41 protein-coding genes, 3 tRNA genes and 2 pseudogenes (1 of these 46 running past the window's edge) are annotated in these 41407 nt (G+C 29.7%); 33 read left to right on the plus strand and 13 right to left on the minus strand.

Annotated elements, in window-relative coordinates; genetic code table 11:
- Both AJN64_RS04025 and AJN64_RS04030 read left to right on the plus strand, forming a co-directional pair.
- A protein-coding gene (locus AJN64_RS04025) for a (Fe-S)-binding protein (protein ID WP_053872888.1) crosses the window boundary here: on the plus strand, positions 1-1016 show its 3' portion. The gene continues 250 nt to the left of window position 1, outside the view; only the last 1016 of its 1266 coding nucleotides appear in the window; the start codon falls outside the window, past its left edge; its stop codon occupies positions 1014-1016.
- Positions 1013-1774, plus strand: coding sequence for a DUF5416 family protein (locus tag AJN64_RS04030; RefSeq protein ID WP_079396323.1), 762 nt, complete (start codon positions 1013-1015; stop codon positions 1772-1774). Before AJN64_RS04025 ends, AJN64_RS04030 begins: the two co-directional genes overlap by 4 nt.
- A 2-nt stretch (positions 1775-1776) precedes the next feature.
- On the opposite strand, the gene AJN64_RS04035 is transcribed toward AJN64_RS04030, so the two are convergent.
- Positions 1777-1983, minus strand: a complete 207-nt coding sequence (locus AJN64_RS04035) for a membrane protein (RefSeq protein WP_002853356.1) — start codon at positions 1981-1983, stop codon at positions 1777-1779.
- A 231-nt stretch (positions 1984-2214) separates the two neighbouring features.
- On the opposite strand from AJN64_RS04035, the gene AJN64_RS04045 reads away from it, so the two are divergent.
- Positions 2215-3435 (plus strand): CynX/NimT family MFS transporter, encoded by a 1221-nt coding sequence (locus AJN64_RS04045; RefSeq protein ID WP_002861726.1) that lies wholly within the window; start codon positions 2215-2217, stop codon positions 3433-3435.
- A gap of 1 nt (position 3436) precedes the next feature.
- A complete protein-coding gene (locus AJN64_RS04050; RefSeq protein WP_070292723.1) occupies positions 3437-4588 on the plus strand; it encodes a M20 aminoacylase family protein in 1152 nt (383 codons plus the stop codon).
- Positions 4589-4591: 3 nt separating this feature from the next.
- Here AJN64_RS04050 and AJN64_RS04055 read toward each other — a convergent pair whose 3' ends face one another.
- The gene (locus tag AJN64_RS04055; protein WP_002861724.1) at positions 4592-5332 is read right to left on the minus strand and encodes a YaaA family protein; all 741 of its coding nucleotides are present in this window, start codon (positions 5330-5332) and stop codon (positions 4592-4594) included.
- Between the two features lie 124 nt (positions 5333-5456).
- On the opposite strand from AJN64_RS04055, the gene AJN64_RS04060 reads away from it, so the two are divergent.
- Both AJN64_RS04060 and AJN64_RS04065 read left to right on the plus strand, forming a co-directional pair.
- Complete coding sequence (locus AJN64_RS04060; RefSeq protein ID WP_044779508.1) at positions 5457-5792, plus strand: hypothetical protein; 336 nt, start codon at positions 5457-5459, stop codon at positions 5790-5792.
- 97 nt (positions 5793-5889) lie between these two features.
- The gene (locus AJN64_RS04065) at positions 5890-7077 is read left to right on the plus strand and encodes a phosphoethanolamine transferase (RefSeq protein WP_070292724.1); all 1188 of its coding nucleotides are present in this window, start codon (positions 5890-5892) and stop codon (positions 7075-7077) included.
- 32 nt (positions 7078-7109) lie between these two features.
- On the opposite strand, the gene jlpA is transcribed toward AJN64_RS04065, so the two are convergent.
- Positions 7110-8228 (minus strand): lipoprotein adhesin JlpA, encoded by a 1119-nt coding sequence (gene jlpA / locus AJN64_RS04070; RefSeq protein WP_070292725.1) that lies wholly within the window; start codon positions 8226-8228, stop codon positions 7110-7112.
- Between the two features lie 218 nt (positions 8229-8446).
- Here jlpA and AJN64_RS04075 point away from each other — a divergent pair, with 218 nt between their 5' ends.
- Both AJN64_RS04075 and AJN64_RS04080 read left to right on the plus strand, forming a co-directional pair.
- The gene (locus AJN64_RS04075) at positions 8447-9286 is read left to right on the plus strand and encodes a cysteine ABC transporter substrate-binding protein (RefSeq protein ID WP_070292726.1); all 840 of its coding nucleotides are present in this window, start codon (positions 8447-8449) and stop codon (positions 9284-9286) included.
- A gap of 40 nt (positions 9287-9326) precedes the next feature.
- On the plus strand, positions 9327-10574 hold the full coding sequence (locus tag AJN64_RS04080) for an MFS transporter (protein WP_070252668.1): 1248 nt from the start codon (positions 9327-9329) through the stop codon (positions 10572-10574).
- Here AJN64_RS04080 and AJN64_RS04085 read toward each other — a convergent pair.
- Positions 10557-11825 (minus strand): M20/M25/M40 family metallo-hydrolase, encoded by a 1269-nt coding sequence (locus AJN64_RS04085; RefSeq protein ID WP_070292727.1) that lies wholly within the window; start codon positions 11823-11825, stop codon positions 10557-10559. The genes AJN64_RS04080 and AJN64_RS04085 overlap by 18 nt on opposite strands.
- Before the next feature lie 67 nt (positions 11826-11892).
- Here AJN64_RS04085 and AJN64_RS04090 point away from each other — a divergent pair, with 67 nt between their 5' ends.
- On the plus strand, positions 11893-12420 hold the full coding sequence (locus AJN64_RS04090) for a thermonuclease family protein (RefSeq protein WP_070292728.1): 528 nt from the start codon (positions 11893-11895) through the stop codon (positions 12418-12420).
- An 8-nt stretch (positions 12421-12428) separates the two neighbouring features.
- Entirely contained in the window at positions 12429-12602 is a 174-nt protein-coding gene (locus AJN64_RS04095) for a hypothetical protein (protein WP_044779503.1), read from the plus strand.
- On the opposite strand, the gene AJN64_RS04100 is transcribed toward AJN64_RS04095, so the two are convergent.
- The 4 genes and pseudogenes from AJN64_RS04100 to AJN64_RS09740 all read right to left on the minus strand — a co-directional run.
- Positions 12603-13181 carry a hypothetical protein gene (locus AJN64_RS04100; RefSeq protein WP_002873190.1) on the minus strand — a complete coding sequence of 193 codons (579 nt, stop codon included), beginning with the start codon at positions 13179-13181 and terminating at the stop codon, positions 12603-12605.
- A gap of 71 nt (positions 13182-13252) precedes the next feature.
- Positions 13253-14143, minus strand: a complete 891-nt coding sequence (cmoB, locus tag AJN64_RS04105; protein WP_083271913.1) for a tRNA 5-methoxyuridine(34)/uridine 5-oxyacetic acid(34) synthase CmoB — start codon at positions 14141-14143, stop codon at positions 13253-13255.
- A 73-nt stretch (positions 14144-14216) separates the two neighbouring features.
- Positions 14217-14686: pseudogene (locus AJN64_RS04110) on the minus strand (ShlB/FhaC/HecB family hemolysin secretion/activation protein); the annotation flags it as partial.
- A 39-nt stretch (positions 14687-14725) separates the two neighbouring features.
- A pseudogene (locus AJN64_RS09740) lies at positions 14726-15296 on the minus strand (hypothetical protein); the annotation flags it as partial.
- A gap of 305 nt (positions 15297-15601) precedes the next feature.
- On the opposite strand from AJN64_RS09740, the gene AJN64_RS04125 reads away from it, so the two are divergent.
- Positions 15602-15976, plus strand: coding sequence for a YbgC/FadM family acyl-CoA thioesterase (locus AJN64_RS04125; RefSeq protein ID WP_002871461.1), 375 nt, complete (start codon positions 15602-15604; stop codon positions 15974-15976).
- Here AJN64_RS04125 and AJN64_RS04130 read toward each other — a convergent pair.
- Genes AJN64_RS04130 through AJN64_RS04140 form a run of 3 tightly spaced genes read right to left on the minus strand, consistent with a single transcriptional unit; the run spans position 15968 to position 18239 of the window.
- Complete coding sequence (locus AJN64_RS04130) at positions 15968-17158, minus strand: hypothetical protein (RefSeq protein ID WP_002871462.1); 1191 nt, start codon at positions 17156-17158, stop codon at positions 15968-15970. The two genes, AJN64_RS04125 and AJN64_RS04130, sit on opposite strands and share 9 nt — an antisense overlap.
- Positions 17155-17763: a uracil-DNA glycosylase family protein gene (locus AJN64_RS09530; protein WP_002881669.1), complete on the minus strand. Its 609-nt coding sequence runs from the start codon at positions 17761-17763 to the stop codon at positions 17155-17157. Before AJN64_RS09530 ends, AJN64_RS04130 begins: the two co-directional genes overlap by 4 nt.
- The gene (locus AJN64_RS04140) at positions 17760-18239 is read right to left on the minus strand and encodes a GNAT family N-acetyltransferase (protein ID WP_002881667.1); all 480 of its coding nucleotides are present in this window, start codon (positions 18237-18239) and stop codon (positions 17760-17762) included. The genes AJN64_RS09530 and AJN64_RS04140 overlap by 4 nt, the downstream gene beginning before the upstream one ends.
- Positions 18240-18369: 130 nt before the next feature.
- Here AJN64_RS04140 and rpmH point away from each other — a divergent pair, with 130 nt between their 5' ends.
- From rpmH to AJN64_RS04210, 14 genes are all read left to right on the plus strand, one after another.
- Positions 18370-18504, plus strand: a complete 135-nt coding sequence (gene rpmH, locus AJN64_RS04145) for a 50S ribosomal protein L34 (protein ID WP_002776864.1) — start codon at positions 18370-18372, stop codon at positions 18502-18504.
- Complete coding sequence (rnpA, locus tag AJN64_RS04150; RefSeq protein ID WP_002881666.1) at positions 18501-18827, plus strand: ribonuclease P protein component; 327 nt, start codon at positions 18501-18503, stop codon at positions 18825-18827. Before rpmH ends, rnpA begins: the two co-directional genes overlap by 4 nt.
- Positions 18824-19165 carry a membrane protein insertion efficiency factor YidD gene (gene yidD / locus AJN64_RS04155; protein ID WP_002861708.1) on the plus strand — a complete coding sequence of 114 codons (342 nt, stop codon included), beginning with the start codon at positions 18824-18826 and terminating at the stop codon, positions 19163-19165. The genes rnpA and yidD overlap by 4 nt, the downstream gene beginning before the upstream one ends.
- Positions 19162-20748, plus strand: coding sequence for a membrane protein insertase YidC (yidC, locus tag AJN64_RS04160; RefSeq protein ID WP_070247938.1), 1587 nt, complete (start codon positions 19162-19164; stop codon positions 20746-20748). The genes yidD and yidC overlap by 4 nt, the downstream gene beginning before the upstream one ends.
- Before the next feature lie 3 nt (positions 20749-20751).
- Entirely contained in the window at positions 20752-21570 is an 819-nt protein-coding gene (locus tag AJN64_RS04165) for a Jag N-terminal domain-containing protein (protein WP_070284797.1), read from the plus strand.
- Positions 21563-22891, plus strand: a complete 1329-nt coding sequence (gene mnmE / locus AJN64_RS04170; RefSeq protein WP_002881663.1) for a tRNA uridine-5-carboxymethylaminomethyl(34) synthesis GTPase MnmE — start codon at positions 21563-21565, stop codon at positions 22889-22891. The genes AJN64_RS04165 and mnmE overlap by 8 nt, the downstream gene beginning before the upstream one ends.
- A 10-nt stretch (positions 22892-22901) precedes the next feature.
- Positions 22902-25085, plus strand: coding sequence for a phosphoribosylformylglycinamidine synthase subunit PurL (gene purL, locus AJN64_RS04175; RefSeq protein ID WP_070247943.1), 2184 nt, complete (start codon positions 22902-22904; stop codon positions 25083-25085).
- Positions 25085-25855: a DnaJ domain-containing protein gene (locus AJN64_RS04180; protein ID WP_002881661.1), complete on the plus strand. Its 771-nt coding sequence runs from the start codon at positions 25085-25087 to the stop codon at positions 25853-25855. Before purL ends, AJN64_RS04180 begins: the two co-directional genes overlap by 1 nt.
- A 2-nt stretch (positions 25856-25857) precedes the next feature.
- Positions 25858-27390 (plus strand): bifunctional phosphoribosylaminoimidazolecarboxamide formyltransferase/IMP cyclohydrolase, encoded by a 1533-nt coding sequence (gene purH / locus AJN64_RS04185; protein WP_070288143.1) that lies wholly within the window; start codon positions 25858-25860, stop codon positions 27388-27390.
- A gap of 98 nt (positions 27391-27488) precedes the next feature.
- Positions 27489-29081: a methyl-accepting chemotaxis protein gene (locus tag AJN64_RS04190; protein WP_070288141.1), complete on the plus strand. Its 1593-nt coding sequence runs from the start codon at positions 27489-27491 to the stop codon at positions 29079-29081.
- Between the two features lie 9 nt (positions 29082-29090).
- Positions 29091-29525, plus strand: a complete 435-nt coding sequence (locus AJN64_RS04195) for an META domain-containing protein (RefSeq protein WP_070247951.1) — start codon at positions 29091-29093, stop codon at positions 29523-29525.
- Between the two features lie 98 nt (positions 29526-29623).
- Positions 29624-30601, plus strand: coding sequence for an agmatine deiminase family protein (locus tag AJN64_RS04200; RefSeq protein ID WP_070292731.1), 978 nt, complete (start codon positions 29624-29626; stop codon positions 30599-30601).
- On the plus strand, positions 30598-31485 hold the full coding sequence (locus AJN64_RS04205) for a cation diffusion facilitator family transporter (protein ID WP_070247955.1): 888 nt from the start codon (positions 30598-30600) through the stop codon (positions 31483-31485). Before AJN64_RS04200 ends, AJN64_RS04205 begins: the two co-directional genes overlap by 4 nt.
- Positions 31482-32354: an N-carbamoylputrescine amidohydrolase gene (locus AJN64_RS04210; protein ID WP_002871473.1), complete on the plus strand. Its 873-nt coding sequence runs from the start codon at positions 31482-31484 to the stop codon at positions 32352-32354. The genes AJN64_RS04205 and AJN64_RS04210 overlap by 4 nt, the downstream gene beginning before the upstream one ends.
- Here the strand turns inward: AJN64_RS04210 and AJN64_RS04215 are convergent.
- Positions 32331-33713 carry an SH3 domain-containing C40 family peptidase gene (locus AJN64_RS04215; protein WP_070292732.1) on the minus strand — a complete coding sequence of 461 codons (1383 nt, stop codon included), beginning with the start codon at positions 33711-33713 and terminating at the stop codon, positions 32331-32333. The genes AJN64_RS04210 and AJN64_RS04215 overlap by 24 nt on opposite strands.
- Before the next feature lie 48 nt (positions 33714-33761).
- Here AJN64_RS04215 and pif1 point away from each other — a divergent pair, with 48 nt between their 5' ends.
- Entirely contained in the window at positions 33762-35105 is a 1344-nt protein-coding gene (gene pif1 / locus AJN64_RS04220) for an ATP-dependent DNA helicase Pif1 (RefSeq protein WP_070233127.1), read from the plus strand.
- Positions 35106-35114: 9 nt separating this feature from the next.
- On the plus strand, positions 35115-35849 hold the full coding sequence (locus AJN64_RS04225) for a hypothetical protein (protein ID WP_070233129.1): 735 nt from the start codon (positions 35115-35117) through the stop codon (positions 35847-35849).
- Here the strand turns inward: AJN64_RS04225 and lolA are convergent.
- Entirely contained in the window at positions 35846-36355 is a 510-nt protein-coding gene (gene lolA, locus AJN64_RS04230) for a LolA-like outer membrane lipoprotein chaperone (protein ID WP_002871477.1), read from the minus strand. The two genes, AJN64_RS04225 and lolA, sit on opposite strands and share 4 nt — an antisense overlap.
- A 100-nt stretch (positions 36356-36455) precedes the next feature.
- On the opposite strand from lolA, the gene secA reads away from it, so the two are divergent.
- From secA to AJN64_RS04260, 6 genes are all read left to right on the plus strand, one after another.
- Entirely contained in the window at positions 36456-39044 is a 2589-nt protein-coding gene (gene secA, locus AJN64_RS04235; RefSeq protein ID WP_070292733.1) for a preprotein translocase subunit SecA, read from the plus strand.
- A complete protein-coding gene (locus tag AJN64_RS04240; protein ID WP_002892975.1) occupies positions 39041-40246 on the plus strand; it encodes an ABC transporter permease in 1206 nt (401 codons plus the stop codon). The genes secA and AJN64_RS04240 overlap by 4 nt, the downstream gene beginning before the upstream one ends.
- Positions 40247-40268: 22 nt before the next feature.
- The gene (locus AJN64_RS04245) at positions 40269-41054 is read left to right on the plus strand and encodes an amino acid ABC transporter permease (RefSeq protein ID WP_002922597.1); all 786 of its coding nucleotides are present in this window, start codon (positions 40269-40271) and stop codon (positions 41052-41054) included.
- Between the two features lie 61 nt (positions 41055-41115).
- Positions 41116-41191 (plus strand) — tRNA-Lys (locus tag AJN64_RS04250).
- A gap of 7 nt (positions 41192-41198) precedes the next feature.
- Positions 41199-41274: transfer RNA gene (locus AJN64_RS04255), tRNA-Val, on the plus strand.
- A 51-nt stretch (positions 41275-41325) separates the two neighbouring features.
- A tRNA-Asp gene (locus tag AJN64_RS04260) sits at positions 41326-41402 on the plus strand.
- Positions 41403-41407 lie beyond the last annotated feature (5 nt).

Below are 41407 nucleotides of genomic sequence, written 5' to 3' on the forward strand. Positions count from 1 at the left end.
TTCGTTATGACATAGCTAAAAAATTTGGTATAGCTTGGTATAAAAAACTTATTTTTTTCTTTTTAAGAAGACGCACAATTTTAGATTTGGTAGCTAAGCTTGGCTATGTGTTTCAAAGTTGTGCGTTTAAAATTCAAAATGAGAATGAAAATACAGGTATGAAGGCAAGATTTTCCATGCCTTTTGTTAAAAAGGGAAGATTACTTACAAGTTTTAATAAAAAAAGTTTCTTAAATTCTAATCCAAAATTTATCAATAATGATGGAGAAAAAACAATAGGTTTTTTTGTAGGTTGTTTGGCGAATTATTTTTACATAGATACGGCTAATGCAGTGCTTAAAATCACTAGGGAATTAAAAATCAATGTGGATTTGATGAAAGAACAAGTGTGTTGTGGAGCGCCGCAATTTTTTACGGGTGATTTTAAAAGTGTTGAAGTTTTGGCTAAAAAAAATATTGAGTATTTTGAAAAAAAATTAGAAAAATTAGATGCTATTATAGTTCCTGAGGCCACTTGTTCGGCTATGTTAAAGATAGATTATGAACATTTTTTTATAATGCAAAATGATTTAGACTGGGCAAAACGCGCAAAATGTGTGTCATCTAAGATATATATGGCTAGCGAGTATTTTTATAAATTTACTTCTTTGGAAGAAATTTTAAAAACAAAAAATAAATTTAATTATAGCATTACTTATCACGATCCTTGCCATGCAAGAAAAATGCAAGGGGTTTTTAAAGAGCCAAGAGAACTTTTAAAAACAAATTATCATTTTGTGGAAATGAGTAATTCTAATACTTGTTGCGGTTTTGGCGGGGTGAGTATGCAAACGGATTATTATGATAAAGCCTTAAGTGTAGGGCTTAAAAAAGCACAAATGATCGATGAAAGTAAGGCTAGTGTGGTAAGTGCCGAGTGTTCAGCTTGTAGAATGCAAATTTCAAATGCATTAGAACAAAATTCAAGTAAGGTTGTTTTTGCTAGTCCTTTAGAGCTTATAGCAAAAGCTTTGTGATGATGAAGATAGTATTTAAAGGCAAAAGTTCTGAATATGAAATTCAAAGATCGTGCTTTTGTGTTGATGCTTTTGTGATTAAAGATAAGATTGAAGAACGAGATGGTGTTGATTTTATCACTTCAAATATAGAGCTTTTGGAATTTAGTGATGACAGTTTTACTTTTGAAGAAATTGTAAAACATTTTAATATTTGTAATAGTGAAGATATGATTATCGTTGAAGATTTTGACATGAAATCAAACAAAGATAATCAAAACCAAGAAGATAATATAAAACATGACATCTTAAAATCTGAAAAAATAATACATGAAAACACAAAACAAATAAGTATGCAATTTAAAAATTTAAAATTTTTTTCAAGAATTTTTAAAAATGAAAATTTTCTTTCTGATTTTAAAGAAAGCAAGCAAGAAGTTGTTGCTATCAAAAAACATGAAAAACTTGAAATTTTTAAAAATTTATCTCAAGAAGATCAAGAAATTAGTTTTGTTAAAATTGAAATTTTAAATTATGATAGTAATGAAGATAGTTTAAGTTTTAATCTTGATATATTTCCAAGCGGTATGAGCTATAAGTATGGAATTTTAAAAGGTTCTATGCATATTATTTTACAAGGTAAAACTTCTAGTACGATGCTTTTTCCGTTTTTAAAAAGCATGATTTATAAAAATAAAAGCGAAAATTCAAGTGAAAAAATTTTTACTTTAATGATAAATCAGAAAAAGCACTATAAACTTATTGCAAATCTTTCTTAGTTTTATTTTATTATATTTTCTATATTAGAGCGATTTTTTTCAATTAAAGAGCGATTTTTTTGAGTTGTTTCTTTAAGATCGGCTATATCTTCTTTCATATTTTGTATGTTTTGGTTGAGTAATTTTATCTTTTTTTCATAGCGAGTAACGATGATAAAGACTACAAATAAAAATATAATAATCAAAAAAATAAATGCTAAAAATTCCATATTTTTCCTTTTTAAAACTAGATTTTGAAATATATCATTTAAATACTTCAAAAAACTTTTATGGGTTTTTATTTTGTATTTTAGTTTTTTATCTTTAAACTTATATATAAATTTTCAAAAAGTAACAAAAAAAATATATAAAAAAATAATTAAATTAAAAAATAATCAAAGATAATAAATATCTCATTTTTTTATGTTATATTTTAATAAATATCCAAAAAGGATTTTAATATGGAAAAATCACTTTTATTTCATTTTAGACGCATTGGGGTTGAATTTATTATTTTTAGTGTTTATGCTGTTTTTAGTATCTCTTGGGCAGCAACAGGGTCTTTAATGCCCTTGATTTCAAATGATCTTGCTCTAAATACTCAGCAAGCTACTTTAATCACTAGTATGATAGTAGTTGCGAAAATTTTTGGTGCTTCATTTACTGCTTTTTTGGTTTATAAATTCGGATTAAAAAAGGGATATTTTTTAGGCTGTATTTTAATGAGTTCGGGTATCTTTTTAAGTTTTGTAGATAGTTATAGTGGTATTTTGATTATAAGATTTTTAACAGGGCTCGGTTCAGCTTGTGCTTTAGTTTGCTTAGTGCCTATTGCACAACAATGGTTTGAAAAAAAAGCTTTACATTTTGTAATTAGTTTTAATATGACTTCAAATTTGGTAGGCATTACCCTAGGACTTGTTTTAGCTGAAAGTATCTCAAATTATTTTGGAAATTGGAGAGATTCTTTATCATTTTATGCTTGGATTAATTTGATTTTATTGATTTTGTGGCTTTTTGTAGGTAAAGATGAGAATAAAAAAGAAGAAAAAAAGAATAATGCAAAAGATCTTATTTATGCTCTAAAATCTCGTGTTACTTGGGGTATGATTATTTTTTACATAGGGCCTATTTTATTTTTAAATTCTCTTTTTACTTTTTTACCAACTTTTTATGCGCAATATGCGGGTTTTAGTAAAGAATTAGCTGATTTTGCTAAAAAAGAAATTCCAGCCTTGGCTAATTTTGCTATTATTTTTGGTCCTTATCTTGGATTATTTTTTAAAAGAAAAAATATTTCTTTTAAAATAATGCTATTGTCTGGAGGAGCGTGTATTTTTATATGCGGATTTTGTATGTTGTTTTTACAAAATTTAGTATTGATACAGATTTTTGCTGTGTTATCAGGCATTTTTTATTCTATGTGGTTTCCATTTTTCTTTAATCTACCTTCAGAATTAAAAAATTCTAATCCAAATCAAACTGCTTATATTATGAGTGCTTTTTGGAGTATTACCTTTGTTATACTATCATTTAACCTATGGGTAGTATCTTGGAGTGTTGATAAAACCCATAGTTTTACTTTGGGTTTTGTTTATATTTTTGCTTTGATTTTTATTTCAGCGATCTTAGCACAATTTGTTTTACCTAGAAGAGAAAATTTTATACAAGGAGAAAAATAGAATGAATTTAATTCCAGAAATACTAGACTTACAAGGCGAATTTGAAAAAATTCGTCATCAAATTCATGAAAATCCTGAGCTTGGTTTTGATGAATTATGTACTGCAAAATTAGTGGCACAAAAATTAAAAGAATTTGGTTATGAGGTTTATGAGGAAATAGGAAAAACAGGTGTTGTGGGGGTTTTAAAAAAGGGAAATAGCGATAAAAAAATAGGACTTCGTGCAGATATGGATGCTTTGCCTTTACAAGAATGCACAAATTTGCCTTATAAAAGCAAAAAAGAAAATGTAATGCATGCTTGCGGTCATGATGGACATACTACTTCTTTATTGCTTGCTGCAAAGTATTTAGCAAGTCAGAATTTTAATGGCACTCTAAATCTTTATTTTCAACCTGCTGAAGAGGGTTTGGGTGGTGCTAAGGCAATGATAGAAAATGGATTGTTTGAAAAATTTGATAGTGATTATGTTTTTGGATGGCACAATATGCCTTTTGGTAGCGATAAGAAATTTTATCTTAAAAAAGGTGCGATGATGGCTTCTTCGGATAATTATAGCATTGAAGTTATTGGAAGAGGTGGTCATGGAAGTGCTCCAGAAAAGGCAAAAGATCCTATTTATGCTGCTTCTTTGCTTGTTGTGGCTTTACAAAGCATAGTATCTCGCAATGTTGATCCCCAAAATTCAGCAGTTGTAAGTATAGGAGCTTTTAATGCAGGACATGCTTTTAATATCATTCCAGATAATGCAACGATTAAAATGAGTGTTAGAGCATTAGATAATGAAACTAGAAAGCTAACTGAAGAAAAAATTTATAAAATTTGTAAAGGTATTGCACAGGCTAATGATATAGAAATTAAAATCAATAAAAATGTTGTTGCGCCAGTGACTATGAACAACGATGAAGCTGTGGATTTTGCTAGTGAGGTTGCAAAAGAATTATTTGGCGAAAAAAATTGTGAATTTAATCATCGTCCTTTAATGGCAAGTGAGGATTTTGGATTTTTTTGCGAAATGAAAAAATGTGCCTATGCTTTTTTAGAAAATGAAAACGACATTTATTTACATAATTCTAGTTATGTTTTTAATGATAAGCTTTTAGCTAGGGTTGCAAGTTATTATGCGAAGCTAGCTTTAAAATACTTAAAATAAAAACTAATCTAGAATTTCAAGCACAATTTCTTCCTTTAAACCTTTGATTTGAATTTCTTTGAGTTTTAGGTTTGAGGGAAGTTTTGCTAAAAGCTCTTTATTATTTTTTACTTGGTTTTTTGCACTTATGGAGAGTAAAATTCCCCTGTAAGCTTTAGCAAAATGACTGATGACTTTACCATTTTTTACAAATTTATAGGTATAAAATTTCTTTTTTGGGGTATAGAATTTATCATAAAATCCTGCTCTAAGATCAAGTATTTCTTCATTTTCCAAGTATTCATCTAAGGCTTTACTAAAATGTTCTTTATAAAATTTCTCTATGGCAAAATTTCCTATTTTAGCCCCTTGCTTGAATTTATAAAAGGGTAGAGTATCATTAGCTCTTACAACACCAAAAAGATTAGAAAATATAAGTGTGTTTTCTAAAATATAAGCTTGGCTTTTTTTATCTAAAGCTTTAAAATTAAGATATTCATAACTTACCCCAGTATAAAGCAATATAGCTTCTTGAGTGGGAGCTTGTTTTAAGTTGTGTTTAAATTTATCAATTTCATTTTCATTTTTAATGCCAAAAAGTTCTTGTAAATTCTGTAAACTTGCGTTTTTGATAAATTCTTCATAATGCTTTAAAGCTTCCATTCTATATGGAAATAATTCTTTAAATATAAATGAGTTTTCATTGATGGGATTTTTTACGCAATTTGCATTTTTGCTTTCACTAGGGGAGAAAAGTATTTTCAAGATTTTTCCTTAAATATTTATTTTTTAATAAAGGTAGCTAAAAGCTTGTAAATTTTGGCTTAATTAAAATTTATTATTATTTAGTTATAATCTAAATTTTTGAACTTTTTAATGAAAGGAATATATGAAAATCTTTTTTAGAAGTTATCTTTTTTTAGCAGCTATAACTTTTATAGCTTTTATTTTACCTGGATTTTTATTTTCACTCTATAATGACTATATATTTCGTTTTGAGTTGAATAGTGTTTTAGCTTTAGGTGCGGCAGCTTTAATTTTTCCTTTGGTACGTCCTAGGATTTTTATAGTTTGCGTCTTTGGACTTTTTGCCCTGATGGAGTGTATCCAATTTTCGCATTTATATTATTTTAATAAACCCTTAAATATCTTTTCTTTGCATTTAATGTTTATTGAATTTGGAGAAGTGGCTAAAACGGCTTTAGCGGGGGGGGGTATTATTTAAAGGCTTAATTCATATAGTTATAATAGTTCTTACTTATGTTATTTTAAGTATTTTTTATTTTAAAATTTCAAGAAGAACTAATTTTATTGCCACAGTTTTGGCGATTTTTGCTTTAAGCATCTTGCCTTATAAGGCAGTTTATAAAACCGATAGGCTTGCTAATTTTTCTCCCAAAAATGATAGTATTTCTTTATATAACACTTTAAGAATTTTTAGCGGTTATTTTTTCTTATATTTACGCATGCCTCAAGCGCCTATACCAGATTATCCTGAATACACTTATGATTATAAAAACGTAGCAGATCGTAATGTTGTTTTAATTTTAGGTGAAAGCACTAATGCAAATCGCATAGGACTTTTAGGCTATAAAAGAAATACAAATCCTTTGCTTAGCGAATGGGCAAAAAATGATAAAAATTTTGTGGCAAAAAGAGCAATTTCAAGTGCTGTTTTGACTCGCGTGGCTGTACCAAGCTTATTAAATATTGCTTATAAACCAGACAATATTAAGCATATTTTAAATGAGAAAACACATCTTGTATATTTAGCTAAGAAAGCAGGATTTAAAACTTTTTATTATAGTGCGCAAACCATTAGTGAACTTAGTGATATAAGTTCTGAAAATTTAGATGAATTTTTTACAAGAGAAAATTATTATTTTGAACACAAACAGTTGGGTGATTTGTTGGTTTTAGAAAAATTAAAAGAAAATCAAGATAAATTTTTAAATGGGAAAAATTTTGTTATACTGCATCAAAGAAATGCACACTCTCCTTATCAAAGAGGCTATAGAGCGTATCAAAAAGCAGATGTTTTTAAACCAATGACTCGTGAAAATGCTTATGATAATGCTATGATTTTTAACGATTATTTTATTTCTAGTGTATTTGAAGTTTTTAAAGAATTAAGTCAAAAAAGTGGCATTCCAACCTATGTAATTTTTATACCTGATCATGCAGAAGCTATGGGAGAATTAGGAAGAGATGGACATGCTGAATATGGACATTCTTTTTTAAGTGCAAATGTGGCTAATATTCCTATTTTTGCCACCACTTTTAATGTTAAAAATGATGATTTTATAACTTATCTAAAACAAAACAAATTGCCAACTCATTATGAGCTTGCTAAATTATTAGCTAAGGAAATGGGGTATGATATTCATAATTCTTTAGAAGAGCCTAATGTGTTTTACATTAATGGTGTCGATATTTCTGGAAATGCTGGTTATATTAAAGTTTTAAGAGATAAAGATAAGGCAAAATTTGAATATTTTGATAAAGAATAATTGGCTTTAAGAGGAATATTTCCTCTTAAAGATTAAAATGACGCTCCGCCCATTAACATAGAAAACATGATAAATGGAAGTATAATTTTTAACGCTTCTGTGGCGTCTTGATTATTGATGCTTAGTTTTTCTATGCTGTCGATTCCTTGTGTGCTATAGTCACTAACAGGGATGTTTTTAAATTTTAAATCAAGATTGAGTTTATAATCATCATTTTGAGTGATATTGTTTAAAATAGCTAAAGCTTTATCAAAGATTAATGCTTGTTCTTCATTTTGACTTTGAGCTTTTAAGGTTTGTAAATTTTCCTTAGCAGTTGCTATATAGCTACTAAATACGCCTTCGGTTTTAAGAATTGAATCAATTTTAAAATTATTTAAGATGATGTATTTTTGGATTGTATTGCTAAAATCTGAAGCTTGTTCGTAGTTTGCTATATTAAGAAGTTCATTGATAGCTTGTTCATCCATAGCTAAAGTTTGAGTGTTAAATTTTATACCCTTAGAATCAAGGTAATTAAGTAGATCTTCTTTTAGATTTATATTTAGATTTGTATTGAAATTTAATTTTGCGTTATAAAATTTTATATTAAGATTATCTAGATAATTGTTTTCTTGTTTGTTTATGGAGTTATCAAATGATAAAGTATAAGAATCCGAGCTTAATTTATTGATAAAAGAGCTGATTTTTGGATCTTGTTGAAATAAGCTTGCATTGATGTCACTAACAACTTTTTCTCCAAGTTTAAAATCTTCAAAAACCAAATTTGATTGTATGCTTTTTTGGTTTTTAAAAAGATCGTTGTAATATTCTTTAATGTTAATTGATGTATTTGCTTCGCCTTTGTAAATTTCATTTGAGCGAATTTTGATATTTTTTGCTTGAAATAGTTCTTGATACTCATCGTTGTTATCTTTTGCAAGAGTTTTGAAATTTGAACTTAAACACGCTATAAAATCACCATCTGCATTGCATTTAAAATCAGAAAATTCAATCTTTATTCCAGAATCCTGAGAAAGGTTTGCAATTTCTTGTTTAACTGTTTGATTTAGTTGATTTTCATATTTTTTAACTGTTTTTTCATCTATGGAATTTCCGCAAGCTGAAAACAAAACAGCTATTCCAATAGAGAGAAAAATACCTTTTTTCATAGTTTTCTCCTTAAAAATTTTAAAACAAAGATTATATCTTTTTTTACTTAAAATTTAAACAATGCTAAAAGAGAGTGTGAGATTAATTACATTTTTACACATAGGAAAATCTTTTTAGTTTGTTTCAAATGCATTATTTATAATTTTAAGTATAATTAACTTTGCAATTATTATATATTTTGCAATAGCTTTAAGCTTATTTTAAAGAAAGGAAATGTATGAAAAAAATACTTCTAAGTGTTTTAACGGCCTTTGTTGTAGTAGTATTGGCTGCTTGTGGAGGAAATTCTGACTCTAAAACTTTAAATTCTCTTGATAAGATCAAGCAAAATGGAGTTATTAGGATTGGGGTATTTGGCGATAAACCACCTTTTGGTTATGTGGATGAAAAAGGAAACAATCAAGGCTATGATATAGCTTTAGCTAAACGCATAGCAAAAGAACTTTTTGGCGATGAAAATAAGGTGCAATTTGTTCTTGTTGAAGCTGCAAATAGGGTTGAGTTTTTAAAATCAAATAAAGTAGATATTATTTTGGCTAATTTTACTCAAACTCCAGAAAGAGCCGAGCAGGTTGATTTTTGCTTGCCTTATATGAAGGTAGCTTTAGGCGTAGCTGTACCAAGGGATAGTAATATAACTAGCGTAGAAGATTTAAAAGATAAAACCTTGCTTTTAAACAAAGGCACAACAGCAGATGCGTATTTTACGCAAAATTATCCTAATATTAAAACTTTAAAATACGATCAAAATACCGAAACTTTTGCCGCTTTGATGGATAAAAGAGGCGATGCTTTAAGTCATGATAATACCTTGCTTTTTGCTTGGATGAAAGATCATCCTGATTTTAAAATGGCTATCAAAGAGTTAGGCAACAAAGATGTTATCGCACCAGCAGTTAAAAAAGGCGATAAAGAACTTAAAGAATTTATCGATAATTTGATCATTAAACTAGGCCAAGAGCAGTTTTTTCACAAGGCTTATGATGAAACTTTAAAAGCTCATTTTGGAGATGATGTTAAGGCTGATGATGTAGTGATTAAAGGTGGAAAAATTTAACAAAGGGCTTTTTGCCCTTTATATTGATTTAGGATAAAATATGCAAAAAAAATACAAAAATATTATTTATGCTTCTTTGGGTGGAATTTTGGAATTTTATGATTTTGTGCTTTTTGCCTTTTTTTTGGATATTTTTGCTAAGGTATTCTTTCCGCAAAATGATGCTTTTTGGATGCAGATAAATGCTTATATAGCCTTTGGTGCTGCTTATTTAGCGCGTCCTTTTGGTTCTATTGTGATGGCACATTTTGCTGATAGATATGGAAGAAAGAATATTTTTTATATTTCTATGCTTTTGATGGTTTTGCCTAGTTTTGCTTTAGCTTTTTTGCCAAGTTATGAAAGTATAGGTATATTTGCTACTTTGATTTTATTTACTATTCGTATTTTGCAAGGTTTAGCCGTTGGAACTGAGGTGAGTGGAGCTTGGATTTATGTGAGCGAATTTGTCAAAGGACGTCAAATTCCTTTAGCTCTTGGTTTTATTTCAGCGACTTTAACCATAGGTTTATTGCTAGGAAATATTGCCACTTTAGGCATAAGATCTTATTTTACCCCAGAAGAAGTTCAAAGCTATGCTTGGAGAATTCCTTTTATCATAGGAGGATTTTTTGGAATTTTAGCTTTGTTTTTAAGAAATAAACTCAGCGAAACTCCAGAATTTGTAAAAGTTCAAAATGAAAAGAAAATTTTAAGTTTTCCATTGTTTGAAGCTTTAAAAACTCATAAAATGAGTATGCTTGTTTGTTTTTTAATGACCATGGTTTTAACAAGCGGTGTGGCAACTTTGATGATTTTGCCTAAGTATTTTGAAAGTCTTTTAGCTATGAGTAAAACTTCTGCTTTATGGGTACAAAATTTTGCTATTTTAGCGGTGATTTTTGGAGCTTTATTTCAAGGTTTTTTAGCAAGCAAATGGGGAAGCTATAGGATTTGTTCTATTTTTAGTATAGCTTTTATTATCTTTGGTATGCTTTTTAGTTTTTATGATGAGAATTTTTTATTTTATTTTTTACTGGCTTGTTTTACACAAGGTATTATCACTTTCGCACCTGTTTTTATGACACAAATTTTTAAAAGCGAACTTAAATTTAGTGGGCTTAGTTTTGCTTATAATATTTCTTATGCGATTTTAGGTTTTTTAACCCCTTTTGTAGTTAATGCTTTTTATAAAGAGTATTTAGGTATTTATCTTGCTATAGTCGGATCTTGCTCCTTATTTTGCGTGTTTTTGTTAAAACGCGTTTTTGCAAGAAGCAAGATTAAAGAATTAAGCATTGTCTTTTAAAACTTCAAAAACAACCTTAGATATTTTTTCAACTGAAGCGATTTCGCAATGCTCATCAGTTGAATGAGGATTATGGATATTTGGACCTATAGAAGCGCATAAAAGCTCTTGTTTTTTCTCTATAATGCCACACTCAAGCCCTGCATGGATAGCTGAAACTTTGACATTAGGCGATACTTTTTTAAGCGCTTTAAAAACCATGTCGCTAAGTGCGTTTGGTTTGCCTTCCCAAGGTGGATAGAAATTAAAACTTCTTACTTTAAAATCAAAAGCCTTGAAAAATTCTAAAGTTTCAAATTCTACTTGCTTAAGTCCATCAAGTATATTAGATCTTGCAAAAAGTGCGAATTTGATTTGTTTATCTTGCATTCTTAAAGTAGCTAGGTTAATGCTTGTTTGAACTATACCTAGATTTTCATCATAAGCTCTAACTCCATGAGTAAAAGAATTTATAAGGCTTAAAAGTTTGTTACTTTGATCGCAAATTTCAAATTCGCCTTCTTCTTTAAAATCGCATTTTATCCAGTTATTGCTCTTTACTTCATTTTTAAAATGCACTAAAGCTTTGGCGTGTTTAGGTATAGAATTGATTCTTTCTCCACCTTCAAAAGAAATGATTTCTCCTTTATTTTCTTGTATAAATTTAGCCATTTCTTTGATGGAGCTTTTTTCGTTGCGTACGATATTTATGCCTGAGTGTCCACCTTTAAAATTTTGCGCGCAAAGCTCATAAATTTTACCCTTTTTTCTAAGGGTATTAAAAGGCAAGCTAGCTTCTATATCTACTCCACCTGCACAGCCTATCATGATCTCATCATCGCTTTCATGATCTAAATTTAAAAGCATTTTAGATTCTAAAGTGTGCTCGAGTGAATTCACTCCCATGAGTCCTACTTCTTCATCGTTTGTAAAAAGACACTCTAAATTTTCAAATTCAGCCATAGCACTCATCATGATGGCTATACCTATACCATTATCCGCGCCAAGACTTGAATTTTTGGCTCTTAAAAAGCCATTTTCTTCATAAACTTCTAAGTTTGGTGCATCGCCCATACAGACCATATCATAATGGCTTTGTAAGCAAATTTTTGGTTTGCCTTTTATGGCACGGATATTTCCTGCTTTATCTACACTCACTTTAAAGCCTTTATCTTTAGCATAAGAGCTTAAAAATTCTTTCATTTGTTCTGTTTCATAACTGCAATGAGGAATTTTACATAATTGTTTAAAATTTTCTATAACATTTTGCATTTTATCTCCTTTGTTTTGATAAAATTATGGCATATTTTTTAAAATTTAAAGGCAAAATGATTAAAAAATGAGAATAAATTATAAAAAATTATTTAATTTAAGAAAATTACTAAGTGATCCAAAAAAACTTTTTTCTGTATTAATTTTTACTCTTGTAGTTGTTTTTATCCAGAATTATATTGCCCAAAATTCTAGTTTTGAAGGAAAAGTAGTTAGAATTATTGATGGAGATACTATAGAAGTTAATCATGAAAACAAACTCGCTAGAATAAGATTTTTTGGTATAGATGCACCAGAATTTAAACAAAGTTTTGGAAAGCAGTCAAAAGAAGCTTTAAGTAGAATTTTAAGCGGTAAACAAGTTGAAATTATTTATAAAAATAAAGATACTTATGGTAGAATTGTTGCCATTGTAAAGCTTAATAATGTTGATATTAATCAATTTTTAGTAAGCAAAGGCTATGCTTGGGCTGATACTTACTATAGTAATGCTTATATTAAAGAACAAGAAAATGCTAAGAAAAATCATTTAGGTCTTTGGAAAGAGGGTAATCCTATAGAGCCTTATAAATGGAGAAAACACAATAAATTCTAAGGAAAAACATGAAAAAATATACTTTAATGATACTATTAGTTTTAGGAATTTCTGGATGTTTTGTAAATGAAAGAGGAATTTCAAATCGTTTTTATGATGATTGCAAAGAATATTATGATGGAAGTGGAACTTATCATAAGGATTGCCCAAAGAATTGGGTGGATATTAAAATGACTCCTTGATTATTTTCCACCCACAGAGGCCATTAATGCAGCTGCTACGGCTTCTGGATTGTTGATTTTGGCACCTTGTTCTTGATTTTCTGTAGGTTTAACAGTATTAAGTGGCGGACGCTTGAGTTTAAATATATGCTCATCAGTGCTAACAACTTGTATCGTTCCTTCAAACATTTTAATTTCTTTAACATGCCCGACCACTTTTACATCTCTTTTTTTGGAGGTTTCGTCAAAAAGTGCATGAGCTTCAAGTTCTAAAACATCGCCTAATTTAAGCGGAGCATAAAAAAAACATTTTGATCCAATAATCACTGAAAATTCTTTATTGATAGAGGCTTGTGCTACATAGTTTGCCGCAGCGAAAATAAAGGCATCAAAAATCAATCCTTGATCATCTGCTACCATTTCGCTTGTGGTTATTAAAATTGATTTGGCATAGTTTTTATCAATTTCTATAATGGTTCCAGCAAGCGAAGTGTTTAATTCAGGACAAGTGAGTAATTCTGCTCTAACACGAGATATATCTTCTGCAGATGCGTATTCTTCAAGTTGTGCATATTCTTCAAAATTATCTTTTTTTGCCATATCTAACCTTTAAATTCTACTTATCTACTTCAAAATATCTAAAGCCTAGATCGACAAAAAGCAAAAAGAATTTATATCCCAATACGCACATAAACTCTTTTGGGTGCTTCATAGCCTTCAATGGTAAGATTTTTATCCTTTGGATCTAAGAAATTTTCCAGCGAAAAAGAGTCTATCCATTCTGTTTTTCTTTGTTCGTTTTCATCGGTTTTTTTTGTAGCCAAAACTTCAAATTCTATAAATCCTGCTCTTTCACACCAGTTTTTTAATGCACTAATGCTTGGTACAAAATAAATATTTGGAATTTTAGAATAAGTTTTATTAGGCACAAGAGCGATTTCTCTCTCATCTTCTATATACATGGTATCTAAAAAAACAACTCCATTTTTATTAAGTCCTGCTTTTAAATCTTTTAGCATTTTTATAGGATCACTTCTATGATAAATCACCCCAAGACAGAAAATCACATCAAATTTCAAGCCATAGCTTGGAAGATCTTCTACGCCTAAAAGTTCGTATTCTATAGGAGTTTTAGCTAAAGCGTTAATGAGTTCAAATTGCAAACGGTATTTGATAGAAGGATCAAAACCTATGAGTTTTGCAGGATTAAATTCAAGCATTTTAAACATATAATAACCATTATTACAGCCTATATCAGCAACGCATTTTTGAGAAATTTCGTTCATAAAAGGCTTTAAAATATTAAATTTAATAAAACTTTGCCATTCTGTATCGATGAAAAGATCGTCTATTTTAAAAGGACCTTTTCTCCATGGTTTAAGTTCTTTTGTTATAGCTAGGATTTCATCTTTGGCTTGAGAATTTGTAGATAAATTTACACTATCATCTAAAGAAAAATTACAAGCAAGATTGAGAGCTTTAAGTTCTTGAATTTTAGCGTATAAAGGGTGATTTAGAAATTGTTTTTTGAGTAAATTTTCTTGCATTTTTATCCTTGACATTTGCTTTTAATGCTAAATTATAACATTAAAAGCTTTTATGGCAATATAAATCTCATATGTATTAAATATTTGATCAAAAATAAATTTTTAAAAACTCAAAATACTTCCCAAAACTCACATAAGCTTTAGAACTATAATCATCATTTTTATAAAGCTTTAGCTAAATCAAGCTTAACATAAAAATTTCCTGTTTTATTATAAAGCAGTTGCAAATCATAGGCATCCATATAGTTTGTTTCACTTACTCTATATAGTTTAGAAACATTCTCACACCAAGAATAACCTATATCATAAAAAGGAGTGATATAAAAATCTTTCAAAGGAGTAGTCATTCTAAGTCCAAAGCTAGCTACTACAGCATTATCTCTATCTTCATTATTATAAACCCTTACTCCATAAGGACCTACTAAAGATATAGTTTTACTATTATCTAGTATAAATAGATTCATTAATAACTTGTTGATAATTTAAGCTAAAAAGATGAGTAAAGGTATCATTAAAGAAATAAGTATTGTTAAGATTGACATTAAGTTTAGCAAATTTTCAAATTCTACTCCATCTACTTTGCTTGTTTCTATACCTCATTAAGAAATTCATGCGTTGATTGCTTTTAGAACTGCTAAGATTTTTATATGAGTATCTTTAGGTTTAAGATAAAAAACTGAACTAAGTTCTCCTTGTTCTAATATAAGTTTATTATAACTTGCATTAGCATAATCGGTTTTTGCTATGATTAAAAAAGGAAGTGCTCTAACTGTTTTTATTACTATGATTAGCTGTATTGACACTATTAAAAGAAAGAACTTTATCTTCTCTCATATCAGAAGCAAGTAAATAATGTTTAAAATTTAAATCGTTTATATTTATAATATTTACTTTAGTATTGTTATAAATTAAAGTAATATTGTTAATATCATGTTTAGAACTCTTAGAATAATAATTTATACCTTGGGGGTTTTTATAAGTAGAATTGGTTTTATCATAAAGTTTGTTATCATTAAAATAATACTCTGGAATATTGAAATTTCGATTGTCTGTAGTATTTGCTTGAGTGACTAAAAGCATTGATGCTTAAGAAGGTAACAATAGAAAGTTTAAAACAAAATTTCTCTACACCCCTCCCCGTGAAGTTAAAAAGCTTAATGGCTGGCATAGATATCCTTAAATATTGATTATTATATTTTAACTATTTAACAATATCTGTAAATATTATCAAAAGAAAGCGTAATTATAATATTCTTAAGTATATTAATTATAAATAAAATATTTAAATAATATTAATAATAAAAAAGTTATTTTTTAATTTTATTTTTTATAATATATATTTAATATTATTAAAAAGCTTTATTAAATTAATATTGGACGGAATTTTTAATATAAGCTAAAAAGCGATATCAAAGAATTTCCGTTGTATAATCTAATGTTTTTTAAATGTAAAATATTTTTTAAGGTAAAGCGATGAAAATGCGTGTGTATTATGAAGATACTGATGCGGGTGGAGTGGTGTATCATAGTAATTATTTAAAATTTTGTGAGAGAGCAAGAAGTGAAATTTTTTTCAATAAAAAAGTAGATATTTTTGATGCGTCTAAGGGACATTTTTTGCTTGCAAAAGCAAATTGCAATTTCTTAAAACCTGCAAAACTTGGAGATATAATAGAGATTAAAACAAAAATTTTAGAAGTCAAAAATGCTTCTGTGGAAATTTCACAAGAAATTTATAAAGATGAAATTTTGCTTTTTAAAATGGAATTAACTTTAGCTTTTATTAAAAACGAAAAACCAGCTAGAATGGATATGCAGTTAAAAAAGCTCTTTGAAGAATTATTTTAATTCTTCAAAGCTTGCTTGTTTGCCTTGCATAAGACGCACTTTGTAATCAACTTGAGAATTTTTGATTTTCTCATCAAATAAACTTTCACTTTTTTTATTTAAGAATTCGGTATAAAAGTAATCAACTCCTATACTAGTGGCATAAGCAATCCAGTTATAATCTATACTTTGATTAAAAATTTCATTAAGATAGACTAAGTTATCATCGTGGTTATTGATAGAATTAGCAATGATGAAATTTTCTCTATCTCCTTGTTGTGTTAAACTTAAAAATGTTGGATTATAGTTGATTTGAGTGGATAAAAGCACATAAGGATGAATGTTATAAATTCTTAGTTGAGAACTTGCTAGAGCTGTTTTGATCAATGGAGTGTTAAAAAATATTGAGGCATTATTAACTCCGCCTTGTGATCTTAAAAGTCTGCTAAAATCAAGCTTCTCGCCTTCTATGGTATATATTCTAGCATTATTATTTTGAGCAAGAATTCTTGAATTTAGATTGCTTGATAAGGCAGAGCCATCGCTAAATATTGCGATATTAGCATTTGATTTGCTTAAAAGTGTGGCAATTTGAGCATCATAGTCAATACTTCCAAAAATAATATTTTGATTTGAAAATTGTATGTTGTTTTTATGGATGGTCGGTATAAAAATTTTCATATTTCCTGAGTAATTTTTCAACTCATTGGCACCTTTTAGAGTAAATCCAGCTATGGCATACTGATATCCTTGAGCTTGTGCTGCATCAAGCGCGGCTCGAATTTTATCACTATCTTCTGTGCCAGTTAAAAAAACTTTTACTTTGATTTCAGCTCTTTGTCTTAAAAGATAGGCTATGCTTGAATTTATTATAGTATTTGAGTAGCTTTTTATGGTTTTTTCTGGGATAATTATCGCAAGTTTAACAGAAGTAATTTTTTGAACATTTTTTTCAAAATCAGTAATGGAATTTAATAATTTTGCATAAACATTAGATAAAAATTGATCGTTTTGGTCTGCAAATTCACTTAAAAAACTGAGATACAATCTTGATTCTAAAAGATCAAAAAGACAATTTGTGTTGCATTCTTGAACGCTTAATTTAGGATAAAAATTTTCAACAGGTTTTACATCGACTAATTTTTGCTCTTTTGCATTAAGCAAAAAGCAAGATAAGAAAAATATTAAAAATATTTTTTTCATAAAAATCCTTTAATTTTTTTTAAATCTTGTATGAAATTTTTTTCATAACTTGGATTTTTTTCTATAAAATCTAAATCATAACTTGGCATTATGAAAAAATTTTTATAAGCAAAAACTTCACCTTTTAAAATGTGATAATCTTTAAATCCCAAGCTTTTAAATGTGTATTCTCCTAGACAAAGCAAAAAAGCAGGTTGAATCAGTTTTAGTTCGTTCCAGAAAAATGGTAAGCAAGATTGTAGCGAAAAATCATCAAATTTTCCATTACAAAAACATTTAAATAAATAAGAAAAATAAAAATCTTCATCGCAAAGCCCTAAAATTTGATAAATATAGTGTTTTAATTTTTTACCTTTTTTTGAATTAAGTAAAATTCCGCTTTCATTTTCACTCTTTTGCCCAAAAACATCAAGAATTAGCAATTTGGCATTTTTTATCTTAGGCTCCATAAGACTAAATTTTCTTGTTTTGGAAAATTGGCATAAGGTGCAAGATGAAACAAGTTGTTTTAATTCTTGAAAATTTTGTACTTGTTCAAAGTGGTTTGTATGTGTATCAACAAAGTTAAATCCCATAGCTTTTAAATAATAAAGACTTCTTATCATAAATCACACAATTTTTCTAAATTTTCTCCACTTAGACGATAATTTCTCCATTGTTTAAGATGTTTAGCGTTTAAACTTTCATAAAAATTAATACCTAAAATATTATCATTTAAGCAAACCCAGTCGAGTCTTTTTAAATTTTCTTTTTTGCAAATTTCTCCTAAAAATTTAAAAACAGCTTTTCCATAACCTTTTTTACGAAAATCTTCTCGTATATAAATATCTTCAAGATAAATTCCACCGCTACCCCAAAAAGATGAAAAAGTATAAAAATAAATCATATAGCCTATAGTTTTTTCATTTTCTTTTAACAAAAAAGCACGAGCAAATTTATTTTTTAGTAAAGAATGTTTTAGTTTTTCTTTCGTGCATTGAAGAAAATCTAACATATCTTCGTATTTTGCAAATTCTATGATCATTTCTTGTAAAATATCTAAATCTTCTTGTCTTAAATCAATAATTTTAAATTCTGACATTTTTAACCTTTTAAAAATAATTTCAAAATTTATCAAAAGAATTTAAAAATTACTCTTAATCAAAAGCAATTTATAAGTAAGATTAAGATAAAATACAAGTTTATTTTATAATTTTTTAAGGAAAAATCAAATGAAAAGAACTTATCAGCCGCATGGCACTCCAAGAAAACGCACTCATGGTTTCCGTGTTCGTATGAAAACTAAAAATGGTCGCAAGGTGATCAATGCAAGACGCGCTAAAGGTAGAAAAAGACTTGCTGTGTGAAAAATTTTGATAAATTTAGCACAAACAAGGAATTTTCATCTGTATATAAAGTAGGTAAAAAATGGCATTGCGAAGGTGTGATCATTTTTTATCTGAATAGTTATGAAAAAAAAATAGCAGTTGTTGCTAGTAAAAAAGTTGGAAAAGCAGTGGTTAGAAATCGTTCAAAACGAATTTTAAGGGCTTTGTTTGCTAAGTTTGAAAGATATCTTCAAGATGGCAAATATATTTTTGTAGCTAAAAATGAAATCACTGAACTTTCTTTTTCTAGGTTAGAAAAAAATCTAAAATGGGGATTGAAAAAACTAGAATGTTTCAAATGATATGCCTAAAAATACTCCGTTTTTATCAGAAATTCTTAAGCCCTTTAAAACCCGCTGCTTGTAGGTATTATCCTAATTGTTCTGAGTATGCACTTTGGCAGTTTCAAAAAAAGAATTTTTTTCTAGCTTTTTTTTCTACTTTTTTTAGAATTTTAAGATGTAACCCTTTTTTTAAAGGGGGATTTGATTATCCTAGAGTTTCTAAAAATTTTTATCCTATGAATTTATGTTTTAAGCCTATATTTTTAGCAAAAAAACAACTTTGTTTTTTATACATACCTTATAAAAATAAAAGTTTTTATCTTATAAAAATCATCTTTAAAAGGACAAATCAGTGAATAATTCAAATAATATTTTTCAGCAAAAGCGTATACTTTTGGCTGTTGTGATTTCTTTTTTATTTTTTGTTGTTTATGATTATTTTTTCATTCCAAAGCAACCTTTAAAAATAGAACAAAACATTACACAACAAAATCAACAAAACACAAGCATAAATAACACTCCTAATATACAAAATACCACCACAAATACTCCAAGTGCGGCTTTAGTTTCGCAAGATAGTGTGATATCTAAGGTTCAAAGCAAACATTTTGAAGCACAAATTGACTCTTTTGGTAGAATTTCTGCTTTTTATTTAAAAGATAAAAAATACCAAAATGAGAAAGGGGAATTTATAAATCTTGTTAGCAAGGAAAATAGTCCTTATCCTTTAGAAATGCGTTTTAGTGATCCAAGTATTAACTCAGAGGCTTTTAAATTTCCTTATATTGCTAACTCTAGCAATCTTTTTGTTGATGAAAATGGAAGTCAAGTTTTAAAACTCACTCAAAATCTTTCCGGATTGAAAATCGAAAAAGATATTACTTTTTATCCAAAAGGAAATTATGAGATAGAAGTTAAACTCAGCAAAAATGCAAATTATTTTATAAGTCCAGGATATCGTCCAAATATTGCCGTAGATAGTTATACGGTTCATGGTGCTTTGGTAATGGATAATAAAGAAACCATCGAAACTTATAAAGATGGAGATGTAGAGAAGGATGAAAGTGCTAATAATGTCGTAATGACTTCGGCTTTTGATAGATACTATGCAACTTTCTTTTATAATTTTGATAAACCTTTAAATGTGGCAATCAGCAAGGATGCTAATAAAAACCCTATAGTTTTTGCTTATAGTGATAATGAATTTAAAGCAGGGGGTTATATAGGTTCTAAAGAACATGTGATTTTAAGAAGTATAGATCCACGCCTTGAAGCAGTTGTTGAATATGGTTGGTTTACTTTTATTGCTAAGCCTATGTTTGAGTTTTTGAATTTCTTACATCAGTATATAGGAAATTGGGGTTGGGCTATCGTTGCGATGACTTTAATTGTGCGTATTATTTTATTCCCACTAACTTATAAATCTATGATTTCTATGAATAAACTTAAAGATCTTGCTCCTAAAATGAAAGATATTAGAGAGCGTTATAAAGGCGATCCACAAAAAATGAATATGCACATGATGGAGCTTTATAAAAAACATGGTGCAAATCCTATGAGTGGTTGTTTGCCTATACTTTTACAAATTCCTATTTTCTTTGCTATTTATCGCGTTTTGCTTAATGCTATTGAGCTAAAAGCAGCTCCTTGGGCGTTTTGGATACATGATTTATCGGTAATGGATCCTTATTTTATTTTGCCTATTTTAATGGGTGCAACGATGTTTTTACAACAACTTATCACACCTATGACTATACAAGATCCTATGCAAGCTAAGATTATGAAATTTTTACCAGTGATTTTTACTTTTTTCTTTATCACTTTCCCAGCAGGACTTACGCTTTATTGGTTTGCAAATAACCTTTGTTCTTTGGTTCAACAATGGGTTATCAATAAAATATTTGCTAAAGAACATCACAAAAAAACAAGTGGAGCATGAAAAATGAAAATCGAAGCCATTGATCTTCAAAGTGCCTTAACAGAAGCTTCAAGAAGTTTAGAATGTTCTGTGATGGACTTAGAATATGAGATTATTCAGCATCCAAGAAAAGGTTTTTTTGGATTTGGAAGAAAAAAGGCAATTATAGAGGCTAAAGCAAAAAAAAGGATTTTGAAAAAAAATCCTAAAAAAGAATTTACAAGTTCAAAAAATCACAAACCAGAAACACATGAGCCAAAACAAGAAAACAAGATTGAAATAAAAAATGAAAAAAATAAAAATCAAAAAGAAAAATACACAGTAAAAAGTGATGAAATTTTTGATAGTTTTCATCGAGAAAGCAAAGGAGTGCGTAATACTCAGGATATTTTAGATGAGATTCGTATTCAGCTTGTAAAACTTTTAGAAAGCTCCCAGTTTAAAATAGAGCTTAGTGAACTTAGAATGTATGATGAAGATTGTGTTTTGATTCGATTGGATGGGGAAGATGCTGCTTTGATGATAGGCAAAGAAGCACATCGTTATAAGGCTATTTCTTATCTTTTGCACAATTGGATCAATTTAAAATATAATCTTTTAGTGCGCCTTGAGATCGCTCAATTTTTAGAAAATCAAATTCAAGGTATGCAGCTTTATTTACAAAGCGTGATTGAAAAAATTAAAATTCATGGACGCGGACAAACCAAACCTTTAGATGGGGTTTTGATAAAAATCGCTTTAGAGCAGTTAAGAGCTGAATTTCCAGATAAGTATGTAGGAATTAAGCAAAATAATGATCAAAGATTTGTTGTAATAAACGACTTTTTCAAAAAAGATGAGTGATACTATAGCGGCTATTGCCACAGCTCATGGCGTGGGTTCGATTTCTATTGTAAGATTAAGCGGTGAAAGAGCTTTAGAATTTGCCTTAAAGCTTAGCCACAAAACCAAACTCACCCCCCGCCATGCTACTTTTACAAAACTTTTTAATCAAAACAATGAAATCATCGATGAAGCTATAATGATATATTTTAAAGCTCCTTATAGTTTTACAGGTGAAGATATAGTAGAGTTTCAAACTCATGGAGGATTTAGTGTGAGTGAAGTTTTACTCGAAGAACTTGTGAGTTTAGGGGCAAGACTTGCTTTAGCGGGAGAATTTAGCAAAAGAGCGTGTTTAAATGGCAAAATGACTCCTTTAAAAGCCTTAAATATACAAGATCTCATACTTTCAAAATCTGCGCTTGCAGCTAAAATTATAGCACGCAACATGCAGGGAAATCTAGGAGAACTTTTAGAAAAAATTCGCACAGATTTGGTTAAAACTTTAGCTTTTGTAGAAACTAGTATTGATTATGCTGATGATGATTTACCTTCTGATTTATTACAACAAATTTCTACTATGTGTGAAGAAAATTCTAAAATTTTAAAAGAAGTTTATACACTTTCTCAAAGCAGAAAAGGACTTATAGAAGGTTTTAAAATCGCTATTGTAGGTAAGCCAAATGTAGGCAAATCCTCGCTTTTAAATGCCTTGCTTTCTTATGAAAGAGCTATTGTTTCAGATATAGCGGGAACTACTCGTGATACTATAGAAGAGAGCTTTAAACTAGGAACGCATTTATTGCGCATTATAGATACAGCGGGTATTAGAGAAAGTAAAGATGCTATAGAACAAATCGGCGTAGCTTTAAGTAAAAAAAGTTTAGAAGATGCAGATATTATTTTGGCAGTCTTTGATGCTTCAAGAGTGCAAGATAAAGAAGATGAGAAAATTTTTGACTTATTAGCAAATACTGATAAAAAAATCTTTTGGATTTTAAATAAAAGTGATTTAGAAAATGTTTTCAAAAATACTCAAAATAAAAATTTTATCAAGCTTAGTGCTCAAAAAGACATCGCTTTGTTAAAAGAAGAATTGCAAAATTATCTTAATTCTTTTGATAGCGAAGGTATTATGGTAAGTTCTTTAGATCTTATTAATGCTTGTAAAATTTCAAGCGAAGCGATTTTTAGAGCTAAAGGACTTTTAGAGGAAAGTTCTTTAGAACTTTTTGCTTTTGAACTTAATTTAGCTATTAATGAACTTGCAAGATTTACTAAAGATTTTCAAAGAGATGAAATTTTAGACGAAATGTTTGGTAATTTTTGTTTAGGAAAATGAAAGGATAGAAATGGATAAAGAAACCATAAAAGCACATAAAATCAGCGATGAAGAATATGCACAAATTTTAGAAATTTTAGGACGTGAGCCAAATTTATTAGAACTTGGGGTTATTTCTGCGATGTGGAGTGAGCATTGCTCTTATAAATCCAGTAAAAAATATCTTAATGGTTTTCCAACTAAAGCACCTTGGGTGATTCAAGGTCCAGGTGAAAACGCAGGGGTTATTGATATCGGGCAAGGTATGGCAGCGGTTTTTAAAGTGGAAAGTCACAATCACCCTAGTTTTATCGAACCTTTTGCAGGTGCGGCTACAGGAGTAGGGGGAATTTTGCGTGATGTTTTTACTATGGGTGCAAGAGTGGTTGCGGGGCTAAATTCTTTAAAATTTGGCGATATTCATGATGAAAAATGCGGCAAACATCAAAAATACCTTGTTAAAGGCGTGGTAAATGGAATTTCTCATTATGGAAATTGCATGGGTGTGCCAACTATAGGCGGAGAATGTGCTTTTGATGAGTGTTTTAATGGAAATATCTTAGTTAATGCCTTTGCTTTAGGGGTTTGTAAAAGTGAAGATATCTTTTATGCTAAGGCTGAAGGTGTAGGAAATCCTGTGATTTATGTGGGTTCAAAAACAGGGCGTGATGGACTTGGTGGAGCGGTTATGGCAAGTGATAGCTTCAATGAAGAAAGCAAATCTTTGCGTCCTACAGTGCAAATTGGCGATCCTTTCAGTGAAAAACTTCTTATGGAGGCTTGTTTAGAGCTTTTTAAAACCGATTATATTGTGGGTATTCAAGATATGGGTGCTGCAGGGCTTACTTCAAGTTCTTTTGAAATGGCAGGAAGAAGTGGCAGTGGCATGAAACTTTACCTAGATAAAACTCCTATGCGTGAAAGCGGTATGACTCCTTATGAGTTAATGCTTAGTGAGTCTCAAGAAAGAATGCTTATTTGTGCAAAAAAAGGCTATGAAGATAAGGTTATAGAAATTTTTAAAAAATGGGATTTAGATGCTGTGGTTATGGGTGAGGTTACCAATACAGGAAAAATGGAACTTTTTTGGCATGATGAGCTTGTAGGGCTTATTCCTATCGAGCCTTTAAGTGAAAAAGCGCCGATTTTAAGTCGTCCTATAAGTGAGCCAAAATATTTAAGTGAAATTAAAGACTATAAATTTGAGCTAAAATCAAGTATTCAAGAGCTTTTTATACAAATGCTTCAAAATGAAAATATTAATAATAAAGCTTTTATTTATGATCAATTTGATTCAAGTGTGCAAACCAATACCATAAAAGCTGATGGAAGATTGGGTGCTAGTGTTATTCGTATCAAAGAAAATGGTGCAAGTGTGGCTATGGCTATAGAATGTAATTCACGCTTAAATTATGTAAATCCTAAAATAGGAGCAGCTTTAGCAGTAGCTTCTGCAGGAAGAAAGGTTGCTTGCACAGGAGCTAAGCCTTTGGCAATAAGCGATTGTTTAAATTATGGAAATCCGCAAAATCCTGAAGTGATGTGGCAATTCGCACAAGGTTGCGAAGGTATTAAAGAAGCTTGTAAAGAGTTAAATACCCCAGTAGTAAGCGGCAATGTTTCACTTTATAATGAAACCAATGGTGTAAGTATTTATCCAAGTCCTACTATAGTAAGCGTAGGGGTTTTAGAAGATGCAAATAAAACCTTAAAAGCTAGTTTTGAAAAAGAAAATTTAAGCGTTTATCTTTTGGGTGAAAGTTTAGGAGAATTTGGCGGATCTATGGTAATGAAAATCCAAGATAAAAAAGTATCAGGAAGTCTTAAAGAGCTTGATTATAAAGCTGAACTTGCACTTTGGGATTTGCTTTATAAAGCCAATCAAAATTCTTTACTTGAGTGTGCCAATAGCGTAGGAATAGGGGGTATTGCTATGACTTTGGCAAAAATGTTTGCTATTTCTAGTGTGGGTGCAAATTTAATAAGTGGTTTTGATGATGAAAAAATGATTTTTGATGAGAGTGCAAGTCGTGCTATAGTAGGGCTTAGTAAAGAAAATGAAGAAGCTTTTTTAAATTTAGCTAGAGAATTTGGAGTAAAAGCTTATAAATTAGGTGTGAGTACAAGCCAAAAACATTTTAAACTTGATAGTATTGAGTTAAGCAAGGCTGAACTTGATAAGTTTTATTTTGAAAGTTTTAAAGAGCAAATCTAATGACTTTAGTTTTAATTATACTCGTTGTTTTGGTGTTTTACTGGTATTATAAAACTTGGGGAAAACAGGATTTTTTAAACTCAGCCACAAGAGGAGCCAAAGGCTTTGCTAAGGGTTTTGCTCGTGGAGTTATGGAAGAAAGAATGGATGAGTTTAAAAGGCGTATGAATTACTATGTTATCGCACTTTTGGCAAAAATTGCAAAAAGCGATGGCAGAGTAAGTGAAAATGAAGCTGAAATGATCAAAGATCTTTTAGATGCAAATGCTAAAGATGAAAAAGAAAGAGCTTTTTTAAAAGCAAGTTTTAATGAACATAAAGAAAATTTAAGCGATGCTTTTTATGTGGCAAAAGATTTTTTAAAAGAAGTGCCTTTACCTAAAAATGAGCGTTTTAATGTCTTGCGTGTGCTTGTTTTTATGGCTTTAATCGATGCAGATTTTAATGCTAAAAAGCGTGAAATTTTAGAGCAAATCGCTAAAGCCTTTGATATAGCAAAAAGCGAATTAGATGCTTTTATTGCAAGTCTTTCAAATTTAAAAAGTTCTAAAAAAGAATTAAGTCTTGATGAAGCTTTTACTATTTTAGAACTTCCAAATAATGCAGATTTAAATGCGGTAAAAAAACAATACCGCAATTTAGCAAAAAAATACCATCCTGATATTTTAAACGCAAACAATGTCAGCGAAGAAGAGCTTAAAATCGGCGTAGAGAAATTTCAAAAAATCAACGAAGCTTATGAAAAAGTTAAAAAACATTTAGAAAGGTAAAAATGAGAGCATTACTTAGTGTGAGTGATAAAGAAGGCATAGTAGAATTTGGCAAAGAGCTTGAAAATTTAGGTTTTGAGATTCTTTCAACTGGGGGGACTTTTAAGCTTTTAAAAGAAAATGGAATAAAAGTTATAGAAGTGAGTGATTTTACAAAGAGTCCTGAGCTTTTTGAAGGGCGTGTGAAGACTTTGCACCCTAAGATTCACGGTGGGATTTTGCATAAAAGAAGCGATGAAAATCATATCAAACAAGCAAAAGAAAATGAAATTTTAGGCATTGATCTAGTTTGTGTAAATTTATATCCTTTTAAAAAAACTACCATTATGAGCGATGATTTTGATGAAATTATAGAAAATATCGACATAGGCGGACCTGCGATGATAAGAAGTGCAGCAAAGAACTATAAAGATGTGATGGTGCTTTGCGATCCACTTGATTATGAAAAAGTGATTGAGACTTTAAAAAAAGGTCAAAATGATGAGAATTTTCGTTTAAATTTGATGATAAAAGCTTATGAGCATACAGCAAATTACGATGCTTATATTGCAAATTATATGAATGAACGCTTTAATGGAGGTTTTGGAGCGAGTAAATTTATAGTAGGACAAAAAGTATTTGATACAAAATATGGAGAAAATCCACATCAAAAAGGGGCTTTATACGAGTTTGATGCCTTTTTTAGTGCAAATTTCAAAGCCCTTAAAGGCGAAGCAAGTTTTAACAATCTAACCGATATTAACGCAGCTTTAAATTTAGCTAGTAGTTTCGATAAAGCTCCAGCTATTGCTATAGTAAAACATGGAAATCCTTGCGGTTTTGCTATAAAAGAAAATTTAGTACAAAGCTATATACATGCTTTAAAATGCGATAGCGTCAGTGCTTATGGAGGAGTGGTTGCAATCAATGGAACTCTTGATGAGGCTTTAGCAAATAAAATCAATGAAATTTATGTAGAAGTAATCATTGCAGCCAATGTAGATGAAAAAGCTTTAACCGTGTTTGAAGGTAAAAAACGCATTAAAATTTTCACTCAAGAAAGTCCGTTTTTAATCCGCAGTTTTGATAAATATGATTTTAAACATATTGATGGGGGTTTTGTATATCAAAACAGCGATGAAGTAGGCGAAGATGAGCTTAAAAATGCAAAGCTTATGAGTCAAAGAGAGGCAAGTAGGGAAGAATTAAAAGATCTTGAAATCGCTATGAAAATAGCAGCATTTACCAAATCAAACAATGTTGTTTATGTAAAAAATGGCGCTATGGTGGCTATAGGTATGGGTATGACAAGTAGAATCGATGCAGCAAAGGCAGCAATCGCTAAAGCTAAAGAAATGGGAGTTGATTTGCAAGGTTGCGTTTTAGCAAGTGAAGCCTTTTTTCCTTTTAGAGATAGCATAGATGAAGCAAGTAAAATAGGGGTTAAAGCTATAGTAGAACCAGGCGGAAGCATAAGAGATGATGAAGTGGTAAAGGCGGCTGATGAGTATGGTATGGCGCTTTATTTCACAGGCGTAAGACATTTCTTGCATTAAGTTTAATGGAATGTTATGTTTTTTACACATAATTCAATAAAAATTAAATAAATTATGTGTAAAATATTTCCGAAAAATTTTATTTTTAGGAAACTATGATGTTTAAAACTATAGGATTTAAGGTTTCTGCTGCAATTTTTGTGGTGTTGCTTATAAGTTTTATTGTAATGCAAGTGATTTTAAATTTGGACTTTAAAAATACTGCCAATAAAATGAGCAGGGCAAATTTAGATACCGTAAGTACTTCTGTTTTTCAAACAATGAGAATGGCTATGAATTTAGGAGATCCTGAAAAAATTAAAGAAGCCATTGAAGATGCAAAAAGTATAGAGGGTATTAGTGATATTAAAATTTATCCTTCAAAAGATACTATAGATCTTTTTGAGATGAAAGCCCCTCAAATTTCAAATGATAAGCGTATTATAGAACAATTTTCAAATCCTAAAATTCAAGCTTTAGAAGAAAATGTAAATGGTGTTGTGCATTTAAGATTGATACGCCCTTTGATTGCAGATGAAAGTTGTGTTGCTTGTCATGCAAATGCTAATGTAGGGAGCGTGATAGGGGTTATGGATATATCGCATTCTTTAGAAGGTGTTCAAAAAGATATAAGTAAAACCAGTCAATCTTATATTATAATATTTACTATTGCTTTGATTTTTACCCTTTGTGTGGTTCTTTTAATGCTTAAAGTTGTTGTTGGAAAGCCTGTTTTAGAGCTTTTAAATCATGCTAAAGAATTAGCTCAAGGAAGTGGCAATTTAAAAGCTCGTATTTCAGTTAAAGGTCAAGATGAAATTGCTTTAGCTTGTGGATATATCAATCAATTTATCGAAAAAACTCACAAGGCAGTTAGCGGTGCAAGTCATAATTCAAAAAATGTAGAAAAACAAAGCAATCTTTTAAATTCAAATGCTATTTCTTTAAGTGATATCAGTTCACAAAGTCATAAGCAAATAGATCAAAGTTTTAAACTTGGTGCAAATGTTGGCAATGAACTTGGAGAACTTGCTAGTTTGTCAAATAAGGCAAATAGTGCCAATGAAAAATCCTTTTTATTATTAGAGCAAATGCTTAAATCTTTGTTTAATGTTGCTAATAAAGTATCAACAGTATCTCAAAATGAAAATGAATTGGCTAAAAAAGTTGAAAACATGGTTAATCAAGCAGGTAATATACAAAAAGCAACTCAAATGATGGATGAGATTGCAGATAAAACCAATTTACTATCCCTAAATGCTGGCATAGAAGCAGCTAGGGCTGGTGCATTTGGACGAGGTTTTTCTGTAATTGCTGAGGATGTTAGGCAGTTGGCTCAGAACAGTGAAGAATTTTTGGGAAATGTAGCTCAAATTACAAAAGAGCTTTTGCAAAGTATTAATGAGGTTAGCGCAGAATTAAAGAAAAATGCTCAAAGTATACAAGCTTTAAATGATGACACCATTTTATTGGTTGATGATGCTAATGAGGTTAAATTATGCAACGAAGATGCTAGGGCTTTGGTAACTCAATGTACTGAAAAAATAAAAATTTCCCAAGAGAATATACAAAATTTACTTTCTCGTATGCAAAAAAATGTCGAAGTAAGTGAAAAGAATGAAGAAATTTCTAAAATTCTGCTTCAAGTTGCAGATGAGTTAAAAATAGTGTGTCATAATCTCGAAAGTGAACTTAACCAATTTCAAATTTAAAGGAATAAAATGAAAAAAACGCTTCAAATTGCTTTAGCTGCAACTTTTTTTGCAGGTTGTGCTAGTACTTCTGTTACTTCATCTACTTCTAAAGGTAATAATGAACTTGTGCAAAACCAGCTTTTCAAAATAGAAAAAATTATAGTTAATGGCAAAACTTTTGAACCAAAAAACGCAGAGGAAAGTCCAAATATTAGTTTTGAAAATAATAAATTTTATGGTTATTCAGGATGTAATCGTTTTTTTGGTTCTTACCAAACTAAGGCAGATACTTTGCAAATCGAAGGTGATCGCGTAGCTTCAACTCAAATGCTTTGTCACCCAATGGATGTAATGGATTTTGAAAATTCTTTCCTTTCAAATTTCAAAGGAACTTTTAAAATTTCAAATGAAAATGGAAAACTTGTTTTAAGTAATGATGAAATGAAAATCTTTTTTAAATAATATCCTAAAGCCTCGAAATATCGAGGCAATCTTCTTAAATTTGACAAAAGTCCAAAAAATGATACAATTATAATTTTATTATCAAAAAAGGTAGTTAAATGATAAAATCAATTCCTGAATGGAGCGAGCAAGAATACCTCATACTTTCTTTACCTCATGAAAAAAGCGATTGGAGTCCATATTTAGAGGAAATTTTGCAAAGTTATAAAGAATTTGTAAAAGTGGTAAGTGAATTTCAAAAAGTTTTACTTATAGCTCCTAAACAGAGTGATTTTGAAAATTTTAAAGATATAAAAAATGTAGAGTTTTTTAAATGTGATACAAATGATACTTGGATACGTGATTTTGGAGCTATAGATATAATAGAAAATAGTCGTTTAAAGGCTCTTGATTTTACTTTTAATGCTTGGGGAAATAAATTTCAAAGTGAGCTTGATAATGCTGTAAATTCTAAGCTTTTTAAAGAAAAATTTAAAGAGGGGCTTAAAAAGGTGGATTTTGTTTTAGAAGGAGGAAGCATTGACTTTAATGGAGAGGGCGTGATGCTTACAAGCTCTCATTGTCTTTTAAATGAAAATAGAAATTCTCATCTAAACAAAACTCAAATTGATACAAAATTAAAAGAATTTTTTGGTTTAAAGCAAATTATTTGGTTAGAAAATGGTTTCATAAAAGGTGATGATACAGATCATCATATCGATACCTTAGCAAGATTTATAGATAAAAATACCATAGCACATTGTATTTGTGAAGATGAAGAGGATGAGCATTATTTGCCTTTGCAAAAAATGAAAGAAGAGCTTAAAAAAACAGGCTTTGATTTAGTAGAACTTCCTATACCTAAGCCTTTATACTATAAAGGAAGAAGATTGGGGGCGACTTATGCGAATTTTGTTTTTATAAATAATGCTTTAATTGTGCCTTTTTATAAGGATAAAAATGATGAAATCATAGCTAAAAGACTTTCTAAAGCTTTACCCAATCATAAAATTATAGGAGTAGATGCAAGAGTGTTTTTACGACAAAACGGTTCTTTGCATTGTTCTTGTCAAAATCGTTTCAAAGGTTTAAGATGAGTTTGCAAAAAAAAGCAACTCTTGTAGCAAGTTTATGTGCTATTGTTTTAGCCCTGGTTAAATTTATAGTAGGCTTAACAAGTGGTTCTGTTGCAGTGCTTTCAAGCGCGATTGATTCTTTGATGGATTTTGTTATTTCTGCTTTTAATTTTTTAGCTCTTAAAAAAAGCTCACAAAAGGCGAATGAAAATTATAATTTTGGTTTTTCTAAAATTGAAGCTTTAATGGGTTTGTTAGAAGGTGTTTTTATAGTTGGCGTGGGGATTTTTATTTTTTATGAGAGTATTTTAAAGATTTATTATAAAGAAGAAATTAAAGATTTAAATTCAAGTATCTATGTGATGATTTTTGCTTTAATTATGACTTTTTTTCTTGTGCTTTTTTTAAATTATGTAGCTAAAAAAACCAAAAGTTTGATTATAGAAAGTGATGCTTTGCATTACAAAACAGATTGTCTAACCAATGTTTGCACTTTGGGAGCTTTGGTTTTGATTTATTTTACAAATTTACATATTATTGATGCTATTTTTGGGATAGTGATCAGTCTTTATACGGCATTTTCTGCTTTTAAAATCATTAAAAAAGCTTTGGCTTTTTTAATGGATGAGGCTTTGCCCAAGGAACAAGTGGATAAAATTTGTACTTTGATTTCTAATAATCCTGAAATAATTTCCTATCATGAATTAAAGACGCGTAAAACTCCAAGTTGTAATTATTTAAGCGTGCATTTGGTTTTTTGCCCTATAATTTCGCTTTTAAATGCGCATAGAATTTCAGATGAAATAGAAGAAGGTGTGCGTAAGATGTTTGAAAATGAAAAATGGGATATACAAATTCATTTAGATCCTTATGATGATGCAGAACAAGAAAGGCAAAGACAATGAAAATCGCTTTAATACAACAAAAATTTCACTCAAACAAAGAACAAACTATAAAAAAAACTTGCGAATTTATAGAAGAAGCCTCTAAACAAGGAGCTGAGCTTATTTGTTTGGGAGAACTTCATCAAAGTGAGTATTTTTGTCAAAGTGAAAATGTGGATTTTTTTGACTATGCTAATGATTATGAAAAAGATGTGAAATTTTGGGCAAATATAGCTAGAAAAAATCAAATAGTGCTTATTACTTCACTATTCGAAAAACGAAGTGCTGGACTTTATCATAATACTGCAGTGGTTTTTGAAAAAGATGGTTCTATAGCAGGCAAATATCGCAAAATGCACATACCTGATGATCCTTGTTTTTATGAAAAATTTTATTTTACTCCTGGAGATTTGGGTTTTGAACCTATAAATACAAGTTTAGGTAAGCTTGGAGTGCTTATTTGTTGGGATCAATGGTATCCTGAAGCAGCAAGAATTATGGCTTTAAAAGGAGCTGAGATTCTTATTTATCCCACGGCAATTGGTTGGTTTGATAAGGATGAAGATGAAGAAAAACAAAGGCAGCTCAATGCTTGGCTTGGTGTTCAAAAAGGACATGCTATAGCTAATGGTTTATATGTAGTAGCTATCAATAGAGTAGGTTTTGAAAAAGATGTAAGTGGGGTAGAAGAGGGCATTAGATTTTGGGGAAATTCTTTTGTTTTTGGCCCTCAAGGTGAAGAACTTTGTCTTTTAGATTCTCAAAACGAATGTGTAAAAATCATAGAAATAGATAAAAAAAGAAGTGAAAATGTGCGTCGTTGGTGGCCTTTTTTGCGAGATAGACGCATAGAATATTTTGCAGATTTAACTAAAAGATTTATTGATTAAATCAATAAATCTTACTTTGTTTTGTATATTTTCAAGATAGCTTTTTATTTGCTCTTTTTCTTGTTCGTTTAAATTTATAAAACTTATTTCTTTAAGTCTTGATAAAAGCAAATTATCTTCTAAAATTTCATTTTTTCCTATTTCTAAAGAAGTGATGACGCTAGAACTTATGAGAAGTCTTTGGGTTGCATCTTTTTTTAAGCCCCATATATTATGTATGGCAATATTATTATCTGTAATTTGTCCTGCATAAAGCATAATATGTCCAGGTAAATAAAGTAAACTAAGATAAGCTTTCCCAAAGCGGTTTAAAAAATCTTTTTTTTGAGAATTGCTAAGAGTGCTTATATCAAAATGATTAAAAGAATTTTTTTGTGCAGCTGAATTTCTTGGTAGATAAAGTCCAAAAGCTGAAAAGATATCACGAGTTAGTAAAGAACAATCTCTTTCAAAATTATAACCGCCCCAGCCATAAGGCAAATTTAAAACTTGTGAAAGTTGATTTTTTAAATTTTTATCATTGAATTGTAAAGGAAATTTAGATACATCTTTTTTAGAAATTTTATATTTTTTAGAACCTATTTTTCCATAAAAATAGTTTTTATCTTCTTTGTAGCAAGGATAAATAGCGCCAATTCTACTTTCAAAGAAAAATTTACCATCCTCGCTATAGATAGGAAATTTTTCTTTTAGTGGTGTGATAAAGTTGAGATTTTCATAGATTTTCGCTCTATCGTTTGAGAAAAATTCCAAATTTTTACTTTCAACAAATCCAAATCCAGCTTCACCTAAAACAAAAGCATAACGCTTATCTTTACTAAAATGTGAAATTAAGACAGGGGTTCCAGCATTTAAAATACCATCGCTTGCATAGTCAAAAGGAATTCCTTCATTTTCAAAAAAAGGATTTTTTAAGATAGCTCTTTGGGTTGGAAGATTTTTAATGATTGTATTTTGGATAATTAAAGCTTTTTGATTAAGTTTACCGAATTCTTGGATATTTGCATTATTTATAGCGTTTTTAAACCATGAAAGTGGAATAATTTGTTTATTGAAAAAATAATAAGTATTTTTTGAATTTAAATATAAAGGAAAGGACCAAAAAATATTTTGTCCTTTGTAATTTTTAAACGAATCATGCCAAGGGTTAAAGAAATATTTTTTATATCGTTTTGCATCAAAATTAATATCGTAAGCAAATTGTGGCAAAATGCTTACATTTTGTTCGTATTCAAGTTTTGCATAATGTTGATTTTCATTTTTTTGTTCTAAATTTTCATGATGAAGTGAAGTTAAATTTTTTGTTGAACAAGCTGTTAAAAATAGCACTATAAAAGTAAAATATAAACAAGATTTCATAATCAACCTTTTAGAAAAAATAGTTATAATTAAAGCCAAGGAAATATAATGCTTGATAAACTAGAAAAAATTTTAGCTTATGATAATGTTTTTTTAAGTGGTGGTGCTGGAGTTGGTAAAAGCTTTTTGACAAATGAGCTTATCAAATCTTATAGAAAACAAAAAAAATTAGCCATAGCTCTTGGTTCTAGTGCTCTATCGGCGTTTAATATAGGCGGTGTTACTTTACACAGCTTTTTTTGTTTAGGGTATTGTGATGATATGATGAAATTAAGTGCATTGGATCGCAATCAAAAACAAAAAGAAAAATTAACAAAACTTAAAGAACTTTTAAAAACGATTGAGCTTATTATTATCGATGAAATTTCCATGGTTAGTGCAAGTGTTTTTGAAATGATAGGTTTTAGACTTAAAAATTCTCAATTTAATGGAAAAATTTTAGTTGTAGGAGATTTTTTTCAATTGCCTCCCGTAGTTAAAGAAAAAAAGGAAACTTTATTTAACCATTCTTATTATGCTTTTTCTTCATTTTTTTGGCAAGATTTAAATTTTAAGAATGTTAAACTTTCTCAACCTAAAAGAACGCAAAATATGGAATTTTATAACCATTTATCTTTGATTAGACAAGGTTTTTTAGATGAAAAAATTTTAAGCTTTTTTGAATCTTTGCGAATTGATTATAAAGAATTAGAAAATTTAGAAGATGATTATACTTTACTTTGTGGTATCAATAAAAAAGTAAACAATATTAATCAAGAAAAATTAAGCAAACTTGAGACCCCGCTTGTATGCTTTAAAGCTCAGGTTAAAAAAGAAGATAAGAGAATAAAAGATGAAGAGCTTGATTCTTGGATTAGAAGCTTAAATATATTGGAAGAATTAAATATTAAAATAGGCGCTCGTATTATTTTTTGTGTAAATAATTGGGATAAGAATTATTATAATGGAGAGCAAGGCATTATAGAAGATATTCTTTATGAAGAGGAGAAAATTTATATTAGCATTATTAAAAATAATGGGATGAAAATTTTACTTGAACCTTATACTTTTTTCATGGAAGAACTTGAGCAATCAGGTAAAGATTTTGTTGTTAATATTCTCGCAAGTGTTACACAGTTTCCTATTAAATTAGCTTATGCTATTACTATACACAAATCACAAGGTATGAGCATTGAAAAATTAGTGTGTGATATTGATCATATTTTTGAAAATGGACAGCTTTATGTCGCTCTTTCTCGCGCTACAAACCCAAATACTTTAAAAATTTATTCTACAAAAAAGATAAATTTTGGATTTTATTTTGCTAATATTTTAAAAATAGATTCTAATGTGATCGAATTTTATAAAAAACATAATTTTTTAGATCTTGAAATACAAGAACAAATCATTTAAAGGCATTAAATGAAAAAAATATTTTTAAGTGTTTTTTTGGTTTTGAGTTTAAATGCTCAAAATCTTGAAATAGATAACATAAGAACAGATTTGTATTCTAAAAGTGGGACAAATGTTCTTAAAAAAGTTGAAATTTCTTTGGAATTTGATGGGAATAATTTAAAAGAAAATGAAAATAAGTTAATTGATGCTGTAAATACAGTAATTTCAGGATTTTTTTACGAAGATATTTTTACAGAAATTGGAAAAAATAATTTTAAAAAGACTTTAGAAAAATTTTTAGATAAGAAATATAAGATTAAATTAGATGATATATATATCATATCTTTAAGCGGAGTGGAAAAATTTGATTTAGAGGAGTTTAAACGCTTTTTAGAAAGCACTGAGGCTAAAGAGAAGGGTATGGGCAGCGAGGTAAAAAAAGCACTTGAAAACTTAGAAGCTCCTAAAACTCAAGTTCCTAGTGTTGAAAAGATCTCAACTCCTAGTGTTCCAAATTTAGAAGTCAAACAAGTTGAACAGCTTTTCAAAGATTCAGATGAAGAAAATAAAAATGACAATGGAGAAATCAATATAGATAATTTAAATACACCTAAAATGACTCCAGATATAGAAGAAAAAATTAAAAGAGATTTAATCGCCAATCCTCCACAAATATTCAAAGAAAATAACGCAAGCAAGCCTTATCATTTACCACAAACAGGTTATGATATAAAGCTTGATGAAAATACAACGCAAAATTAGCGAACTATGTCATAATTTTGCGGAATTTTTGCCTTAAAAACATCGGAATTAATTTTTGGATTTTTAATTTGATTGTTTAGATTGATTATAACATCATTTTCAAATTCATCTTTATAGGATATGCTTTGAATTTGCTCTTGATTGAGTTTAATTGTATAATTTATATTATCATATTTTGCTACAAGTTTATCTTTATCTATAAGACTTGCTTTTTTGAAAATTTCATTAAGATTTGGAATGTTATCAAGATGAGAGAAAATGACTTGCTCTAGATCGTGCTCTATTATGGTTACTTGATTTTTGTTAATATAAATCTCTTTTTTACTAGGAGTATCATAACTCCAATATGCTTGATCTTTACTCAGTATAAAATGTCCAGAATAAGAAAGTGTAGAGTTTTTGGATTTTACTATTTGGATAAAATCGCTTGAAAAGGTATTAAAATTAAGATCAAGGGCAAAAAGTTGTCCTATAAAAATAAAAAATATCAAGAATGTTTTTTTCATTTATTTTCCTTAAAAAAATTATATTTTTTATATCATTCTAGCTAATTTTAATTAAATAATCGTTATAATGATAGTTTGAAAAATTTATAAAGGTTTAAAAATGTTTTTAAATACCTTAAAAGCCGTTTTTGGAACAAAAAATGATCGTGAAGTTAAAAAATACTTCAAGCGTGTAGCACAAATCAATGCTTTAGAAGGCAAATATCAAAATTTAAGCGATGATGAATTAAAAGCCGAATTTGCAAAATTTAAAGAGCAAATTTTAAGCGGAGAAAAAAACGAAAATGATATCTTAAATGATGTTTTTGCTATAGTCAGAGAGACAGGTAAGAGAACTTTAAATATGCGTCATTTTGATGTGCAGTTAATCGGTGGTATGGTTTTACACGATGGAAAAATCGCAGAAATGAAAACAGGAGAAGGTAAAACCCTTGTAGCGACCTTGCCTGTAGTTTTAAATGCCATGAGTGGCAAAGGCGTACATGTCGTTACAGTGAATGATTATCTAGCCAAAAGAGATGCTGAGCAAATGAGTGCGATTTATAATTTTTTAGGTTTTAGCGTAGGCGTGATTCTTTCTTCTCAAAATAGTGACATAGAGCACAAGCAAGCTTATGATTGCGATATTACTTATGGAACCAATAATGAGTTTGGTTTTGATTATTTGCGTGATAATATGAAATTTTCAAAAGTTGAAAAAGTTCAAAGAGAGCATAATTTTGTTATTGTAGACGAGGTAGATAGTATTTTAATTGATGAAGCAAGAACTCCGCTTATCATCAGCGGTCCTACAAATCGCACTTTAGATGGTTATATTAAAGCCAATGAAATAGCTAAGCAAATGCAAAAAGGCGAAGCAGTTTTACCTCCTGCAAAACCTGAGGGTGATTTTGTAGTAGATGAGAAAAATCGTAATATTTTAATCACGGAAGCAGGTATTGCTAAGGCTGAAAAACTTTTTGGTGTAGAAAATTTATACAGTCTTGATAATGCTATCTTAGCACATCAGCTTGATCAAGCTTTAAAGGCGCATAATCTTTTTGAAAAAGATGTGCATTATGTTTTAAGAAATAATGAAGTTATCATCGTTGATGAATTTACAGGGCGTTTAAGTGAAGGGCGTCGTTTTAGCGAAGGATTGCATCAAGCTTTAGAAGCCAAAGAAAATGTAAAAATTCAAGAAGAAAGCCAAACTCTAGCAGATATTACTTTTCAAAATTATTTTAGAATGTACAATAAACTTGCAGGTATGACAGGAACTGCACAAACAGAAGCGACTGAATTTTCTCAAATTTATAGTTTAGATGTTATTTCTATACCGACAAATATTCCTATTAAAAGACAAGATAAAGATGATCTTATCTATAAAACTCAAAATGAAAAATTTAAAGCCGTAATCGAAGAGATCAAAAAAGCTAATGCCAAAGGTCAGCCTGTGCTTGTAGGAACTGCAAGTATAGAACGCAGTGAAGTTTTTCACAATATGCTTGTAAAAGAGAAAATCCCTCATCATGTTTTAAATGCTAAAAATCACGAGCAAGAAGCTTTGATTATTCAAGATGCAGGTAAAAAAGGTGCTGTAACTATCGCTACAAATATGGCAGGTCGTGGTGTGGATATAAAAATCGATGATGAGATTAGGGCTTTGGGTGGGCTTTATATCATCGGTACAGAAAGACATGAAAGCCGCCGTATTGATAATCAACTTCGTGGTCGTGCAGGAAGACAAGGCGATCCTGGAATAAGTCGTTTTTATCTAAGTTTAGAAGATAATCTTTTAAGAATTTTTGGTGGGGATCGTATCAAAAGTATCATGGATCGCTTGGGCATAGAAGAGGGCGAAAGCATAGAGTCAAGAATCGTTACAAGAGCGGTTGAAAATGCGCAAAAAAAAGTAGAAAGCTTACATTTTGAAAGCAGAAAGCATTTGTTAGAATACGATGATGTGGCAAATGAACAAAGAAAAACTATTTATCGTTATCGCAATGAGCTTTTAGATGAAAACTATGATATTAGAGGTAAAATTTCTCAAAATATCGCTGAATATAGTGCAAATGTAATGAATGATTATATACTTGATGAAAGCGGTTCTAATGTAAATTTTGAAAATTTGAAAGCAAAAATTTTATATGAATGTTCAACTCAGATTAGTGAAAAAGATTTTGAGAATTTAAGCGTCATTGAAATGCAAGATAAGCTAAGTCAAATTCTTGAAAATTCTTATAACGAAAAGATGTCAAGACTTGAGATTAAAGAATTGCGTAATATAGAGCGTATTTTATATTTGCAAGTTTTGGATAATGCTTGGAGAGAGCATTTGTATCAAATGGATATTTTAAAAACAGGAATAGGGCTTCGTGGATACAATCAAAAAGATCCTCTTGTGGAATATAAGAAAGAAAGTTATAATCTTTTCTTGGAGTTGGTTAATCGTATTAAATTTGATAGTATTAAACTACTTTTTAGCGTGCAATTTAATCAAGAAGAGGTACAAAATTTAGAAAATAAAGCCAATGAAGAAAATGAAAAGCTGCTTCAAAGCTCAGTAGAAATGGGCGCAAGCGAAGATAATCTTGGCGAAGTTGAGTTTAAAAAAGTTCCACGCAATGCTCCTTGTCCTTGCGGAAGTGGAAAAAAATTTAAAGAATGCCATGGAAAAAGTGGTCCTAAGCAAGGAATTTTAGCTTGAATAAAAGCGTTTTAAAATATTTACTTTTTAAATATTTAAGATTTGATAAAGAACAACCCTTTATCAATCTTTCTATGCTTTTGGCCTTTTTAGGAGTTTGTGTAGGACTTTGCGTTTTGCTTGTAGCTATGGCAATTATGAATGGTTTTGATAAAGAATTTGAAAAACGCTTTTTTGTGATGAATTATCCTATTACTATTTTGCCTAAATTTTACGCTCCTGTAAATGATGAATTTATAGATGAGTTAAGAAAAACATTTCCAAATTTGTTATTTAGCCCTTATATAAGCACTCAAGTTGTTGTAAAGGGAGATAATCGTTTTGAAGGTGGTGTGCTTTTTGGCGTTAATTTTAATGATGAAAAAAAAATAAACGAAGTGGTTGCTAAAGCTTTAAAGGATGAGAATTTAAGTGGTTTTGATATACTTGTAGGATCAGCACTTACTGATGAATTTGGTTTGCATAAAAATGACAAACTATCACTTATTTTTTCAAATCTTAATCCTAGTGGATTTTCTTTAGTACCACAAACTAAACGTTTTGATGTTAAAGCGCGTTTTACTTCAGGGCTTGCATTTTATGATAAGGCTTATATGTATACAGATGTTGATGCATTGAAGAAAGTACTTGGAATGCCTAAAAATCCAAATTATGATGGAATTCATGTATATAGCGATAATGCTTTTAAGGATGTTGAAAAAATTAAATCTTATTTAAAAGATGATTATGCTGTAGTAGGTTGGTGGGAACAAAATAAAAATTTCTTTTCAGCTTTAGAGCTTGAGAAAAGAGCGCTTTTTATAGTGTTGATGCTTATTATTTTGGTTGCAAGTTTAAATATAGTAAGTTCTTTACTGATGATAGTGATGAATCGTCGCAGTGAAATAGCACTTTTACTTGCCCTAGGTGCAAGCAAAAATGAGGTAAAAAAGAGTTTTTTTGCCTTAGGTATGCTTATTGGTGGTGGCGGTATGATAGTGGGTGTGGTGCTTGCATTTTTTGCTTTATGGCTTTTAGGAAATTTTGATATTGTAACTTTACCTGCTGATGTTTATGGAACCAGTAAATTACCACTTGATTTGTCTTTAATGGATTTTTCTTTAACCATTGTGGGTGCTTTAATAATCATAGCTTTATCATCTTTTTATCCTGCAAAAAAAGCAACTCAAATTAATATTTTAGATACTTTAAGAAATGAATAAATTGTAATTTTGGAGATTTTTATTGTCTTTGTTTATTCAAAAAAATAAGAATTTTAAACCTTTAAAACCTCTATCAAAGTCAAAAATAATCACTAATTTAATTCTTTTGATTTTATTTTTAATATTGTTTTGTTATTGTAGTTTTAGTATAAGTGCTTATCATTTTGATTTTAGTGCAATTGCGACCTATAAAGAAAAATTTCTTCAAGGTTTTTTAAATACTTTAATAATCAGTTTTTTTTCTTTATTACTGAGTATAATTTTGGGTGGAGTTTTTTGTGCTTTTTCTTTAAGTTCAATTGTTTTTTTAAGATTTTTATCTACATTTTACATAGAGCTTATCAGAGGAACCCCTTTACTAGTGCAGGTATTATTGATATATTATATCATTGCAAATAATTTAGGACTTGATAATCGATATGTGGCTGGAGTTATTATTTTATCATGTTTTTCTGCTGCTTACTTAGCTGAAATATTTAGAGCTGGAATTTTAAGTATTTCTATATCTCAGCTTGAGAGCGCTAGGGCTTTAGGGTTAAAAGAGATGCAGGTTTTTGCGTATGTAATTTTTCCCCAAGCTTTAAAAAATATTTTAGCACCGCTGAGTGGACAATTTGCAAATTTAATTAAAGATAGTTCCTTATTAAGTGTTATTGCTGTAAATGAATTAACCCAAAGTGCACAAGAGATAAATTCTTATACTTTTGCTACTCTTGAAGCTTATTTAATTTTGGCTATTACATATCTTGTTTTGACTTTACCTATAAGTATATTTTCTCGTTATTTGGAGAGAAAATGCCAAAAATGATTTAAAAAAGCTTGACAAATAGAGCTAATTTTGGCATAATCACATTTTTATTTCAGAAAATGTCTCGTTAGCTCAGCCGGTAGAGCATCTCCCTTTTAAGGAGGGGGCCGTTGGTTCGAATCCAACACGGGACACCATTATAAAGGTCGCTTAGCTCAGTTGGTAGAGCGCCACCCTTACAAGGTGGATGTCATAAGTTCGAGTCTTATAGTGACCACCATTTTATAAAATCATAAATAGGTTTTATAATCTCTACTTCTTTACTTTGGATGCAGCGGTAGTTCAGCTGGTTAGAATGCCGCCCTGTCACGGCGGAGGTCGCGGGTTCGAGCCCCGTCCGCTGCGCCATCTTG

This window comes from Campylobacter sp. BCW_4332, from assembly GCF_001763175.1.
Taxonomy (GTDB): Bacteria; Campylobacterota; Campylobacteria; order Campylobacterales; family Campylobacteraceae; genus Campylobacter_D; species Campylobacter_D jejuni.

Bases quoted from the DNA above. Each gene is read 5' to 3' on its own strand.
- pif1 (WP_070233127.1), top strand. From the start codon at position 33,762: ATGCTTGATAAACTAGAAAAAATTTTAGCTTATGATAATGTTTTTTTA.
- AJN64_RS04095 (WP_044779503.1), top strand. From the start codon at position 12,429: ATGAAAAAATATACTTTAATGATACTATTAGTTTTAGGAATTTCTGGA.
- AJN64_RS04125 (WP_002871461.1), top strand. From the start codon at position 15,602: ATGAAAATGCGTGTGTATTATGAAGATACTGATGCGGGTGGAGTGGTG.
- AJN64_RS04225 (WP_070233129.1), top strand. From the start codon at position 35,115: ATGAAAAAAATATTTTTAAGTGTTTTTTTGGTTTTGAGTTTAAATGCT.
- purH (WP_070288143.1), top strand. From the start codon at position 25,858: ATGAGAGCATTACTTAGTGTGAGTGATAAAGAAGGCATAGTAGAATTT.
- AJN64_RS04140 (WP_002881667.1), bottom strand. From the start codon at position 18,239: ATGTCAGAATTTAAAATTATTGATTTAAGACAAGAAGATTTAGATATT.
- AJN64_RS04165 (WP_070284797.1), top strand. From the start codon at position 20,752: ATGAAAATCGAAGCCATTGATCTTCAAAGTGCCTTAACAGAAGCTTCA.
- AJN64_RS04195 (WP_070247951.1), top strand. From the start codon at position 29,091: ATGAAAAAAACGCTTCAAATTGCTTTAGCTGCAACTTTTTTTGCAGGT.
- AJN64_RS04075 (WP_070292726.1), top strand. From the start codon at position 8,447: ATGAAAAAAATACTTCTAAGTGTTTTAACGGCCTTTGTTGTAGTAGTA.
- AJN64_RS04190 (WP_070288141.1), top strand. From the start codon at position 27,489: ATGTTTAAAACTATAGGATTTAAGGTTTCTGCTGCAATTTTTGTGGTG.
- jlpA (WP_070292725.1), bottom strand. From the start codon at position 8,228: ATGAAAAAAGGTATTTTTCTCTCTATTGGAATAGCTGTTTTGTTTTCA.
- rpmH (WP_002776864.1), top strand. From the start codon at position 18,370: ATGAAAAGAACTTATCAGCCGCATGGCACTCCAAGAAAACGCACTCAT.
- AJN64_RS04050 (WP_070292723.1), top strand. From the start codon at position 3,437: ATGAATTTAATTCCAGAAATACTAGACTTACAAGGCGAATTTGAAAAA.
- AJN64_RS04080 (WP_070252668.1), top strand. From the start codon at position 9,327: ATGCAAAAAAAATACAAAAATATTATTTATGCTTCTTTGGGTGGAATT.
- AJN64_RS04035 (WP_002853356.1), bottom strand. From the start codon at position 1,983: ATGGAATTTTTAGCATTTATTTTTTTGATTATTATATTTTTATTTGTA.
- AJN64_RS04060 (WP_044779508.1), top strand. From the start codon at position 5,457: ATGAAAATCTTTTTTAGAAGTTATCTTTTTTTAGCAGCTATAACTTTT.
- lolA (WP_002871477.1), bottom strand. From the start codon at position 36,355: ATGAAAAAAACATTCTTGATATTTTTTATTTTTATAGGACAACTTTTT.
- AJN64_RS04085 (WP_070292727.1), bottom strand. From the start codon at position 11,825: ATGCAAAATGTTATAGAAAATTTTAAACAATTATGTAAAATTCCTCAT.
- AJN64_RS04090 (WP_070292728.1), top strand. From the start codon at position 11,893: ATGAGAATAAATTATAAAAAATTATTTAATTTAAGAAAATTACTAAGT.
- AJN64_RS04200 (WP_070292731.1), top strand. From the start codon at position 29,624: ATGATAAAATCAATTCCTGAATGGAGCGAGCAAGAATACCTCATACTT.
- purL (WP_070247943.1), top strand. From the start codon at position 22,902: ATGGATAAAGAAACCATAAAAGCACATAAAATCAGCGATGAAGAATAT.
- AJN64_RS04100 (WP_002873190.1), bottom strand. From the start codon at position 13,181: ATGGCAAAAAAAGATAATTTTGAAGAATATGCACAACTTGAAGAATAC.
- AJN64_RS04180 (WP_002881661.1), top strand. From the start codon at position 25,085: ATGACTTTAGTTTTAATTATACTCGTTGTTTTGGTGTTTTACTGGTAT.
- secA (WP_070292733.1), top strand. From the start codon at position 36,456: ATGTTTTTAAATACCTTAAAAGCCGTTTTTGGAACAAAAAATGATCGT.
- AJN64_RS04205 (WP_070247955.1), top strand. From the start codon at position 30,598: ATGAGTTTGCAAAAAAAAGCAACTCTTGTAGCAAGTTTATGTGCTATT.
- yidD (WP_002861708.1), top strand. From the start codon at position 18,824: ATGATATGCCTAAAAATACTCCGTTTTTATCAGAAATTCTTAAGCCCT.
- AJN64_RS04210 (WP_002871473.1), top strand. From the start codon at position 31,482: ATGAAAATCGCTTTAATACAACAAAAATTTCACTCAAACAAAGAACAA.
- cmoB (WP_083271913.1), bottom strand. From the start codon at position 14,143: ATGTCAAGGATAAAAATGCAAGAAAATTTACTCAAAAAACAATTTCTA.
- AJN64_RS09530 (WP_002881669.1), bottom strand. From the start codon at position 17,763: ATGATAAGAAGTCTTTATTATTTAAAAGCTATGGGATTTAACTTTGTT.
- AJN64_RS04130 (WP_002871462.1), bottom strand. From the start codon at position 17,158: ATGAAAAAAATATTTTTAATATTTTTCTTATCTTGCTTTTTGCTTAAT.
- AJN64_RS04215 (WP_070292732.1), bottom strand. From the start codon at position 33,713: ATGAAATCTTGTTTATATTTTACTTTTATAGTGCTATTTTTAACAGCT.
- mnmE (WP_002881663.1), top strand. From the start codon at position 21,563: ATGAGTGATACTATAGCGGCTATTGCCACAGCTCATGGCGTGGGTTCG.
- AJN64_RS04045 (WP_002861726.1), top strand. From the start codon at position 2,215: ATGGAAAAATCACTTTTATTTCATTTTAGACGCATTGGGGTTGAATTT.